The 56260-nt window shown below is 71.3% G+C and carries 60 protein-coding genes and 1 pseudogene (2 of these 61 running past the window's edge); 46 read left to right on the plus strand and 15 right to left on the minus strand.

Features of this window, described 5'->3' with window-relative positions; genetic code table 11:
* From ffh to dprA, 17 genes are all read left to right on the plus strand, one after another.
* Nucleotides 1-577, plus strand: partial view of a signal recognition particle protein gene (ffh, locus tag JOD54_RS15430; protein WP_204451196.1) — the 3' end only. Its footprint begins 947 nt before the window's first position; 577 of the gene's 1524 nt are visible here — the last part of the coding sequence; its start codon lies beyond the left edge, outside the window; it ends in the stop codon at nt 575-577.
* A complete protein-coding gene (locus JOD54_RS15435) occupies nt 574-1647 on the plus strand; it encodes an amidohydrolase family protein (protein WP_204451197.1) in 1074 nt (357 codons plus the stop codon). Before ffh ends, JOD54_RS15435 begins: the two co-directional genes overlap by 4 nt.
* 76 nt (nt 1648-1723) lie before the next feature.
* Complete coding sequence (locus tag JOD54_RS15440) at nt 1724-2500, plus strand: CPBP family intramembrane glutamic endopeptidase (protein ID WP_204451198.1); 777 nt, start codon at nt 1724-1726, stop codon at nt 2498-2500.
* Nucleotides 2497-3246 carry a LamB/YcsF family protein gene (locus tag JOD54_RS15445; protein WP_204451199.1) on the plus strand — a complete coding sequence of 250 codons (750 nt, stop codon included), beginning with the start codon at nt 2497-2499 and terminating at the stop codon, nt 3244-3246. The genes JOD54_RS15440 and JOD54_RS15445 overlap by 4 nt, the downstream gene beginning before the upstream one ends.
* Before the next feature lie 174 nt (nt 3247-3420).
* The gene (gene rpsP / locus JOD54_RS15450; protein ID WP_204451200.1) at nt 3421-3858 is read left to right on the plus strand and encodes a 30S ribosomal protein S16; all 438 of its coding nucleotides are present in this window, start codon (nt 3421-3423) and stop codon (nt 3856-3858) included.
* Nucleotides 3855-4094, plus strand: coding sequence for an RNA-binding protein (locus JOD54_RS15455; RefSeq protein WP_092776549.1), 240 nt, complete (start codon nt 3855-3857; stop codon nt 4092-4094). The genes rpsP and JOD54_RS15455 overlap by 4 nt, the downstream gene beginning before the upstream one ends.
* 12 nt (nt 4095-4106) lie before the next feature.
* The gene (gene rimM, locus JOD54_RS15460) at nt 4107-4664 is read left to right on the plus strand and encodes a ribosome maturation factor RimM (protein WP_204451201.1); all 558 of its coding nucleotides are present in this window, start codon (nt 4107-4109) and stop codon (nt 4662-4664) included.
* A complete protein-coding gene (gene trmD, locus JOD54_RS15465; RefSeq protein WP_204451202.1) occupies nt 4664-5434 on the plus strand; it encodes a tRNA (guanosine(37)-N1)-methyltransferase TrmD in 771 nt (256 codons plus the stop codon). Before rimM ends, trmD begins: the two co-directional genes overlap by 1 nt.
* A gap of 125 nt (nt 5435-5559) precedes the next feature.
* Nucleotides 5560-5919: a 50S ribosomal protein L19 gene (gene rplS / locus JOD54_RS15470; RefSeq protein WP_018682038.1), complete on the plus strand. Its 360-nt coding sequence runs from the start codon at nt 5560-5562 to the stop codon at nt 5917-5919.
* Between the two features lie 990 nt (nt 5920-6909).
* Complete coding sequence (gene lepB, locus JOD54_RS15475; protein WP_372440404.1) at nt 6910-7824, plus strand: signal peptidase I; 915 nt, start codon at nt 6910-6912, stop codon at nt 7822-7824.
* Between the two features lie 22 nt (nt 7825-7846).
* Complete coding sequence (gene lepB, locus JOD54_RS15480; RefSeq protein WP_307860076.1) at nt 7847-8818, plus strand: signal peptidase I; 972 nt, start codon at nt 7847-7849, stop codon at nt 8816-8818.
* A gap of 9 nt (nt 8819-8827) precedes the next feature.
* Entirely contained in the window at nt 8828-9706 is an 879-nt protein-coding gene (lepB, locus tag JOD54_RS15485; protein ID WP_204451204.1) for a signal peptidase I, read from the plus strand.
* Between the two features lie 5 nt (nt 9707-9711).
* Complete coding sequence (locus JOD54_RS15490; RefSeq protein ID WP_204456302.1) at nt 9712-10452, plus strand: ribonuclease HII; 741 nt, start codon at nt 9712-9714, stop codon at nt 10450-10452.
* 39 nt (nt 10453-10491) lie between these two features.
* Nucleotides 10492-10815: a DUF2469 domain-containing protein gene (locus tag JOD54_RS15495; RefSeq protein WP_018682033.1), complete on the plus strand. Its 324-nt coding sequence runs from the start codon at nt 10492-10494 to the stop codon at nt 10813-10815.
* A 132-nt stretch (nt 10816-10947) separates the two neighbouring features.
* Nucleotides 10948-11304, plus strand: a complete 357-nt coding sequence (locus JOD54_RS15500) for a YraN family protein (protein ID WP_204451205.1) — start codon at nt 10948-10950, stop codon at nt 11302-11304.
* Entirely contained in the window at nt 11304-12818 is a 1515-nt protein-coding gene (locus tag JOD54_RS15505) for a YifB family Mg chelatase-like AAA ATPase (protein WP_204451206.1), read from the plus strand. Before JOD54_RS15500 ends, JOD54_RS15505 begins: the two co-directional genes overlap by 1 nt.
* Before the next feature lie 611 nt (nt 12819-13429).
* Entirely contained in the window at nt 13430-14551 is a 1122-nt protein-coding gene (gene dprA, locus JOD54_RS15510) for a DNA-processing protein DprA (RefSeq protein WP_307860077.1), read from the plus strand.
* A gap of 83 nt (nt 14552-14634) precedes the next feature.
* Here dprA and JOD54_RS35050 read toward each other — a convergent pair whose 3' ends face one another.
* The gene (locus tag JOD54_RS35050) at nt 14635-14766 is read right to left on the minus strand and encodes a hypothetical protein (RefSeq protein WP_275592962.1); all 132 of its coding nucleotides are present in this window, start codon (nt 14764-14766) and stop codon (nt 14635-14637) included.
* Between the two features lie 342 nt (nt 14767-15108).
* Here JOD54_RS35050 and JOD54_RS15520 point away from each other — a divergent pair, with 342 nt between their 5' ends.
* Nucleotides 15109-15939, plus strand: coding sequence for a tyrosine recombinase XerC (locus JOD54_RS15520; protein WP_275592794.1), 831 nt, complete (start codon nt 15109-15111; stop codon nt 15937-15939).
* A gap of 70 nt (nt 15940-16009) precedes the next feature.
* The gene (locus JOD54_RS15525) at nt 16010-16846 is read left to right on the plus strand and encodes a FliA/WhiG family RNA polymerase sigma factor (protein WP_204451208.1); all 837 of its coding nucleotides are present in this window, start codon (nt 16010-16012) and stop codon (nt 16844-16846) included.
* A gap of 45 nt (nt 16847-16891) precedes the next feature.
* Here the strand turns inward: JOD54_RS15525 and JOD54_RS15530 are convergent, their stop codons facing one another.
* The gene (locus tag JOD54_RS15530) at nt 16892-17398 is read right to left on the minus strand and encodes a M23 family metallopeptidase (protein WP_204451209.1); all 507 of its coding nucleotides are present in this window, start codon (nt 17396-17398) and stop codon (nt 16892-16894) included.
* 364 nt (nt 17399-17762) lie between these two features.
* Between JOD54_RS15530 and rpsB the strand changes: the two genes are divergently transcribed.
* The 5 genes from rpsB (at nt 17763) to JOD54_RS15555 (ending at nt 21833) form a co-directional block, all read left to right on the plus strand.
* The gene (gene rpsB, locus JOD54_RS15535) at nt 17763-18605 is read left to right on the plus strand and encodes a 30S ribosomal protein S2 (protein ID WP_204451210.1); all 843 of its coding nucleotides are present in this window, start codon (nt 17763-17765) and stop codon (nt 18603-18605) included.
* Between the two features lie 77 nt (nt 18606-18682).
* On the plus strand, nt 18683-19498 hold the full coding sequence (gene tsf / locus JOD54_RS15540; RefSeq protein WP_204451211.1) for a translation elongation factor Ts: 816 nt from the start codon (nt 18683-18685) through the stop codon (nt 19496-19498).
* A gap of 85 nt (nt 19499-19583) precedes the next feature.
* A complete protein-coding gene (pyrH, locus tag JOD54_RS15545; protein WP_204451212.1) occupies nt 19584-20309 on the plus strand; it encodes a UMP kinase in 726 nt (241 codons plus the stop codon).
* Nucleotides 20310-20352: 43 nt separating this feature from the next.
* The gene (frr, locus tag JOD54_RS15550; RefSeq protein ID WP_204451213.1) at nt 20353-20910 is read left to right on the plus strand and encodes a ribosome recycling factor; all 558 of its coding nucleotides are present in this window, start codon (nt 20353-20355) and stop codon (nt 20908-20910) included.
* A 26-nt stretch (nt 20911-20936) separates the two neighbouring features.
* Complete coding sequence (locus JOD54_RS15555; RefSeq protein ID WP_204451214.1) at nt 20937-21833, plus strand: phosphatidate cytidylyltransferase; 897 nt, start codon at nt 20937-20939, stop codon at nt 21831-21833.
* Nucleotides 21834-21841: 8 nt separating this feature from the next.
* Here the strand turns inward: JOD54_RS15555 and JOD54_RS15560 are convergent, their stop codons facing one another.
* Entirely contained in the window at nt 21842-22693 is an 852-nt protein-coding gene (locus tag JOD54_RS15560; RefSeq protein ID WP_204451215.1) for a VOC family protein, read from the minus strand.
* 128 nt (nt 22694-22821) lie between these two features.
* On the opposite strand from JOD54_RS15560, the gene JOD54_RS15565 reads away from it, so the two are divergent.
* Both JOD54_RS15565 and JOD54_RS15570 read left to right on the plus strand, forming a co-directional pair.
* Nucleotides 22822-23589 carry a class I SAM-dependent methyltransferase gene (locus JOD54_RS15565; RefSeq protein ID WP_204451216.1) on the plus strand — a complete coding sequence of 256 codons (768 nt, stop codon included), beginning with the start codon at nt 22822-22824 and terminating at the stop codon, nt 23587-23589.
* Nucleotides 23590-23714: 125 nt separating this feature from the next.
* On the plus strand, nt 23715-25220 hold the full coding sequence (locus tag JOD54_RS15570) for a S8 family serine peptidase (RefSeq protein ID WP_204451217.1): 1506 nt from the start codon (nt 23715-23717) through the stop codon (nt 25218-25220).
* Nucleotides 25221-25223: 3 nt separating this feature from the next.
* On the opposite strand, the gene JOD54_RS15575 is transcribed toward JOD54_RS15570, so the two are convergent.
* A complete protein-coding gene (locus JOD54_RS15575) occupies nt 25224-25910 on the minus strand; it encodes a PadR family transcriptional regulator (RefSeq protein WP_204451218.1) in 687 nt (228 codons plus the stop codon).
* Between the two features lie 158 nt (nt 25911-26068).
* Here JOD54_RS15575 and rlmN point away from each other — a divergent pair, with 158 nt between their 5' ends.
* From rlmN to JOD54_RS15585, 3 genes and pseudogenes are all read left to right on the plus strand, one after another.
* Entirely contained in the window at nt 26069-27175 is a 1107-nt protein-coding gene (gene rlmN, locus JOD54_RS15580; RefSeq protein WP_204451219.1) for a dual-specificity RNA methyltransferase RlmN, read from the plus strand.
* Nucleotides 27176-27416: 241 nt separating this feature from the next.
* Nucleotides 27417-27530: pseudogene (locus tag JOD54_RS36140) on the plus strand (dual-specificity RNA methyltransferase RlmN); the annotation flags it as partial.
* A 71-nt stretch (nt 27531-27601) separates the two neighbouring features.
* Nucleotides 27602-28387: a toll/interleukin-1 receptor domain-containing protein gene (locus JOD54_RS15585; protein WP_204451220.1), complete on the plus strand. Its 786-nt coding sequence runs from the start codon at nt 27602-27604 to the stop codon at nt 28385-28387.
* Nucleotides 28388-28434: 47 nt separating this feature from the next.
* On the opposite strand, the gene JOD54_RS15590 is transcribed toward JOD54_RS15585, so the two are convergent.
* The 3 genes from JOD54_RS15590 to JOD54_RS15600 all read right to left on the minus strand — a co-directional run bounded on the left by JOD54_RS15590 (nt 28435) and on the right by JOD54_RS15600 (nt 29709).
* A complete protein-coding gene (locus JOD54_RS15590) occupies nt 28435-28923 on the minus strand; it encodes a beta-class carbonic anhydrase (protein WP_204451221.1) in 489 nt (162 codons plus the stop codon).
* Between the two features lie 132 nt (nt 28924-29055).
* The gene (locus tag JOD54_RS15595) at nt 29056-29325 is read right to left on the minus strand and encodes a DUF2631 domain-containing protein (protein ID WP_204451222.1); all 270 of its coding nucleotides are present in this window, start codon (nt 29323-29325) and stop codon (nt 29056-29058) included.
* Nucleotides 29326-29439: 114 nt separating this feature from the next.
* Complete coding sequence (locus tag JOD54_RS15600) at nt 29440-29709, minus strand: GlsB/YeaQ/YmgE family stress response membrane protein (protein ID WP_204451223.1); 270 nt, start codon at nt 29707-29709, stop codon at nt 29440-29442.
* A gap of 208 nt (nt 29710-29917) precedes the next feature.
* Here JOD54_RS15600 and dxr point away from each other — a divergent pair, with 208 nt between their 5' ends.
* Genes dxr through map form a run of 6 tightly spaced genes read left to right on the plus strand, consistent with a single transcriptional unit; the run spans nt 29918 to nt 37260 of the window.
* A complete protein-coding gene (dxr, locus tag JOD54_RS15605) occupies nt 29918-31186 on the plus strand; it encodes a 1-deoxy-D-xylulose-5-phosphate reductoisomerase (protein WP_204451224.1) in 1269 nt (422 codons plus the stop codon).
* Between the two features lies 1 nt (nt 31187).
* The gene (locus JOD54_RS15610; RefSeq protein WP_204451225.1) at nt 31188-32402 is read left to right on the plus strand and encodes a M50 family metallopeptidase; all 1215 of its coding nucleotides are present in this window, start codon (nt 31188-31190) and stop codon (nt 32400-32402) included.
* Nucleotides 32403-32439: 37 nt separating this feature from the next.
* Entirely contained in the window at nt 32440-33603 is a 1164-nt protein-coding gene (gene ispG, locus JOD54_RS15615) for a flavodoxin-dependent (E)-4-hydroxy-3-methylbut-2-enyl-diphosphate synthase (protein ID WP_204451226.1), read from the plus strand.
* 59 nt (nt 33604-33662) lie between these two features.
* The gene (locus JOD54_RS15620; RefSeq protein WP_204451227.1) at nt 33663-34520 is read left to right on the plus strand and encodes a GNAT family N-acetyltransferase; all 858 of its coding nucleotides are present in this window, start codon (nt 33663-33665) and stop codon (nt 34518-34520) included.
* 55 nt (nt 34521-34575) lie between these two features.
* The gene (locus tag JOD54_RS15625; protein ID WP_204451228.1) at nt 34576-36378 is read left to right on the plus strand and encodes a penicillin-binding transpeptidase domain-containing protein; all 1803 of its coding nucleotides are present in this window, start codon (nt 34576-34578) and stop codon (nt 36376-36378) included.
* 24 nt (nt 36379-36402) lie between these two features.
* A complete protein-coding gene (gene map, locus JOD54_RS15630; RefSeq protein ID WP_204451229.1) occupies nt 36403-37260 on the plus strand; it encodes a type I methionyl aminopeptidase in 858 nt (285 codons plus the stop codon).
* Here the strand turns inward: map and JOD54_RS15635 are convergent.
* Entirely contained in the window at nt 37247-37957 is a 711-nt protein-coding gene (locus JOD54_RS15635; RefSeq protein WP_204451230.1) for a hypothetical protein, read from the minus strand. The genes map and JOD54_RS15635 overlap by 14 nt on opposite strands.
* A 48-nt stretch (nt 37958-38005) precedes the next feature.
* Between JOD54_RS15635 and JOD54_RS15640 the strand changes: the two genes are divergently transcribed.
* The gene (locus JOD54_RS15640; RefSeq protein ID WP_204451231.1) at nt 38006-39529 is read left to right on the plus strand and encodes a cobyric acid synthase; all 1524 of its coding nucleotides are present in this window, start codon (nt 38006-38008) and stop codon (nt 39527-39529) included.
* Between the two features lie 7 nt (nt 39530-39536).
* Here the strand turns inward: JOD54_RS15640 and JOD54_RS15645 are convergent, their stop codons facing one another.
* The gene (locus JOD54_RS15645; RefSeq protein WP_204451232.1) at nt 39537-40211 is read right to left on the minus strand and encodes a FadR/GntR family transcriptional regulator; all 675 of its coding nucleotides are present in this window, start codon (nt 40209-40211) and stop codon (nt 39537-39539) included.
* A 47-nt stretch (nt 40212-40258) separates the two neighbouring features.
* Between JOD54_RS15645 and JOD54_RS15650 the strand changes: the two genes are divergently transcribed.
* Nucleotides 40259-41515, plus strand: coding sequence for a CynX/NimT family MFS transporter (locus tag JOD54_RS15650; RefSeq protein WP_204451233.1), 1257 nt, complete (start codon nt 40259-40261; stop codon nt 41513-41515).
* Between the two features lie 469 nt (nt 41516-41984).
* Here the strand turns inward: JOD54_RS15650 and JOD54_RS15655 are convergent, their stop codons facing one another.
* Both JOD54_RS15655 and JOD54_RS15660 read right to left on the minus strand, forming a co-directional pair.
* A complete protein-coding gene (locus tag JOD54_RS15655) occupies nt 41985-43379 on the minus strand; it encodes a mycothione reductase (protein WP_204456304.1) in 1395 nt (464 codons plus the stop codon).
* Nucleotides 43380-43428: 49 nt separating this feature from the next.
* The gene (locus tag JOD54_RS15660; protein WP_204451234.1) at nt 43429-43965 is read right to left on the minus strand and encodes a YbhB/YbcL family Raf kinase inhibitor-like protein; all 537 of its coding nucleotides are present in this window, start codon (nt 43963-43965) and stop codon (nt 43429-43431) included.
* Nucleotides 43966-44105: 140 nt separating this feature from the next.
* Between JOD54_RS15660 and JOD54_RS15665 the strand changes: the two genes are divergently transcribed.
* Nucleotides 44106-45155, plus strand: coding sequence for a M48 family metallopeptidase (locus JOD54_RS15665; RefSeq protein WP_204451235.1), 1050 nt, complete (start codon nt 44106-44108; stop codon nt 45153-45155).
* Nucleotides 45156-45644: 489 nt separating this feature from the next.
* On the opposite strand, the gene JOD54_RS15670 is transcribed toward JOD54_RS15665, so the two are convergent.
* From JOD54_RS15670 to JOD54_RS34165, 3 genes are all read right to left on the minus strand, one after another.
* Nucleotides 45645-45860: a hypothetical protein gene (locus JOD54_RS15670; RefSeq protein ID WP_204451236.1), complete on the minus strand. Its 216-nt coding sequence runs from the start codon at nt 45858-45860 to the stop codon at nt 45645-45647.
* Between the two features lie 191 nt (nt 45861-46051).
* Nucleotides 46052-46381 (minus strand): YnfA family protein, encoded by a 330-nt coding sequence (locus JOD54_RS15675; RefSeq protein ID WP_307860080.1) that lies wholly within the window; start codon nt 46379-46381, stop codon nt 46052-46054.
* Between the two features lie 4 nt (nt 46382-46385).
* Entirely contained in the window at nt 46386-47291 is a 906-nt protein-coding gene (locus JOD54_RS34165; protein ID WP_307860081.1) for a M15 family metallopeptidase, read from the minus strand.
* Between the two features lie 141 nt (nt 47292-47432).
* Between JOD54_RS34165 and JOD54_RS15680 the strand changes: the two genes are divergently transcribed.
* Entirely contained in the window at nt 47433-48200 is a 768-nt protein-coding gene (locus tag JOD54_RS15680; RefSeq protein ID WP_204451238.1) for a S1 family peptidase, read from the plus strand.
* Nucleotides 48201-48213: 13 nt separating this feature from the next.
* On the plus strand, nt 48214-48654 hold the full coding sequence (locus tag JOD54_RS15685) for a GNAT family N-acetyltransferase (RefSeq protein ID WP_204451239.1): 441 nt from the start codon (nt 48214-48216) through the stop codon (nt 48652-48654).
* Here the strand turns inward: JOD54_RS15685 and JOD54_RS15690 are convergent.
* Entirely contained in the window at nt 48651-49811 is a 1161-nt protein-coding gene (locus JOD54_RS15690) for an 8-amino-7-oxononanoate synthase (RefSeq protein ID WP_204451240.1), read from the minus strand. The two genes, JOD54_RS15685 and JOD54_RS15690, sit on opposite strands and share 4 nt — an antisense overlap.
* Nucleotides 49812-49901: 90 nt before the next feature.
* Between JOD54_RS15690 and JOD54_RS15695 the strand changes: the two genes are divergently transcribed.
* The 6 genes from JOD54_RS15695 to JOD54_RS15720 form a co-directional block, all read left to right on the plus strand.
* Nucleotides 49902-50873 (plus strand): cobalt-precorrin-4/precorrin-4 C(11)-methyltransferase, encoded by a 972-nt coding sequence (locus tag JOD54_RS15695; RefSeq protein ID WP_204451241.1) that lies wholly within the window; start codon nt 49902-49904, stop codon nt 50871-50873.
* 31 nt (nt 50874-50904) lie between these two features.
* A complete protein-coding gene (locus JOD54_RS15700; protein ID WP_204451242.1) occupies nt 50905-52062 on the plus strand; it encodes a bifunctional cobalt-precorrin-7 (C(5))-methyltransferase/cobalt-precorrin-6B (C(15))-methyltransferase in 1158 nt (385 codons plus the stop codon).
* Between the two features lie 361 nt (nt 52063-52423).
* On the plus strand, nt 52424-53269 hold the full coding sequence (locus JOD54_RS15705; RefSeq protein ID WP_204451243.1) for an alpha/beta hydrolase: 846 nt from the start codon (nt 52424-52426) through the stop codon (nt 53267-53269).
* A 51-nt stretch (nt 53270-53320) separates the two neighbouring features.
* Entirely contained in the window at nt 53321-54262 is a 942-nt protein-coding gene (locus JOD54_RS15710; RefSeq protein WP_204451244.1) for a hypothetical protein, read from the plus strand.
* Nucleotides 54263-54337: 75 nt separating this feature from the next.
* Nucleotides 54338-55549, plus strand: coding sequence for a uroporphyrinogen-III C-methyltransferase (gene cobA / locus JOD54_RS15715; protein WP_239573392.1), 1212 nt, complete (start codon nt 54338-54340; stop codon nt 55547-55549).
* 67 nt (nt 55550-55616) lie between these two features.
* A protein-coding gene (locus tag JOD54_RS15720; RefSeq protein ID WP_204451246.1) for a COG1470 family protein crosses the window boundary here: on the plus strand, nt 55617-56260 show its 5' portion. Its footprint extends 52 nt past the window's final position; 644 of the gene's 696 nt are visible here — the first part of the coding sequence; the start codon lies at nt 55617-55619; its stop codon lies off the right edge, out of view.

Genomic DNA, 56260 nt, shown 5'->3' on the forward strand with positions numbered 1-56260 from the left:
GCAGGCCGAGAAGGCCGCCGCCAAGATCGGCACCGGCGAGCTCACGCTGGAGGACTTCCTCGAGCAGATGCTGGCCGTGCGCAAGATGGGCCCGATCGCCAACCTGCTGGGCATGCTGCCCGGCGCCGGTCAGATGAAGGACGCGCTGGCCCAGGTCGACGAGAAGCACATCGACCGGCTGCAGGCGATCATCCGGGGCATGACGCCCGCGGAGCGCCAGGACCCGAAGATGATCAACGCCTCGCGCAGGCTGCGCATCGCCAACGGCTCCGGCGTGCAGGTGCGCGACGTCAACGACCTGGTCAACCGGTTCTTCGAGGCCAAGAAGGTCATGCAGCAGATGGCGGGCCGCTTCGGCATGCCGGGCGGCGGGCGGGCCAACCAGCGCAAGCAGAAGGGCAAGAAGGGGAAGAAGGGCAAGGGGCCGACGCCGCCGCAGAAGCGCCTCGGGCTGCCCGGCGGCTTCCCCACCGCGCCCGGTGGCAACCAGCAGCAGCTCCCGCCCGCCTTCGGCGGCCTCGACGGCCTGCCCCCCGGGTTCGACCCTTCGCGGCTCAAGTTCCCCAAGCAGCCGTGACCGCGCTGCACCTGCGCGGGGTCGTGCTCCCCGGGGAGGACGAACGCGATCTGTGGATCGTCAACGGTCGCGTCCGCACCAACCCGGTTCCGGGGGCGGAGACCGTCGTCGACGGGGGCTACCTGCTCCCCGGCTTCGTCGACGCGCACTGCCACATCGGCATCGGCCCCCAGGGCCCTGTCGATCTGGACACCGCGGCCGAACAAGCCGTGGCCGACCGTGATGCGGGTGCGCTGCTACTGCGCGACTGCGGATCGCCTATAGACACGACGCCGCTGCAAGAGCGGTTGGACCTGCCGAGGATCGTGCGCGCCGGTAGGCACATCGCCCGCCCTAAGCGCTACATCCCGCACTTGGGCATCGACGTCGGTGATCCGGAGCAGTTGCCCGCCGCGGTAGCCGAGCAGGCCGCCGAGGGTGATGGCTGGGTCAAGCTCGTAGGCGACTGGATCGACCGCGACCGGGGCGACCTCGCCCCGCTCTGGTCGGATGAGGTGCTCGCCGAGGCGATCGCCGTTGCCCACGCCGCCGGAGCCCGGGTCACCGCGCACGTCTTCGGTGAAGAGGCGCTACCCGGTCTGATCAACGCGGGCATCGACTGCATCGAGCACGGCACTGGTCTCTCGGCGGACGTCATCGCCGAAATGGCCAAGAGGGGGACCGCGCTGGTTCCCACTCTTATCAACATCGAGAACTTCCCCGACATCGCCGCTAAGGCCACCAAGTACCCCGCATACGCGAGCCACATGGTCGACCTACACGCTCGCGCGGGCTCTATGGTCGCCCAGGCGATCGAAGCCGGTGTGCCTGTCTACGCGGGTACGGACGCGGGCGGCGGCATCGCCCACGGGCGCATCGTCGACGAGATCGTCGCCCTCCACCGGGCCGGTATGTCCGCCGAGAACGCCATCGCGGCGGGCTCGTGGGGCGCTCGGGCGTGGTTGGGGTGGTCTGGTCTGGACGAGGGGTCCGCGGCGGATGTGCTCGCCTTCGAGCAGGACCCGCGCAAGGATTTGGAAGTGCTGCGTGCCCCGAAGAGGATCATCCTGAGGGGCAGGATCGTCGGGTGATCGGGCCGGGCGGCCACGACCACCCCGGTTAGTCTCTGCGCACCGCAGGAATCGCCACGGATGACGGGGGAAAGCGATGGCACCACCTCCGCCCGGTGAGCCCACCGCCGCGCCCGCGGCGGAAGTCCCACCTGTGCCCGCCGCCGAACCCCAGCGCGACCACAAATGGGGTTTCGGCGCCTTCTTGCTCGTGTTCGCCGTCTTCGTGATGTCCGCGGTGGTCATCAACGCGGTCATCGGCCTCGCGGGCCCGGACTCCACCGACTCGATCACGGTGATCCTGGTCGGCACCATCGTCCCCACCGCACTGGCCACCCTCGCCACCCTGGTCGTCACCTGGGTGCGCGGCAACGGCCCCAAGATCGACCTGCGGCTGTCCTACAACCGCGACGACCTGCGCGCGGGCCTGAAGTTCGGCCTCATCGGCCTGGTGTGCACCACCGTCGCGGCGGCGATCTGGACCAGGGTCGTCGGTGAGGAGAACGCGACCTCGTCGCTGGGCACGCTGGTGGACAACCAGACCATGCCGGTGGCCGCCGCGATCACCCTGTTCCTCTACGTCTGGCTGGTCGGCCCGCTGTTCGAGGAGATCATCTACCGCGGCCTGCTCTGGGGCGCGCTCGAACGGCTGCGGTGGGGTCGGTGGGCGGTCTTCGCGCTGACCACCGCGATCTTCGCGGTCAGCCACCTGGAGCCGCTTCGCACCTCGCTGCTGCTGGTCATCGGCATCCCCATCGGCCTCGCCAGGCTCTACACGGGGCGGCTGGGCGCCAGTGTCGTTGCCCACCAGGTCAACAACTTCACACCCGCGCTCGCCGTCCTGCTCATCAGCCTGGGCGTGATGCACTCGTGAGCGACCTCGACCTCAACAGCGACCTCGGCGAGGGTTTCGGCGTCTGGCAGCTCGGCGATGACGAAGCCCTGCTGGATGTCGTCACCTCCGCTAACGTCGCCTGCGGTTTCCATGCGGGCGATGCCTCCACCATGCGCTCGGTCTGCGCTGCTGCGGCGGCTAGGGGAGTGTCTATAGGCGCCCAGGTGTCTTACCGCGACCTTGCCGGGTTCGGTCGCCGCTTCATCGACGTCGAACCGGCCAGACTCGCCGACGAGGTCCTCTACCAAATCGGCGCGCTAGAGGCCTTCGCGCGAGCCGCGGGCACCCGCGTCTCTTACGTCAAGCCGCACGGTGCGCTCTACAACGCCACCGTCCACCACGACGCTCAAGCCCAAGCGGTCGTGAACGGGGTTCGCGCGTTCGGAGACCTACCGATCCTCGGCCTACCGGGGTCGCGGCTGCTGGCCGAAGCAGGTGCCGCAGGTGTCGAAGAGGCCTTCGCCGACCGTGGCTACACCCCGGAGGGGACCCTTGTCCCGCGCGGCGAACCCGAGGCGTTGCTCATTGACACCGCCGCTGTGGTCGCCCGCGCGATCCGCCTCGCGGAAGCCGGGGAGATAGTCGCGGTCGACGGCACGGTGTTGGCGCTGCCCGCGCGGTCGTTGTGCCTGCACGGCGACACACCCGGGGCCGTGCACCACGCCCGCGCGGTCCGCCGAGCCCTGGAAGAAGCGGGCGTCACCCCCACCCCGTTCGCGGCATAGACCCCCGCGAGTTCTCCTCCCGGGACCGCGTCTGGCAGAATTGGTGGCTGTCCGTCGTGGCCGGACCCTCTCACCGTGCCGTGACACCCGAAACCTTCGGGCGCGGTCCCGACCCCACACGGGACCGCCGCGCCCGGCACCGCATGTCGAGAGCTTTGAGGAGCACCCCTACCCGTGGCTGTCAAGATCAAGCTGCAGCGCCTCGGAAAGATCCGCGCGCCGTACTACCGCATCATCGTCGCCGACGCCCGCACCCGCCGCGACGGCAAGGCGATCGAGACGATCGGCCGCTACAGCCCGAAGGAGGAGCCGAGCCTCATCGAGGTCGACTCCGAGCGGGCCCAGTACTGGCTGGGTGTCGGCGCCACGCCGACCGACCCGGTGAAGCACCTGTTCGAGGTCACCGGCGACTGGCAGAAGTTCAAGGGCCTGCCGGGCGCCGAGGGCACCCTGCGGGTCAAGGAGCCCAAGCCGAGCAAGCAGGAGCTGTTCGAGGCCGCGCTCAAGGCCGCAGGCGACGAGCCCGGCACCGAGGCGACCACCCCGAAGAAGAAGTCCGCGCCGCGCAAGGTCGAGGACACCCCCGCCGAGGCGGAGGCCGCGGCCGAGTGAGTGCCCTCGCGGACGCCCTCGAACACCTCGTGCGCGGCATCGTGGACAACCCCGATGACGTGCAGGTCGAACTCGTCACCACCCGGCGCGGCCGCACCCTCGAGGTGCACGTCAACCCGGAGGACCTCGGCAAGGTGATCGGCCGGGGCGGCCGCACCGCGACCGCGCTGCGGACCGTGATGGCCGGGGTCGGCGGTCGCGGTATCCGGGTGGACGTGGTCGACACCGACCACTGATCGGGTCGAGCGATGGACAAGCAGGACCTGGTCGCGGTCGGCCGGGTGGCCAAGGCGCACGGGATCCACGGCGAGCTCGCCGTGGACGTGCGCACGGACACCCCGGCGTTGCGGTTCGCCCTGGAGGCGACCGTGACCGCGCGACTGCGCGACGGGTCGCACCGCCCGCTGACGGTGTCAGCCGCCCGGCAACACGCCGGGCGGCTGCTCGTCCGCTTCGCCGAGGTCCCCGACCGCACCGCCGCTGAGGCGTTGCGCGGGGCCCTCCTGCTCGCGGACACGGCAGACCTGCCGCCTATAGACGACCCCGACGAGTTCTACGACCACGAGTTGGCGGGCTTGTCCGCCGAACTGGTCGACGGAACCCGGGTCGGCACGGTTCGGGAAGTCACCCACGGCCCCGGCAGTGACCTCTTGGTCATCGACCGCGATGGCACCGAGGTCCTGATCCCGTTCGTGCGCGAGATCGTCCCCGTGGTCGACGTGCGCGGCGGCCGGGTCGTGCTGGACCCGCCGGAGGGCCTGATCGACCCGGACAACGCCGTGGAAGCGAAAGGCGCGACTGACTAGTGCGCGTCGACGTCGTCACGATCTTCCCCGAGTACCTGGAGCCGCTGCGCGGCGCGCTGCTCGGGCGCGCCATCGAGCGCGGCCTGCTCACCCTCGGCGTCCACGACCTGCGCCAGTGGACCTACGACGTGCACAAGGCGGTCGACGACAGCCCGTACGGCGGCGGCCCCGGCATGGTCATGAAGCCGCAGGTGTGGGGTGAGGCGCTCGACGAGGTGTGCGCCGGGCCGACACCCCGGCTGGTCGTCCCCACCCCGGCCGGTCGGCCGTTCACCCAGGCCCTGGCGCACGAGTACGCGGCAGAGGAGCGCCTGGTGTTCGCCTGCGGCCGCTACGAGGGCATCGACCAGCGGGTCGTCGACGACGCCGCGACCAGGATGCGGGTCGACGAGGTGTCCATCGGCGACTACGTGCTCGTCGGGGGCGAGGTCGCGGTCATGGTGATCGTCGAGGCCGTGGCCCGGCTGCTGCCCGGTGTCCTGGGCAACCCGGTCTCGGCCCAGCAGGACTCCTTCTCCGACGGCCTGCTCGAGGGCCCCAGCTACACCCGGCCCGAGGTGTGGCGCGACCGCCCGGTGCCCGACGTGCTGCGCTCAGGCAACCACGCCGCGATCGCCCGCTGGCGGCGGGACCGCTCGCTGGAGCGCACCTTCGCCCGCAGGCCCGACCTGCTGGCCGCGCTCCCGCCCGAGCACCTGGACAAACACGATCGGGCCATGCTGGACACATTGCGTGCGGGGGCCGATTTCGGGTCCGGCGACCGGGTCTGACATACTTTCCGGGTTGACGCGCCCCCGGCGCGTCCCACCAGACCACCCGCGCCAGGCAGTTCGGCACGACGCCGCCCTGGCCGGGACGTACGAAGCATCGTGACGAAGACGAGGACGGACTACCGATGAACACCCTGGATGCCCTGGACGCCAAGTCGCTGCGTTCCGACATCCCGGACTTCCGCCCGGGTGACACGCTGAAGGTCCACGTTCGCGTCATCGAGGGTTCTCGCTCGCGCGTCCAGGTGTTCCAGGGCGTGGTCATCCGCCGCCAGGGCGGCGGGATCCGCGAGACCTTCACCGTCCGCAAGGTCTCCTTCGGCGTCGGGGTCGAGCGCACCTTCCCGGTGCACACCCCCAACATCGCCGAGATCGAGGTCGCCCGCCGCGGCGACGTGCGCCGGGCGAAGCTGTACTACCTGCGCGAGCTGCGCGGCAAGGCCGCCAAGATCAAGGAGAAGCGGGAGCCGCAGACCGCTTCCTGACGCGGCCAGCACACCCGCTCACGTACGCTCACGTGCGTGGTCGACCGCCCTCCTCACCGTGTGCCACCGGACGCCGTGGCAGAGTCGGAGCACTCCCGTCGGGAGGCGGTCGACCGTACCCGTGACCACGAGCGCGCGGCCGGTGCCGACCAGGGGGTCAAGCACACGGAACCGATCAAGCGCGAGGTGAACGGGCACCGGGTCAACGGTGCCAAGGTCAACGGCGCCCCGGTCCAGGGGCCGCCGCAGGTCAACGGCGCCGCGGTCAACGGGTCCCAGGTCAACGGTTCGCGGGTGAACGGCAAGCCGGTTCCCGGGCGCGAGGCCCGCACCGAGCCGATCCGGCGGAAACCCCCCGTCCCCGAGGTGCCCGACCTGCCTGAGGTGGCGCCCGCCGACCCCGAGTTCTGGTTCGGCGCGCCGCTGCCCGAGGAGCCGTCCGCGGACTGGTTCCCGGCCGCCGCGACCCGCTCCGCCGCCGAGCGCCCGAGTCCCCGCCCCGACGGGTACACCCGTCCGGGCGGCACCCCGGGACCACCCCCGGTTGGTGATGTGGCGCAGGTCACCGGCGCGCATCATTCGAAGATGGTGCCGACCGAAGACGACACCGACGAGACCGTCCCGGTGTCGCGGACCACCTACCCGCCCACGCGGGTGGACCCGCCGCCGACCCACCTCGGCGGTGGCTCCCGGGCCGACCTGCCGGTGGTCGGTCCGCAGCGCCGACCCGATTCCCCCTCGCGGTCGGACCTCCCCGTCGTGGGGCCGGTCGATCACCACTCGCGCCAAGACCTCCCCGCCGCGGGCCAGCGGTCCCGCCCGGACCTGCCGGTGCCGGGTCCGGTCGAGCCCCCGCGCAAGGACCCCGCCCAGCCGTCGGTGAAGCTGTCGGAGCTGATCGAGCCCGCCGACTGGGAGGTCGAGGAAGCGGAAGAGGCAGCGAAGGCCAAGCCGCCCGCGGACGTCCCGGACGTCGACCTCACCGCTCTCATCCCGCGTGTGCGGTCGCGCGCGCAGGAGATCCCCACCTCCACGTCCAAGCGCAGGCGCGCGAAGACCGCTCAGGAAGAGCGCCCCAAGGGCGGTAGGCACCGCCGCCCACCGCGCAGGCAGCCGTTGTGGCGCGAGATCCTCACCTTGATCGGCGTCGCGCTGCTGCTGACGTTCCTGATCCAGCACTTCATCGGCCGCGTCTACTCGATCCCCTCGGGCTCCATGGAGCAGACCCTGCACGGGTGTCCCGGCTGCAGCGGTGACCGCGTCTTCGTCGACAAGGTCGTCTACATGTTCCGCGACCCGACCCCCGGTGACGTCGTCGTGTTCAAGGGCCCCAACACCTGGACCGAGCACGACGTGGCGGCCAACGAGAGCAGCAACCCCGTCACCCGCGCGCTGCGCTACGCCGGGTCCTTCATCGGCATCGCCCCGCCGGACGAGCGCGACTTCGTGAAGCGGGTGATCGCCGTCGGCGGCCAGACCGTGGAGTGCTGCGACGAGCAGAACCGGGTGCTGGTCGACGGGAAGCCGCTCGACGAGCCCTACATCTACTGGGAGGGCGGCAACCCCAACTCGCAGAAGGAGTTCGCCCGGGTTACCGTGCCCGAGGGCACGCTGTGGGTGATGGGCGACAACCGGAACAACTCCAGCGATTCCCGCTTCCAGGGTGGTGGCGGTGTGCGCGGAGTGGTCCCGCTTGGCAAGGTCATCGGCAAGGCCCGCTACATCGTGCTCCCGCCGTCGCGCTGGCGCGGCGTCGGCGACCACAACCCGCAGGCGGGTCCGGAGTTGTCCGCGGCGGGGTGGCAGCAGGGGGTTCCGCTGGGTGTCGGCTTGGCCGCCGCCTGGCCGTTGCTGTGGCTCTCGCGCCGCGTGAAGTACGCACTCACACCCAGGAAGGCTGAATAGCTTGTCGGACGCACACGGTGTCGTGCCAGGGGACGGACGCGGCACCGAGGATCTCGACGTCATCGAACCGGACACCACAGCCGAATCCGGCCCACCGCGGGCCACACCGGACACCGGCAGCGCCGAGCGGACCGAGCAGGCGGACACGGCCGACGGGGGCGAACCGGCCAAGCCGGAGAAGAAGAAGCGCCCGTTCTGGGTGGAGCTGCCGATCCTGATCGGCGTCGCGCTGGTGCTGACGATCATCATCCAGTCGTTCATCGCCCGGGTGTTCGTGATCCCGTCGGAGTCGATGGAGCAGACCCTGCACGGCTGCCCCGGCTGCTCGGGCGACCGGATCCTGGTCGACCGGGTCGTGTACTACTTCCGCGACCCCGAGCCCGGCGACGTGGTGGTGTTCGAGCGGCCGGACACCTGGGACGCCGACGGACCGGTCACCCGCTCGGACAACGCCGCGGTGGCCTGGCTGCAGGACTTCGGCTCGCAGTTCGGCCTGGCCGAGCCGAGCAACGAGGACGTGGTCAAGCGGGTCATCGCGGTCGCGGGCCAGACCGTGGAGTGCTGCGACGCCGAGCAACGCGTCCTGGTCGACGGCAAACCGCTCGACGAGCCCTACATCAACCGCACCTTCGGTCCGAACGAGGACCAGCTGAAGTTCGCGAAGATCACCCTCCCCCCGGGGATGCTGTGGGTCATGGGGGACAACCGGAACTTCTCCGCGGACTCGCGCATCCAGGGCGGTGGCAAGGCCAACGGGTTCGTGCCGGTGGACAACGTCATCGGCAAGGCGCGCTACATCATCCTGCCGCCGTCGCGGTGGCGCGGGGTCGGCGACCACAACCCGCAGGCGCTGGCGGTTCCCGCGTGGCAGGCCGGGCTCCCGGCGGGCATCGGCATCGCCGCCGCGTGGCCGACGCTGTGGCTGGGCAGGCGACTGCGCGGGGTACTGGTTCGCGGGGTGCTGGTGCGCGGGCACGGCAAGCGGGCCGGATAGGCTGCCGGGGTGTCCGAAGGATCTTCCGCGCCCGACGAGGACAAGACCCCTGAGGACGAGCGCCCGGGGGCCGCGAAACCCAAGCGGCAGCGCAAGAAGCGCCCGTTCTGGGTGGAGCTGCCGATCTTGCTGGTGGTCGCGCTGGTGCTGACGGTGATCATCCAGTCGTTCATCGCGCGGGTGTTCGTGATCCCGTCGGAGTCGATGGAGCAGACCCTGCACGGCTGCCCGGGCTGCACCGGCGACCGCGTCGTCGTCGACAAGCTCGTCTACACCTTCGGCGATCCCGAGCCGGGCGAGGTCGTCGTGTTCAGCAGGCCCGACACGTGGAACCGGGCGGAGTTCATCGCGTCGCGCTCGGGCAACGGGTTCGTCCGGTGGCTGCAGGGGGTCGGCGCCAAGTTCGGCTTCGCCGCGCCCGACGAGGACGACGTGGTGAAGCGGGTCATCGCCGTTGGCGGGCAGACCGTCGAGTGCTGCGACGACGACAACCGGGTGCTGGTCGACGGGAAACCGCTCGACGAGCCCTACGTCTACTGGGACCCGGAGCGCAACCAGCAGCAGGAGGAGTTCGACGCGGTGTCGGTGCCCCCGGGCAAGCTGTTCGTCATGGGGGACAACCGCAACAACTCGGCCGACTCCCGGGTGCAGGGCGGGGGCGGCCAGCAGGGGCTGGTGCCGGTGGACAACGTCATCGGCAAGGTGCGCGCGGTGATCCTGCCGCCGTCGCGGTGGCAGGGGGTCGGCGACCACAACCCGCAGGCTCTCTCGGCTCCCGCGTGGCAGGCGGCGCTCCCGGCCGGGGTCGGACTCGCCGCGGCGTGGCCGACGTTGTGGCTGCTCAGGCGGACGCGCTCGCTGGTACCGGTGCGCAGGGGGAAGCGGTGACGGAGATGCTGGATCAGTCGCTGCGGCCCCCCAGGGCGGTGTTGCGGCGTGACACGGGCACATGGGGCTTACAGACCGCGTTGCACCGGCGCGGGTTGGGGCCCGTCGCCGGTGTGGACGAGGCAGGCCGGGGCGCGTGCGCCGGGCCGCTCGTCATCGCCTCCTGCGTCTTGCGCCCCGGTGACGCCGCCCGCCTCGACGGGCTCACCGACTCCAAGCTGATGACCGCCGCCGCCAGGGACCGGATGTTCGACCTGGTCCGCGCCCGCGCCGTCGACTACGCGGTGGTGGTCGTGCCCACCGCGGAGGTCGACCTCACCGGCGTGCACTTCGCCAACATCGAGGGCATGCGGCGCGCGGTGGCCAGGCTGACCACCCACCCCGGGTACGTGCTGGTCGACGGCTTCCGGGTGCCCGGCCTGACCGCGCCCAGCATGCCGGTGCTCAAGGGCGACCAGGCCGCGGCCTGCGTCGCGGCGGCGTCCGTGCTGGCCAAGGTCACCAGGGACCGGATCATGACCGACCTGCACGAGCGGCTGCCGGAGTACCGGTTCGACGTGCACAAGGGGTACTGCACGGGGCTGCACACGCGCGCGCTGCGCGAGCACGGCCCCAGCCACGAACACCGTTGGTCCTACGCCAACGTCGCCGCCGCGGGCCTCGCCCACGGGATGCGCGCGCCACACCGGGTGGCGCTGAGTGTGGCGGCGACCGCCGTGGTCCAGAATGGTGGACCCCCGCAGTAGCGGGCGGGACAGGCACGACCAGGAGGGGCGCGCGGGGAGATGAGCGCGGAGGATCTCGAGAAGTACGAGACCGAGATGGAGCTGCAGCTCTACCGGGAGTACCGCGACATCGTGGGGCAGTTCGCCTACGTGGTCGAGACCGAACGGCGGTTCTACCTGGCCAACGGCGTCGACGTGCAGGTCCGCGACGCCGACGGCGAGGTCTACTTCGAGGTGCGGATGTCCGACGCCTGGGTGTGGGACATGTACCGGCCCGCCCGGTTCGTCAAGAACGTCCGGGTGATCACGTTCAAGGACGTCAACGTCGAGGAGCTCGACAAACCCGATCTCCGGCTGCCGGAGGACGGCCCCTTCAGCGGCTGACCCCACCAGTTATCCACAACGCCCCCGGTTGTCCACAGTTCCAGGACACCCCTGGCCGACCCACCCCGCCGCACCGCACCGTTGTGGTGGGCCCGGCGACCGCCGCGCCCGCCACACGGATCGGGAGCGGACATGGCACGACACCTTCGGGTGGGGGCGCTCGGCGAGGACATCGCCGCGCGGTACCTGACGACCAGCGGGCTGGTCGTCCTCGCCCGCAACTGGCGCTGCGAGCTCGGTGAGCTCGACGTCATCTGCGGTGACGACGGCAGGCTGGTGGTCTGCGAGGTCAAGACCCGCACCGGCACCCACTACGGCGGGCCAGCCGAGGCCGTCACCGACGAGAAGGCCCGCCGCGTCCGGGCGCTGGCCCGCCGCTGGCGGCTCGACAACGGCATCGGCCCGGTGGAGATCCGCTTCGACATCGTCTCGGTGCTCCTGCCGCGCGACGGCGAGCACAGCGTCCGGCACCTGCGCGGGGTGTTCTGATGGTGCTCTCGCGGGTGTGGTCGGTGGCCCTGTCGGGGGTCGACGGCATCCCGGTGGAGATCGAGGCCGACATCGGCGGCGGCAGGCCCCGCACCCAGATCGTCGGGCTGCCCGACGCCGCCCTGAACGAGGCCAAGGACCGCGTCCGCGCCGCCGTGCGCAACAGCGGCATGGTCTGGCCGGACCAGTTGGTCACCTTCGCCCTGTCGCCGGCGGCGCTGCCCAAGGGCGGCTCCGGCTACGACCTTGCGTTGGCGGTGTCGGTGCTGGTCGCCGACCGGCGGCTCCCCGCCGAGGCCTTCGCCGACACGGTCCTCGTCGGCGAACTCGCCCTCGACGGCAGGCTCCGCCCGGTCAAAGGTGTCCTGCCCTGCCTGCTCGCCGCCCGCCGCGCGGGCCTGCGCCGGGCGATCGTGCCCGTCCACGCCCTCCCCGAGGCCTCCCTCGTCAGCGGCTTGGAGATCCTGGGCGCGGGGACGCTGTCCGAGCTCGTCACGTGGTCCCAGGGCACCTCAGACGCCCTCTGCGTGCCCGACCCGCCCCCGACCGCCCTGGCGGCCGACCACCCCGACCTGGTCGACGTGGTGGGCCAGCCGGAGGGGCGTTGGGCGCTGGAGGTCGCCGCCGCCGGTGGCCACCACGTCCTGCTCGCGGGTCCACCCGGCACCGGCAAGACAATGCTCGCCAGGCGCCTCCCCGGCCTGCTGCCCGGCTTGTCCCCGGAACAGGCCCTCGAGGTCACCGCCATCCACTCCGTGGCGGGCGCCCTGACCGCCGACGCACCCCTGATCACCGCACCCCCGTTCGTCGCCCCACACCACACGGCCTCCATAGCGGCCCTGGTCGGCGGCGGCTCGGGCCTGGCCAAACCCGGCGGCATCAGCAGAGCCCACTTCGGCGTCCTGTTCCTGGACGAGGCCGCCGAGTTCGCCTCAGACCGCCTGGAGGCCCTGCGCACCGCCCTGGAGGAGGGCGAGATCCGCCTGGCCCGCCGCGACGGCGTGGTCGTCTACCCGGCCCGCTTCCAGTTGGTCCTGGCCACCAACCTCTGCCCCTGCGCCCCACCAAGAGACGCCGACTGCGTCTGCCCACCCCAGGTCCGCAGGCGCTACACCGCCCGCCTCTCCGGCCCCCTCCTGGACCGAGTAGACCTCCGAGTCCGCATGCGCCCCATCACCGCCATGTCCCGCACCCTCGACCCCGAACCGGAGTCCACCACCACAGTCCGAACCCGGGTGGCCGAGGCCAGAGCCAGAGCCACCCACCGCTGGTCCCCCCACGGCTGGCGCACCAACGCCGAAGTCCCCGGCCCAGCCCTCCGCCGCGAGTTCGCGCTGCCAAGGGAAACCACCGCCCTCCTGGACCGAGCCCTGTCCACCGGTGCAGTGACCGCCCGAGGCGCCGACCGCTGCCTCCGAGTCGCCTGGACCCTCGCCGACCTGGCCAGCCACCCCCAACCCACCCGAGACCACGTCACCGCCGCCCTCGACTTCCGCGACCGAAAACTCACCTGACCCGCCCTGCCCTCGGGAGCCCGCCCTGCTCCGCCCAGCCTTCGGCCGCGAGTGGCCTGGAGCTTGGCGGATCTGCAGGGCGCCTCGACCCCCGCGCGATCACGTCGCCGCTGCGCTTGAGCCGTGATCGAAAGCTCACCTGATCCGATCACCCACCCAGGAGTCCGCCATGCCCGCCCAAACCTTCCGCCGCGAGTGGCCTCGCCGCTCGCCGACCACTCCCAGCCCAGCCGAGACCACGTCACGGCCGCCCTCGACTTCCGCGACCGAAAGCTCACCTGACCCGCCCGCCCGCCGCCGTGAGTGGCGTCGATCTTGGCGGACCTAGTGGGAGCACCCCGATCCACCGCGCGATCACGTGGCCGCTGCGCTCGAGTTCCGTGATCGCATAGTCGCCCATTTCCTCTGTCCAAGCCGGATCAGCCTGTTTCTGGCTGCTCTGATCATTGTCATTTCGTGTGAAACCAAGGAGTTCGTGATGAGTCATGTCGTGGTTCCCGCGCGCCTTCTTCCCGGTGAGTGGCGGGTTGTGCCGACCAGATCCGGGGGAGTGCGGGCGAAGTTCGTCGTGGGTCGTAGGCGGGTTGTGCGTGGGGAGTGGGGGAGGGGCCGTGGATGAGGTTCGGTTGGCTCGGGCCTACTTGTCCCGGGTTGCGGAGCCGCCCGCGGGGGCGTTGGGGGTGTTGGTCGAGCACCTCGGGCCGGTGGAGGCGGCTGGGTTGGTTCGGCGCGGGGAGGTTCCTCGGGCGGTGTTGGACGAAACCTCTGCGCGGGCGGGGGTGGAGGTCGCAGCGGCGGATTTGGAGCGGGCGGCTGCGGCTGGGATTCGGCTGGTCACGCCGGAGGATGAGGAGTGGCCTGCTTGGCCGCTGCTGTGCCTGGCGAACGCGCGGGATCGGGGGCTTCGGTGGGCGGCGCCGCCGTTGGCGTTGTGGGTTCGGGGGCCGGCCCAGCTCGATGAAGTCCTGGGGCGGTCGGCGGCGATCGTTGGGGCTAGAGCGGCGACCTCGTACGGGGAGCACACGGCGGCGGAGTTCGCGTATGAGCTGGCTGGACGGGGTGTCACCGTGGTCTCGGGTGCGGCTTTCGGCATCGACGGCGCGGCGCACAGGGGGGCGTTGGGGGCTCAGGGGACAACGCTCGCGGTTCTGGCTTGTGGGGCGGACATCAGCTACCCGGCGGCGCACACGACGTTGCTCAACCACGTCGCGAAGCAGGGGGCCGTGATCAGCGAGTACCCGCCGGGGACGACTCCGGCGAAGTACCGGTTCCTGGTGCGCAACCGCCTGATCGCCGCGCTGGCCGTCGGCACGGTCGTGGTCGAGGCCGGTCGGCGCAGCGGGGCGCGCAACACCGCCGCTTCGGCCGCGGCGCTGGGCAAGCCCGTGCTGGCGGTCCCCGGGCCGGTCAGTTCGCCGATGTCGCAGGGGTGCCACGACCTGATCCGCTCCGGCACCGCGACCCTGGCCACCTCCGTCCCGGACATCCTGGAGGCGGTCGGCGCCATCGGCGACGTGGCCGACCCGCGAGCGCCCTCGCCCCCGCGCCCGACCGACGGCCTGGCCCCGCAGGCGGTCCAGCTGCACGACGCACTGTCCCGCTCGTCCCCGGCACCACCCGACCACCTGGCCCGCGCCTGCGGCGTCCCGCTGGAACGGGTCCGAGCCCTGCTCCCCGAGCTCGAACTCGTCGGCCTGGCCAGGCGCACCGAGGAGGGCTGGTTGGGCACCTGAGGAATGCGGAGTTGATGTTCGTGGGCGCGGGGGGTGTGGCGATGCTTGACCACGCCTGGCTCGTGCCGCAGCGTGGCGGGGTGTCACGTGCTGGTGGTCGAGCAGGCAGAGGTCGAGGGGGGCAGAACCCCCGGGCGGACCTGCTCGCCGTACGGGATCGGCTGCCGGAGCCGGTGCGCGCCGCCCTGGTCCAGTACGAGCGGCATCTCACGCACGAACGGGGGCACTCCCCCCACACGGTCCGCGCCTACCTGGGGGACGCGGTGTCCCTCTTGGGCTTCCTGGCCGGAATCGACTCGCCCGCAGGCCCTCGATCGGGTGAATTCAGTCCACCGTTGGGCGAAGCGGGACGGCCGGGGGATGCCGGGGACGGGGTGGTCAGCGGGGGTGGTCACCGACCAGGCACAGCGGGTGCCATTGCGCAACTTGCCAGGATGGCGGGAAACGGCGACTCCGTTCCGTACGACGATGGTGACTGTGGCGACCCGAATCCGAGCGCTGACCCCGCCGCCGGGGAATCCGGCGCCCTCCGACCGGCGTTGGACGACGACGTGGCAATGACCGAGGTACCCGTCCCGGCCGGGGCTCGCGAGCGGGCGGGCGCGACCGGGCTCGCCGGGGTGGATGTGGAGTTGCCCGGCCTGCGCGCGTGGTTGGCCGCCCAGCACGCCGCCGGGGTCGGGCGGACGACGCTCGCGCGGCGCGCGGCGGGGGCGCGCGGTTTCACCGCGTGGGCGCACCGGGAGGGGTACCTGTCGGCCGACGCCGGGGCGCGACTGGTGGCGCCCAAGCGCCAGCGCGTGCTGCCGTCGGTGTTGCGCCAGGACCAGGCCGACGGCGTGATGCTGGCCTCAGCGGCGGGCGCGCGCGAACAGGACCCGGTCGCGCTGCGTGATCACGCCGTGGTCGAGCTGCTGTACGCGACCGGGGTTCGCGTCTCCGAGCTGTGCGGACTCGACGTGACCGACCTCGACCTGCGCGAGCGGTTGGCCACCGTGCTCGGCAAGGGCGGCAGGCAACGGGTGGTGCCGTTCGGCGCACCCGCCGCCACCGCGGTCGCCCTGTGGCTCGACCAGGGCCGTCCGTCACTTGCCCGCGCCGATTCCCCCCGGGCACTGTTGCTGGGAACTCGCGGCGGAAGGCTCCACCCCAGTGCCGTACGGCGTATCGTGCATGGGGTGACCACCGCCGTGCCGGGGGCACCGGACCTCGCTCCGCACGGCCTTCGTCACTCAGCGGCGACACACCTGCTCGAAGGAGGTGCTGACCTTCGTAGCGTCCAGGAGTTACTCGGTCACGCTACGCTCTCAACGACGCAGCTCTACACCCACGTGACCGTCGAACGGCTGAAGGCGATCCATGACCGTACCCACCCCCGTTCCCGATGACCGCGGGAATGGCACCCGGGCATCGGCGCGGCCATCGCGGGCAGGCGGGTCCGCTGGACCGGCGGACCAGGTGAGAGGCACCGCCGCCCCCTACGGCGAGGGCCAGACCTCCGGGGTGCTGCCCGGCGACAACCGCACCGCCGACGACGTCGAGGCGGGCATCGTCGCGCTCTGGCGCCGCTTCGGCCAGGGCCGCGACCAGGCCCTGCGCGACCGGCTCGTGCTGCACTACGCCCCGCTGGTCAAGTACGTCGCGGGCCGGGTCGGCACCGGCCTGCCCGCGCACGTCGACGTCTCCGACCTCATCCAGTCCGGCATCTTCGGCCTGGTCGACGCGATCGAGAAGTTCGAGCCCGAGCGCGGCCTGAAGTTCGAGACGTACGCCATGCAGCGCATCCGCGGCGCGATCCTCGACGACCTGCGCGCCCAGGACTGGGTGCCGCGCACCGTGCGCGGCCGGGCCCGCGAGGTCGAGCGCGGCATCGAGCGGCTCGGCGCCAAGCTGCAGCGCACCCCCAACGACGCCGAACTCGCCGACGAGCTCGGCCTGTCGGTCGGCGAGTTGCGCGACGTCTACGCCCAGCTCCAGCTGACCAGCGTGGTGGCGCTCGACGAGCTGGCCGCGGCGGGCCGTGGCGTCAACTCCCTCGCCGACGTGCTCGAGGACGAGGCGGCCGAGGACCCGGTCGCGCTCCTGGTCGACCAGGACAACCGCCGCCAGCTCGCCGAGGCCATCGGCCTGCTCGTCGAACGGGACCGGGTGGTGGTGACCCTCTACTACTTCGAGAACCTCACCCTCGCCGAGATCGGCCGCGTCCTCGGCGTCACCGAGTCGCGGGTCTGCCAACTGCACACCAGGGCCGTCCTGCGGCTGCGCGCCAAGCTGATGGAAACCGCCGAGGTCTGATCACCTCCTCACTGGTTGTCAGAACTGGTTGTCGGAGCGTCGAGTTCAGGGAACGGGCAAGAGCCGCACGCGCGGGCGGTGGAGGGCGACGAGCGGGTTCAGGTACTCGTCGCCCCGGCGTAAACCCCAGTGCAGGCACGCGGAGGCACAGCCCGGGTGACCGGCCACCAGGAGACCGATCTGATCACCCCGGCGCACGACCGCGCCCGCGGTGACCGTCGGCTCCACCGGCTCGTAGGTGGTCCGCAGCCCGCCCACGTGCCGCACCGACACGACTCCGCGGTCCACCACGACCCCCGCGAACGCCACCACCCCGTCCGCGGCGGCCAGCACCGGCTCACCGACCGCCCCCGGTAAGTCGACCCCGCGGTGCCCCGGCCCGTACGGCGACGCGGGCGCCGCGAACGGCCGGGCCACCGGTCGCGCCGGGACCAGCGGTGACGCGTACGTCGAGGTCCACCGCGGCGGCTCGACCGCGGCGACCGCGTCGCCGGTCCACAGCAGCAGGGAGGCCGCCAGCAAGGCGGCGAGTTTGCGCAGGTCACAGTGCATGTGACCACGGTGCCGGTGGTGGGTGGGGCGGCGCCAGGGGTGGCCGCGACCTGTGGACAACCGGAGGGGTTGTGGACAACGCGGACGGCGACGTGCACTCCGATTCCGGATCCGCGGCACCCCCGGCGTACACTTCGCACCGCGTCCTGTGGTCTCCACCGGACGACTTCGCGTGCCAGTGCGCGTCCGCGCTCCCACAGAGCGCGGTCACCGACGCCCGGCGGTCTCGATGGTGTCCCACCACCGGGTCCGGGCGTCCGCACGGCACCAGGGCGGTGGGCCACCGGGTCCGCCGCGACAACCGCGTCCGCGCGCACGGCCCAAACACCCGGGCGCGCCCGAACGAAGAGGTGCGAAACCGGCCATGGCCGTCGTCACCATGAAGCAGTTGCTGGATTCCGGCGTGCACTTCGGGCACCAGACCCGCCGCTGGAACCCGAAGATGAAGCGGTACATCCTCACCGACCGCAACGGCATCTACATCATCGATCTGCGCCAGACGCTGACCTACATCGACCGCGCGTTCGAGTTCGTCAAGGAGACCGTCGCCCACGGCGGCTCGATCCTGTTCGTCGGCACCAAGAAGCAGGCGCAGGAGGCCATCGCCAGCGAGGCCAAGCGGGTCGGGATGCCGTTCGTGAACCAGCGCTGGCTGGGCGGCATGCTCACCAACTTCTCCACCGTCCACAAGCGCCTCCAGCGCCTCAAGGAGCTCGAGGCGATGGAGCAGACGGGCGGTTTCCAGGGTCTCACCAAGAAGGAGATCCTGATGCTCACCCGGGAGAAGGACAAGCTCGACCGCACCCTCGGCGGTATCCGCGACATGGCGAAGGTCCCCTCCGCCATCTGGATCGTGGACACCAAGAAGGAGCACATCGCCGTCGGCGAGGCGCGCAAGCTGCACATCCCGATCGTGGCGATCCTCGACACCAACTGCGACCCCGACGAGGTCGACTACCCGATCCCGGGCAACGACGACGCGATCCGCTCCGCCGCGCTGCTGACCAAGGTCGTCGCCGAGGCGGTCGCCGCCGGTCTGATCGCCCGCTCCGGCGCGCGCAACGGCTCGGACAAGCCCGAGGCGGCCGCCGAGCCGCTGGCCGAGTGGGAGCAGGAGCTGCTCGCGGGTGCCGAGACCGCCGCCGCCGACGGCGAGCAGGCCGCGACCGCGGTCGCCGAGGCGACCGAAACCCCCGCCGAGTCCTGAGCACCACACCCCGGCGGGCCGCACGGCCCGCCGGGGTGCCCCCACGCGCGTACCCGAAGAAGGACGGAAAACGCACGATGTCGAACTTCACCGCGGCTGACGTCAAGAAGCTCCGGGACCTGACCGGCGCCGGGATGATGGACTGCAAGAAGGCGCTCACCGAGACCGACGGCGACTTCGAGAAGGCAGTCGAGATCCTGCGCATCAAGGGTGCCAAGGACGTCGGCAAGCGCGCTGAGCGCGCCACCGCACAGGGCCTGGTCGCCGCCGACGGCGGTGTGCTGGTCGAGCTGAACTGCGAGACCGACTTCGTCGCCAAGAACGAGGAGTTCCAGGAGCTGGCGAACAAGATCGTCGCCGCCGCGAAGTCCTCCGGCGCCGCTGACCTCGACGCCCTCAAGGCCGCCGCCCTCGACGGGTCGACCGTCGAGGACACCGTGCAGGCCCTCTCGGCCAAGATCGGCGAGAAGCTGGAGCTGCGCCGGGTGGTCAACTTCACCGGCACCGTCAGCACCTACCTGCACAAGCGCGCCTCCGACCTGCCCCCGGCGGTCGGCGTGCTCGTCGAGTACACCGGTGCAGGCGACGACGTGGCCAAGCAGACCGCGCAGCAGATCGCGGCCATGAAGCCGCGCTACGTCACCCGCGACGAGGTCCCCGGTGACATCGTCGAGGGCGAGAAGCGCATCGCCGAGGAGACCGCCCGCGAGGAGGGCAAGCCGGAAGCGGCGCTGCCCAAGATCGTCGAGGGTCGGGTCAACGGCTTCTACAAGGACGTCGTGCTGCTCGAGCAGTCCTCGGTGTTCGACTCGAAGAAGTCGGTCAAGGCGCTGCTCGACGACGCGGGCGTCACCGTCACCCGCTTCGCCCGGTTCGAGGTCGGCCAGTCCTGACCCGCCCGAGGCACCTGGAGTGATTAGGGTTGTGCCCCGCCCCCGGATCCCCGAGGGCGGGGCATAGTCACGAGGAGGGTCTTACGTGGCTCACAACGGTAGTTTCCGCCGCGTGCTGCTCAAGCTCGGCGGCGAGATGTTCGGCGGCGGCCGCATCGGCGTCGACCCCGACGTGGTGCTCACCGTGGCCAGGCAGGTCGCCGACGTGGTCCGCGGCGGCGTGCAGACCTCCATCGTGATCGGTGGCGGCAACTTCTTCCGCGGCGCCGAGCTGAGCCAGCGCGGCATGGACCGCGACCGCGCCGACTACATGGCGATGCTGGGCACCGTGATGAACTGCCTCGCGCTGCAGGACTTCCTGGAGAAGGAAGGCATCGACACCCGGGTGCAGACGGCCATCACCATGGGCCAGGTCGCCGAGCCCTACATCCCGCGCCGCGCCGAGCGGCACCTGGAGAAGGGCCGCGTGGTGATCTTCGGCTGCGGCGTCGGCATGCCCTACTTCTCCACCGACACCGCCGCAGCCCAGCGCGCGCTGGAGATCGGCTGCGACGTGGTGCTGATGGCCAAGGCGGTCGACGGGGTCTACGACGCCGACCCGAAGACCACCCCGGACGCGAAGATGTTCACCGACATCACCCACCGCGAGGTGCTCGAGCGGGACCTGAAGGTGGCGGACGCGACCGCGTTCAGCCTGTGCATGGACAACAACATGCCGATCATCGTGTTCAACCTCCTGACGGAGGGGAACATCGCCCGCGCGGTGCGTGGTGAGAGGATCGGCACGCTGGTCAGTACGCCAACCGCGTGACCCCCGGCGAGCCGGTTCGCCGGGAGATGGACAAGGAGCCCCCTTGATCGACGAGACACTCCTCGACGCCGAGGAGAAGATGGAAAAAGCGGTGTCGGTGGCCAAGGAGGACCTCGGTGCGGTCCGCACCGGCCGCGCGACGCCCTCGATGTTCTCCCGGATCACCGCCGAGTACTACGGCGCGTACACCCCGCTCAACCAGCTCGCCAGCATCGCGATCCCCGAGGCGCGGATGGCGATCATCAAGCCCTACGACGTCAGCGCGCTCAACACCATCGAGAAGGCGATCCGCGACTCGGACCTGGGGGTCAACCCCAGCAACGACGGCACGGTGATCCGGGTGGTCATCCCGCAGCTGTCGGAGGAGCGCCGCCGGGAGATGGTCAAGGTCGCCAAGACCAAGGGCGAGGACGCCAAGATCTCCATCCGCAACGTGCGGCGCAAGGCCAAGGAGGAGCTCGACCGGCTGGTCAAGGACGGCGAGTCCGGTGAGGACGACGTCGCCCGCGCCGAGAAGGAGCTGCAGAACCTGACCGACCGCTACGTCCACCAGGTCGACGAGCTGGTCAAGCACAAGGAAGCCGAGCTGCTGGAGGTCTGACCTCCGCGCACGGACGAGGGATCGCGATGGTGGCCGGACCCGTTGGGGAGCTGGAGCATGATTCGGTCGGGGACCGACGGGTGAGCGCGGCTGAGCCGACGGCGGCGCGGACCCCGCGCGCCGGGCGGAACCTGCCCGCCGCCATCGGGGTCGGTGTCGGCCTCGGCGCGGTCATCCTGACCTCGCTGCTGACCGTGCGGCACACCTTCGTCGGTGTGGTGGCGCTCGCGGTCGCCGTGGCCACCTGGGAGTTGGCCGGGGCGCTGCGCCGCGGTGCCGGGGTCGAGGTCGCGCTGTGGCCGGTGCTGCTCGGTGGGCAGGCCATGGTGTGGCTGTCGTGGCCGTTCGGCCGCGACGGGGTGCTCGCCGCGTTCGTGGTCACGATCCTCGCCTGCCTGCTGTGGCGGCTGCGCGGCGGCGTGACCGGGTACCTGCGGGACGCTTCGGCGTCGGTGTTCACCGCCGCCTACGTGCCGTTGTTCGCGTCCTTCGCCGCGATGCTCGTGCTCCCCGCAGACGGCACCTACCGGGTGCTGTGCTTTCTGATCCTGGTGGTCAGCTCCGACACCGGCGGCTACATCGCGGGCGTGCTGTTCGGCAAGCACCCGATGGCACCGACGATCAGCCCGAAGAAGTCCTGGGAGGGCTTCACCGGGTCGCTGGTCGCCGGTGTCGTCGCGGGGGCGCTCACGGTGACCCTGATGCTCGACGGCCAGTGGTGGCAGGGCGTGGTGTTCGGCGCCGCGCTGGTGGCGACCGCGACGCTGGGCGACCTGGTCGAGTCGGTGATCAAGCGGGACCTGGGCATCAAGGACATGGGCACGCTGCTGCCCGGCCACGGCGGCCTGATGGACCGGATGGACTCGCTGCTGCCCTCCGCCGTCGTGTCCTGGCTGCTGCTGCGGCTGTTCGTGCCCAGCTAGCGCTAGCCCTAATCGTCGTAGGGGTCGTCTACTTCGGCGCCGATCTCTTCTTCGGGGATGACCGTGATCGCCAGTGAGCGGTCGAGCACGGTGAACTCGGCTCCGGTGACGTCGGCCAGCACCGCGGCGCGGCCGTACGGGGAGTCGAAGGGCGGCACGGTGATCCGGCCGCCGAGGCGCAGCGCGAGTGCCGCGGTGGCGTCGGTGCCGATCTCCGGGTCGACCTCGAAGAACACCATCCAGTACGGCGGTTGGTCGGCGGGGTACTCGGGACCCATCCGGGACCGGCCCAGGATCTCGTCGCCGTTGAGCCGCCAGCTGGTGTAGTCGAAGTTCTCGCCGTCGCCGATCTGGGTCTGCTCGAACCCGAACAGGTGGCGGAAGAACTCGTCGGCCGCGGCACCGTCCCAGGTGTTGAGCTCGGCCCAGGTGAACGCGCCGGGGAAGCCGGTGCCGAGGTCCCAGCCGTGGTCCTGGCGCCAGAAGCCGATGGGGCCGCCGCTGGGGTCGGTGGCGATGAGGAGCCCGCCTTGGCCGGGGATCTCGCGCGGTGCGGTGAGGATCTGCCCGCCCAGGTGCAGGACCCGCTCGGTGGTGTTGCCGGTGTCGTGGACCGTGAGGTACAGCGTCCACTGGCTGGGTTGCCCGCCCTGCGGCGTGTAGAGGCCCGCGACGGAGATGTCCTCCACGTAGGCCATGACGTAGCCGTCGTCGCCGACGCGGTAGGTCCAGCCGAACAAACCCCGGTAGAACTCACTGCTGGCGGCCGGATCCGGTGTGGCGACCTCGACCCAGCACGGTCTGCCCGGGGTGCCTTCCGGCACCTCTTCCACGGCGCTGATCGCGTCGGTTGGCAACATGGCGACCTCCTCGCGCGTCACCTGGACACTAACCCGGTCGGGTGGTTCCGTCAGCCGCCGCCGGTAGGTGATCTTCTCCGCGTTTGACCTGCCGACCCGGTGGGCACGAGTTGTGCTTTTCTTGTCGCATGGGTCTGGCTGGCAGGGGATTGGTCGCGCGGGCGCGTGAGCGGCTGACCAGTTCGCTGCGGGCGGGCGAGGTGTTGCCCAGCCCCAACATCTGGCAGTGGCCGGGGGTCTACGAGGCGGAGAACCGCGCGCAGGACGTCACCGGCGCGGTGTGGGGTCTGCTCGACGGCTTGGCCGACTGGACCGGCGACGTGCTCGACGTGGGCTGCGGCGACGGCTTCCACCTGCCGCGCTTCGCTGAGCGCGCGTCGAGCGTGCTCGGTGTCGAGCCGCACCCGCCGCTGGTCGAGCGCGCCAAGGCCCGGATCGTCGACCTGCCGCGGGTCGCCGTGGTGCGCGGTTCGGCGCAGGACATCCCGATCGCGGACGCGGGCATGGACGTGGTGCACGCGCGCACCGCGTACTTCTTCGGCCCCGGTTGCGAACCGGGGCTGCGCGAGGTCGACCGGGTGCTGCGCCCCGGCGGGACTTTGGTCGTGGTCGACCTCGACGCCACCGTGCCGCCCTACGGCCGGTGGATGCGCGCGGACCTGCCCGAGTACGACCCCGCTGAGGTCGACCGCTTCTTCGAGATCTCCGGGTTCGACCGGTACCGGGTCGCGACCACGTGGCGGTTCCCGGACCGGGAGACGCTGGAATCGGTGCTGCGCATCGAGTTCTCCGCGCCGGTGGCGGCCAAGGCGGTCGCGGGCACGCCCGGCCTGGAGTTCACCGTGGGCTACCGCGTCCTGGTCCGCCGCAAGCCCCGTGGCCTGATCGTCGGCTGACTGGGAAAAGATCAGGGCCCCGGATCTTTGGCGCCGGGATTGTCTCCCTTGCCCGATCCAAGAGATCTTCAGCCCGCACGCCGCGGTCGCCCTGCCCGTGGCGAGGCCGACTGGTTGGAGATCTGATGCGTCGGTTGTTCTTGGTCCTGTCCCTCTTAGCCTTGCCGCTGAGCGGCACCCTCGTCGCGCAAGCGTCCCAGGGCCCGGTGATCGTTGCTAGCAAGCCGATCCCGGGCTCTTACATCGTTTTGCTCGCGCCTTCGGCAGCCCAGCCCGACCGCACTGCTGCGACGTTGTCGCGGCGCTATGGCGGCACACCGCAGTCTTACTACCGCAGCACCCTCTATGGCTTCTCCACCCGCGGGCTCACTGCGAGCCAAGCGACCAGGCTCGCCGCGGACCCGTTGGTGCGCACGGTTTACCAAGACGGCACCGCTCGTGCCGCCCAAGCCGCCGTCCCGTGGGGACTCGACAGGCTCGACCAACGCCAGCTGCCGTTGGACAGCCGCCCCTTCGCCTCACGCGGAGGTTCTGGGGCCACCGCGTACCTGATCGACTCGGGGATCACGCCCAACCAGGCCGAGTTCGGCACCCGCCAGCGCGTGGGTGCCGACTTCCTGGGCGGCAGCGGCATCGACTGCAACGGCCACGGCACCCACGTTGCCGGGGTCGTCGGCGGCAAGACCCACGGCGTGGCCAAGGAAACCGCCTTGGTCGCGCTGCGGGTGCTCGGCTGCGACGGCCTCGGCCGCGACTCGCACGTGCTGGACGCGGTCGAGTGGATCACCCGCAACGGCACTCGCCCCGGCGTGGTGGCCATGGGTGTGACCATGGACCAGGCCGGGGCGGGTGATGAGGCGGTTCGGCGCTCGATCGACGCCGAGTTCACCTATGTGGTCGCTGCGGGCAACGACGGCGCGGATGCCTGCGGGTTCGGGCCGGGACGGGTGTCGGAGGCGATCACGGTGGGTGCCACCGACCGCACCGACACGCGGCCCGCGTGGTCGAACCACGGCCGGTGCCTGGACTTCTTCGCCCCTGGTGGTGAGATCCCCTCACTGGGCCGTCAAGGCCAAGAGGTGAAGATGTCCGGCACCTCCATGGCGGCCGCGCACGTGGTGGGGATCGTCGCCGGGCACCTCGCCCGCAACCCCTTCGCGCTGCCCGACGACGTGCGCACCGCCCTGAGCCGGGCGGCGGTGCCGGGTGCGGTCCTCTCGCCCGGCGACGGCAGCCAGAACCAGCTGGCCAACGTGGCCTACCCGCTGGACTCCGAGGTGCCCGTCTGCCGCGCCACCGGCAACACCACCGACGTCGTGATCCCGGACAACGGCACGGCGGTCACGTCGGCGATCACCCTGAGCTGCCCGCCGACCGGTGCGCTCGGCCGGGCCCGGGTCTACCTCGACCACCAGGACGTCAACGACCTGCGGATCGACCTGGTCGACCCGAGGGGCCGGGTGTACGAGCTGGAGCAGGTCGGCGGGACCGACCCGTCGGGCGCCGTCCGCAAGACCTACACCGTCCCGGCGCCCGCCGGGGACCACAGCGGCACGTGGACGCTGCGGGTCACCGACCTGGTCCGCACCGACACCGGTCGGCTCGACCAGTGGGTGCTGTCGTTCGAGTAGCGCTTACTCGGTGTCCTCCTCGGCGGGGGTGTCCTCGCCGAGGAGGGCGTACAGCTCGCGGCGGGCGTTGTTGAGGATGTCGGACGCGCGGGACTTCTGGTCCGGGGTGGCGGCCTGCGAGACCGTCATCGCGGCGGCGGCCAGCTGGCCGAGCGCCTCCCGCAGCCCGACCTCGCTGCGGTCGACCCCTGCGGCGACCTGCTCCCACGGCGGCGTGTCGAGCTTGGCCGCGGCGGCGGTGCCGTCCTCGGTCAGCTGGAACAGCCGCTTGCCGCCGTCGCCGTCGATCGCGGTGATCAGGCCCTCGTCGGCCAGCAGTTGCAGGGTCGGGTAGACCGAGCCGGGGCTGGGCTTCCAGAAGCCGCCGCTGCGCTCGGCGATCTCTTGGATCATCTCGTAGCCGTGCATCGGCCGTTCGGTGAGCAGCGCGAGCAGTGCCGCGCGCACGTCACCGCGTCGTCCCCGGCCGCGTCCCTGGCCCCTGCCGTGCCCGTGGCCGCGCCTGCCGAACCCGAAGGGCGGGCCGGGGGGGAACGGCGGTAGTGGGAAGGGTGGGGTCATCTCGTCCTCCGATCCGAGGTCCACGGCGAAGTCGGGTCGACCGCGGTGGTGGTGCCTGCGCCAAGGTCCGCGCCGGTGCTGGTGCTGGTCGTGCTGGCCGCGCTGGTGGTGTTCGTGTGAGACACGCATTGTTCTCTCCCCTGGGTAGTGGTCCGCGAGCCGGTCGCTCGCGATAGCTCAACGATATATCGGAACATGTCGCGATGCAACGTCCGACAGCTGTGACGCGCGTCCACGCGTCCCGAGGTGTCAGCCGCGGTCGGCCGACGTGGGACACTGGATCCGCCATGACCTCACTCCCGCTCGTCTTCGACGCCCCCCGCCGCGGCCTGCCGCCCCGGCACCTCGCCGACCTCACCACCGAGCAGCGCCGCGAAGCGGTGACGGCGTTGGGGGAGAAGGCGTTCCGGGCGAACCAGCTCTCGACGCACTACTTCGGCAGGCTCACCGCCGACCGCGCGGCCATGACCGACATCCCCGCCGCCACCCGCGACCGCCTCGCCGACGAACTGCTGCCCCCGCTGCTCACCGAACTGCGCACGGTGACCTGCGACGACGGCAACACCCGCAAGGCCCTGCTCCGCGCGCACGACGGCACGCTGATCGAGAGCGTCCTCATGCGCTACCCGGACCGCGCGACCCTGTGCATCTCCAGCCAGGCGGGCTGCGGCATGGCCTGCCCGTTCTGCGCGACCGGCCAGGGCGGGCTGCAGCGCAACCTGTCCACCGCCGAGATCGTCGAACAGGTCCGCCTCGGCGCCGCCGCCATGCGCGACGGCGAACTGCCCGGCGGCGCCGGCCGGTTGTCGAACATCGTGTTCATGGGCATGGGCGAGCCCCTGGCCAACTTCAACCGGGTCCTGTCGGCCGTCCACCGCATCTGCGACCCGGCGCCGGAGGGCTTCGGCATCTCCCAGCGCTCGGTGACGGTGTCGACGGTCGGGTTGGTGCCGGGCATCAACAAGCTGACCGAAGCCGGGCTCCAGGTCCGCCTGGCGGTCTCACTGCACACGCCCGACGACGAACTGCGCGACACCCTGGTCCCGGTCAACACCCGGTGGAAGGTCGCCGAGGTCCTGGACGCGGCCCGCGCCTACGCGGACAAGACCGGCAGGCGGGTGTCGATCGAGTACGCCCTGATCCGCGACATCAACGACCACCCCTGGCGCGCGGACCTCCTCGGCAAACTGCTCCGCAAACACCTAGGCCAATTCGCCCACGTCAACGTCATCCCCTTGAACCCCACCCCGGGCTCCAAGTGGGACGCCTCCCCGAAGCCCGTCGAGCGCGAGTTCGTCCGCCGCGTGAAGGAACAGGGCGTGGAGTGCACGGTCCGCGACACCCGCGGCCAGGAGATCGCCGCCGCGTGTGGGCAGCTCGCCGCTGAGGGCTGATCCGCCAGCAGTGAGACCAGCCGCCCGGCGACTGGACTGGCCAGCACCGGCGGACCATCCCACTGGCGGACTCGCGCTACGAGCGGCGTCTGGCGGACATCGATCGCTTCGGGGAACGGACTCGCCGATGACTCGTTTGTGGAAGGACGTCAAAGCCGAGAAGGCTCGGCGTGACGGCGCGGGCGGCCGGGACCTAGAGGCCGCTTGTGCCGAGGCACGTACTCGGACCCAGGCATACGTACTCGAGCGCGAGCTTGTCCGCCGCGTGAAGGAACAGGGCGTGGAGTGCACCGTCCGCGACACTCGCGGCCAGGAGATCGCGGCCGCGTGTGGGCAGCACGCTGCTGAGGGTTGACCACTGTTCCAGCACTAACGGCCAAGCGCGGCCTCACGATACTGGGAGCAAACAGCGGCATGGGGTTGCCCATGAGTGGTCTGCGCGGAGGTCGGGTGTCGGGTGAGTTGGACTTCGGGCCGGTGGTCGTCAAGCACCCACGGCGGGGAACCCGGGTGGGCTACTACGACGACGACGATGGAGGCCTCGGCAGCAAGGCGATCGTCTACTTCGAGGAGCCGCCCTTCCTGGCCTTGGGGCGGTATGAGTTCGTCAACCGCGAGCACATTTTCCCCGTGGACACCCAGTCACTGTGGAGCCGACGGGACGAGATAGGCCGCGTCCTGGCTGATGTCTCCTACCGCAAGGGGACCGGGAAGCGCGGCATCTCCGCCGAACGCCGCTTCGCGCTGTCTCTGGAGTTGGGACTCGTCAACTCGCTGCTGGCCGACCGCATGCTGGAGGCCAGGATCAGCGAGGGCTCACCGTCGGGCAAGCGCGTTTTCATCTCCCACTCGTCCAGCGACAAGGAGACCGCGGTCTCGCTATCGGTCGACCTGGCGAATGTAGGACACACGCCCTGGCTCGACGAGTGGGAGATCAAGGTCGGCGAGTCGATCCCCAACAAGATCGCGCTGGGGATCGACGGGTGCGACTACCTGCTTCTGCTGCTCAGCCCCACTGCCGTCGAGTCCGGGTGGGTCGAGCGTGAGTGGTCGGCGAAGTACTGGTCGGAGGTCGAGTCGGGGGCGGTGCGGGTCCTCCCGGCCATGGTGCTCGATTGTGCGGTACCGACCCTGCTCCGAGTGAAGAAGTACGCGGACCTCAGGGGCGACTACAGCCACGGCCTCCGGCAGATCTTGGAAGCCATCGCCTGAGCACGCGAGAACGGGGACGCGACCGGTGGGTCGCGTCCCCGTTGGTGTTAGACGACCTCGTTGAGCTTGCCGGTGGCGACGTCGAAGGTGAAGCCGCGGACGGAGTCCTTGAGGGGGATGAAGGGGCTGGCCTTGATCCGGGCGACGGACTGGCGGACGTCGGTGTCGAGGTCGTCGAAGGCTTCGGAGGACCAGGCGGGGCGGAGGCCGGTCTCGTCGCGGATGCCGTCGCGGAAGTCCTTGTCGGAGAAGGTGAGCATGCCGCAGTCGGTGTGGTGGATGAGGATGATCTCGCGGGTGCCCAGCAGGCGCTGGCTGATGGCCAGGGAGCGGATCTCGTCCTCGGTCACGACCCCGCCCGCGTTGCGGATGACGTGGGCCTCGCCCTCGGCGAGGCCGAGCACCCCGTAGACGTTGATGCGGGCGTCCATGCACGCCACGACCGCGACGTGCTTGGCGGGCGGCAGCGGCAGCGGGCCCTCGAAGGTCGAGGCGTACGCGGCGTTGTTGGCGAGCAGTTCGTCCGTGACGGACATGGTGGTCCCTTCCGGGAGGTGTGATCGGGCGTTGACCCAAAGCCAACTGCGCACCCGGTCACACCGGCAACGGACGACCACCAGGTGGGCGCCCGCGTAACCACCAATCCGGGCGCTCGTTTGCCCCGAACGCTACCGCCGCCAGGACGTCCGGTTCTTGTGGATCTTCCAGGCGACCCCGCCGAGCATCGTGAGGCCGATGCCGACCAGCCACAGGTCCTCGGTGCGGCCGTGGTGGTTGCCGATGAGCATCACGAACATCGCCAGCCCGGTGAACACCCCGGCGATGAGCGTGCCCTTGGGGAACGACCCGTGCCAGCCCCACTCCGCGGACGGTTCCTCCGCGGGGGTCACGGTGCCCGCCGCGGTGGTCTTCCGCTTCTCCAGCTCCGTGTTCGCCACTGTGCGTTCCTCCTGGCCGCTGTACCTCTGACGCGGGAATCCTCCCACACCCCGCACGCGCCGAGGGCGCCGTGGTGACCCACGGCGCCCTCGGGTGTGACAGGTGTCGCTCGGCTACACCCTGGCCCGGCCCCGACCGGTGACCGCCCGGTAGATGGCGAGCAGGATCACCGCGCCCAGAATCGACAGCAGCCAGGTCCGCAGGTCGAAGAAAGTACCCAGACCGCCGCCGAAGATCGCATTGCCGATGAAGCCGCCGAGAATGGCGCCGACGATACCGATCAGGATCGTGACGATGATGCCACCCGGGTCCTTACCAGGCATGATGGCCTTGGCGATGAGACCGGCGACCAAACCGAGGACGATCCAGCCGAGAATGCCCATCGAAGCTCCTTCCACATGATCGCCGCTTTTCCCGACGATCTTTCCGCGCTGCCGGTGAAGTGCCCGGCGCGCGCGAACTTCACTCCTTCGGAGCGGAACTTTTTTCGGATTGCGCCGTTCGGCCCAACCCGGGCGCAACCACGGCGGAGCCACGATCGGGGGACATCTGCCTGTGCTGGTTGCCGAGCGTGTCCGGACATCGGGAACAATGGCGGTGATGACTGCATCCTTCGCGTCGGGCGGTCCCCGGCGTTCACTGCTCGTGCTCGGGTCGACCGGCTCGATCGGCACCCAGGCACTGGACCTCGTCGCGGCCAACCCCGACCGGTTCACCATGGCCGGGTTGGCCGCTGGCGGGTCCGATCCGGGGCTGCTGGCCGAGCAGGCGCTGCGGCACGGGGTGCGGGCGGTAGCCGTGACCAGGGCGACCGCCGCGCCGGACGTGCAGTTGGCGCTCTACGCCGCCGCGCAGAAAGCGGGCTACGACCGGGGCGACTTCGCGGTGCCCAAGATCTTCGCGGGCCCGGACGCGGTCACCGAGCTGATCGAGGCGGTGCCCACCGACATCGTGCTCAACGGCATCACCGGGTCGCAGGGCCTCGCGCCGACCCTCAAGGCTCTGGCCTCGGGCGCCACGCTCGCGCTGGCCAACAAGGAGTCGCTGGTCGCCGGTGGTGACCTGGTGCTCGCCGCGGCCAAGCCGGGTCAGATCGTGCCGGTCGACTCCGAGCACTCCGCGATGGCCCAGGCGCTGCGCGGCGGCCGCGCCGAGGAGGTCGACCGGCTGGTGCTGACCGCCTCGGGTGGTCCCTTCCGCGGCCGGACCCGCGCCGAGCTGCTCGACGTCACCGCCGAGCAGGCGCTGCGGCACCCCACCTGGGCGATGGGCCCGGTCATCACCGTCAACTCGGCGACCCTGGTCAACAAGGCGCTCGAGCTGATCGAGGCGCACCTGCTCTTCGGTGTGCCCTACGACCGCATCGACGTCGTGGTGCACCCCCAGTCGGTGGTGCACTCCATGGTCACCTTCACCGACGGCTCCACCCTGGCCCAGGCGAGCCCGCCGGACATGCGGCTGCCCATCGCGTTGGCCCTGGCCTGGCCGGACCGGGTGCCGGGGGCGGCACGGGCCTGCGACTGGTCGACGGCCACCCAGTGGACCTTCGAGCCGCTCGACGACGACACCTTCCCCGCGGTGCGCCTGGCCAGGGCGGCGGGGGCGACCGGCGGCTGCCTGCCCGCGGTGTTCAACGCCGCGAACGAGGAGGCCGTCGCCGCCTTCCTGCGGGGCGACACCACCTTCACAGTCATCGTGGACACTGTGAGTCGGGTACTCGATGACGCCGCCGCCTGGCACGGCGCGCCGCGCGAGGTCGAGGATGTGCTCGCCGCCGAGCACTGGGCCCGCGCCCGCGCGCGAGAGCTCCTCGCGGTGACTGTTGCCCCGCGCGCCGCCGCGGGGTCGGGAAGGGACTGACGTGTTCGTTTGGCTGCTGGGGCTCGTGCTGTTCGCGCTGGGCATCTGTTTGTCGGTCGCGCTGCACGAGGCCGGGCACATGCTCTCGGCCAAGGCGTTCGGCATGCGGGTGCGCCGCTACTTCATCGGGTTCGGCCCGACCCTGTTCTCCTTCCGGCGGGGGGAGACCGAGTACGGGCTCAAGGCGATCCCGGCGGGCGGGTTCTGCGAGATCGCGGGCATGACCGCGCTCGACCAGGTGACCCCGGAGGAGTCCCCGCGGGCGATGTGGCGCTTCGCCACCTGGAAGCGCGTCGTGGTGCTGGCCGCCGGGTCGATCACGCACTTCATCCTCGGCTTCATCATCCTGTACCTGATGGCCGTCACCATGGGCCTGCCCAACACCACGGACCGGCCGCTGATCGGCAGCACCAGCTGCGCCGCACCCACGCAGGACCCGAAGACCCTCAAGCTCGCCGACTGCACCTCGGCCGACCCCTCGCCCGCGGCCGCCGCGGGCCTGCGGGCGGGCGACGAGATCATCAGCGTCAACGGCAAGCCGGTCGAGTCCTACACGCAGCTGGTCGGCACCATCCGCGACCTGCGCGGGCAGAGCACCTTCGTGGTCGACAACGACGGGGAGCGGCGCACGCTGACCATCGACGTCGCCACCGTCAAGCGCGCCGCCATCGGCGCCAAGCCGGGCACCGACAACCAGCTCAACGACGTCGGCGCGATCGGGGTCGGCAAGGGCGGCTACTTCACCTACGGCGCGGTGTCCGGGTTCTCCGGCGCCGTGGTGTTCACCGGGGAGATGTTCGCCGCCACCTGGGAGGGCCTGATGCGCTTCCCGGAGAAGATCCCGGCGGTGATCCGCGCCATCGGCGGCGAGGACGACCCGGAGCGCCCGGTCAGCGTGGTCGGCGCCAGCATCATCGGCGCGGACGCCGCCGAGGCGGGCGTCTGGGAGATCTTCGTGCTGATGCTGGCGATGCTGAACTTCTTCGTCGGCGTGTTCAACCTGCTGCCGCTGCTGCCGCTCGACGGCGGCCACATCGCGATCACCCTCTACGAGCGGGTGCGCGACCTGCTGCGCAAGGCGCGCGGCAAGGCCCCCGCCGGTCCGGTCGACTACAACCGGCTGGCTGGCGTGACCATGGTGCTCGTCATCATCGGCGGCGCGATCGTGCTGCTCACGGTGACCGCCGACATCGTCAACCCCATCCGCTTGCAATGACGCTCAGCCCAGCCGTGCTCAACCCAGAGAGGCCCCCATGTCCGACGTGATGCTCGGCATGCCAGCCGTCCCGCCGCCGGTGCTCGCCGAGCGCCGCAAGACCCGTCAGCTGCAGGTGGGGACGGTCGGGGTGGGCAGCGACCACCCGATCTCGGTGCAGTCGATGACCACCACCGTCACCGCCGACGTCAACGCCACGCTGCAGCAGATCGCCGAGCTGACCGCGTCCGGCTGCGACATCGTCCGGGTGGCCTGCCCGTCGCAGGACGACGCCGACGCGCTGGCCGCCATCGCGGCCAAGTCGCAGATCCCGGTGATCGCCGACATCCACTTCCAGCCCAAGTACGTCTTCGCCGCCATCGAGGCGGGCTGCGCCGCGGTGCGGGTGAACCCGGGCAACATCCGCAAGTTCGACGACCAGGTCAAGGAGATCGCGCACGCCGCGCGCGACCGGGGCACCCCGATCCGGATCGGCGTCAACGCCGGGTCGCTGGACCCGCGGCTGCTGGCCAAGTACGGCAAGGCGACCCCGGAGGCGCTGGCGGAGTCGGCGCTGTGGGAGGCGTCGCTGTTCGCCGAGCACGACTTCCACGACATCAAGATCTCGGTCAAGCACAACGACCCGGTCGTGATGGTGCGCGCCTACGAGCTGCTCGCCGAGCAGTGCGACTACCCGCTGCACCTGGGTGTCACCGAGGCGGGGCCCGCCTTCCAGGGCACGATCAAGTCCGCCGTGGCCTTCGGCGCGCTGCTGCGGCAGGGCATCGGCGACACGATCCGGGTGTCGCTCTCGGCGCCGCCGGTCGAGGAGGTCAAGGTCGGCTCGCAGATCCTGCAGTCGCTCAACCTGCGCCCGCGCAAGCTGGAGATCGTCTCGTGCCCGTCGTGCGGGCGCGCCCAGGTGGACGTCTACAAGCTCGCCGACCAGGTGACCGCCGGTCTGGAGGGCATGACGGTGCCGCTGCGGGTCGCGGTCATGGGCTGCGTGGTCAACGGGCCGGGCGAGGCCCGCGAGGCGGACCTGGGGGTGGCCTCCGGCAACGGCAAGGGCCAGATCTTCGTCAAGGGCCAGGTGATCAAGACCGTGCCCGAGGCGCAGATCGTGGAGACCCTGATCGAGGAGGCCATGCGCTTGGCCGAGGAGATGGGCGAGCCGGTGGACGGGGAAACCGGGGCGCCGACCGTCGTCGCCGTCGGCTGAGCGGGTTGACCACGTCGACGTCCGTTTGCCGGGCGCGCGGTTTCTGGCACGCTTGAGCTGTGTTGCGGCTAGCGGGAGCGCGACTGCTCGACGAGCGGGACGGCCAGGCGGTGCGCGCGGTGCTCACCGCCGACCCGGTCGCGTCCTGCATGGTCGCCGCGCGGATCGAAGTGGCTGGGCTGGACCCGTGGCGGCTCGGCGGTGAGGTGTGGGGCTGCGACACGCGCGGGCTGCGGCCCGCGAGCAGGCTCGAGGCGCTGTGCTTCGCCGGGCCGAACCTGATCCCGTTGCGCGGCAAGCGCTCGGCGTTGCGCTCGTTCGCCGACCGGGCGTTGCGGCGCAGGCGGATGTGCTCGTCGATGGTGGGCCCCGCCGAGCAGGTGCTGGGGCTGTGGGCCGAGCTGGAGGCCGAGTGGGGTCCGGCGCGCGAGGTGCGCGCCGACCAGCCGCTGATGGCGATCTCCAGCACCCCGCTGGTGACCCCGGACCCGCTGGTGCGCCCGGTGCGCCCGGACGAGCTCGACCGCTACCTGCCCGCCGCGGTGCGGATGTTCATCGAGGAGGTCGGCATCGACCCCCGGCTGGGTGACGGCGGCGCGGGCTACCGGGCCAGGGTCGCCGAGCTGATCGCCGCAGGCCGCGCGTTCGCCCGGTTCGAGGGCGGTGACGTGGTGTTCAAGGCCGAGATCGGCGCGATGTCGAGCCAGGTGGGGCAGATCCAGGGCGTGTGGGTGCACCCGGACCGGCGCGGGCACGGCCTGGGCGCGTCGGGCACGGCGGCGGTCGCGCAGCGGTTGGTCAGCGGGATGGGCCGCACCGCGAGCCTGTACGTCAACGGCTACAACGCGCCCGCCCGCGCGGTCTACGACCGGATCGGGTTCGCGCAGGTCGGGCAGTACGCCACCGTGCTGTTCTGAGCGCCGGGCTGCCGGTTCGCGCCGCCGGTCGGCCGGAATTGGGCATACTGCGCCCGTGCGTGCCTCACTCCGTCACCCCACCGTGCTGCTCGTCGCCGTGCTGACCGCGCTCCCGCTGACGGGGTGCGGGCTGTTCGGTTCCGACACCGAGCCGCAGGACGCCGCCAACCAGTTCGTCGCCGCCTTCGCCGGCGGGGACACCGCCTCCGCCTCGGCGCAGACCGATTCGGCCGAGTCGGCCAAGGCGCTGATGGACAAGGTGCGCGGCGCGCTCAAGCCGTCCACGGTCACCGCCCAGGTGAGCAAGGTGGAGCAGGCCGAGGGCACCGCGAAGGTGACCTACCAGATCACCTGGGACCTGGGCCGCGCCCGCCTGTGGGCCTACGACTCGACCTTCGAGCTGCGCAGGCACGACGACGCGTGGAAGGTGCACTGGGAGCCGACGGTGCTGCACCCGAAGCTGGCCGCGCAGCAAACCCTGGCCGTGCAGGACGCCGACGCGCAGCTCGCGCCGGTGCTCGACCGCGACGGTGAGCCGGTGCTGCAGCCGGAGAAGGTCGTCTCGGTGCTGTTCGAGCCCGCGAAGGCCCCTGACGCCAACGCCGTCGCCGGTGAGCTGGCCAAGGCGCTGTCGGGCATCGACGCGACGATCACCGCCGCCTCCATCCTCGACTCGGCCTCGAAGACCAACGGGCAGCCGTACCAGGTGGTGGCGCTGCGCGACGCGGACTACCAGAAGGTCCGGTCGCTGATCTACGACCTGCCCGGCGTGCGGTTCACCACGTCGTCGCGGCTGCTGGCGGTGGACCGCAAGTTCGCCCCGACCCTGCTGCCCAACCTCCGCAAGGTCGTCGAGGAGCAGGTGCAGGGCAAGTCCGGGTGGCGGGTGTACACGGTCGACAGCGCGGGGGCCGAAGGCGAAGAACTGTTCGCGAAGGCCGCCGAGCCCGCGAAGGCGGTGCAGCTGGCGCTGAGCAAGAAGGCGCAGAACGCCGCACAGGCCGCGATCGCGGGCGAGGCGACACCGTCGATGATCGTGGCGATCCAGCCCTCCACCGGCGAGGTGCTCGCGGTGGCGCAGAACGACCCGGCGGACAAGGAGGGCGCGCTGGCGCTCACCGGCCGCTACCCGCCCGGCTCGACGTTCAAGATCGTGACGGCCGCCGAGGCGATCTCCTCCGGCAAGGCGACCGCGGAGACCCCGCTCGGCTGCCCCGGCACGACCGTGATCGACGGCCGCGAGATCCCCAACAGCGGCAAGTTCGACAAGGGCGTCATCCCGCTGCGCAGCGCGTTCGCCTTCTCCTGCAACACCACCTTCGCCACGCTCGCCCTGGCGATGGGCCCCGACGACCTGACCCAGATGGCCAAGCGGCTCGGCCTCGGCGTGGACTACGTGGTGGCGGGCAGCACGACGATCACCGGGTCGGTGCCGCCTGCCAGCGGCAAGACCGAGCGCGCCGAGGACGGGTTCGGCCAGGGCAAGGTGGTCGCCAGCCCGTTCGGCATGGCCGTGGTCGCCGCGACCGTGGCCTCCGGGGCGGTGCCCAAGCCGGTGCTGGTGCGCGGGGTGGAGACCAAGTCCGACGCGGCGGGCGACCCGGTGCCCGGCACCGTGCTCGACCCGGTGCGCGCGATGATGGCCGAGGTCGTCGCCAGCGGCACCGCCACCGCGCTCAAGCCGTACGGGGACGTGCGCGGCAAGACCGGGACCGCCCAGTTCGGCGACGGCACGCACTCACACGGGTGGTTCGTCGGCTACCGCGGCGATGTGGCGTTCGCGGTGCTGCTGACCGATGTGGGGCAGTCCGGTACCGCCGTCCAGGCGGCGGGCCGGTTCCTGGCCGCCCTGGGCTGATCCGGGGGTCGTAGGGTGGAGGGCATGTCCGTTCGTGCCCCGTTGACGCCCGGCGTGCAGACGCCCCGCCGGGTCGTGCCGTCCACCATCGTCCGGCCCGAGTACGTCGACCGCCCCGCGCCCGCGCGCAACACCGACCCGTGGGTCCAGCCGCCGGAGATCATCGAGGCGATGCGGGTGGCCGGTCGGATCGCCGCCCAGGCGCTGCGCGCGGGCGGCGAGGCGGTCAAGCCGGGCGCCACCACCGACGACGTCGACGCCGTGGTGCACGAGTTCCTGCTCGACCACCGGGCCTACCCCTCGACCCTGGGCTACCGCGGCTTCCCGAAGTCGTGCTGCGTGTCGCTCAACGAGGTGATCTGCCACGGCATCCCGGACTCGACGGTGATCGAGGACGGCGACATCGTCAACATCGACGTGACCGCCTACCTCGGCGGCGTGCACGGCGACACGAACGCGACCTTCCTCGCCGGTGAGGTGCGCGAGGAGGCCAGGCTGCTGGTCGAGCGCACCCGCGAGGCGACGATGCGCGCGATCGCCGCGGTGCGCCCCGGCCGCGAGTTCAACGTCATCGGCCGGGTCATCGAGAAGTACGCCAAGCGCTTCGACTACGGCGTGGTGCGCGCGTTCACCGGGCACGGCATCGCCAGGTCGTTCCACAGTGGACTGGTGGTGCTGCACTACGAGGACCTCACCGACCGGACCGTGATGGAACCGGGGATGACCTTCACCATCGAGCCGATGATCACCCTGGGCGGCATCGACTACGACATGTGGTCCGACGACTGGACCGCCACCACCCGGGACAAGTCGTGGACCGCGCAGTTCGAGCACACCCTGGTGGTCACCGACACCGGCTCGGAGATCCTCACCCTCCCGTAGCGGCCTGCGACCCCAGCAGGACCTCGAGCACCAGGGTCGCGACCGGCTCCGCGTCGGTCGCGACCGCCAGGTGGTGCAGGTCGACGCCACGCACCGGCCAGCCGAGGTCCCGCGCGGTGTCGGCGTCGCTGCGGTGTTCTGCGGACAGGTGGACGTACCCGGCCGCTCCGGTCCACCGCACGCTGGGCCGGTCCTCCTTGAGGAACACCAGCGGCACCTCGGGTGCCTCTTCGGCGATCTCGGCGCGCAGGTCCGCGTCCGCTATAGGGGCCAGCGGGTCGCTGCCGGACCATTCGGGCCAACGGGGGAGTAGTCCGTCACGGCTGCGGCCGCGCAGCTCGGCGTAAGGCGCTGGGTTGCATTCGCGCCAGCTCTGCCCGGGGGTGGGCAGGTCGGCGTCGAGGTAGAGCAGGCAGCGGACGTCGTCTTCGAGTTCGTCGGCGAACGCGGGCAGCAGGGGGCCCGCGGCACCGTGCCCGACCAGCGCGATCGGGCCGGTGAGCGCGGCGTCGGACAGGGCGTCGGCGAACGCCCCGATCAGCCGTTGGTGGACCGGGGCGGCCGAGACGCTGGGCCGCAGGTCGAGCACTACGGTGGGGTGACCGAGCGCGGCGAGCGCGTCGGCCAGCGGCCGCAGGCTTGCCGGACCCAGGTACGGGCTGTGCACCAACACCGCGGTGACCGCTGAGACGGGCATAACCGAAGATGATTGCAGGCTGGCGGGGGCGACGGGGAGGGGGACGCGGTGGCGGGTGCGCTGCTGGTGGCCGGGACGACCTCCGACGCCGGGAAGAGCGTTCTGGTCGCCGGTCTCTGCCGGTGGCTGGCGCGCCAGGGGGTGCGGGTCGCGCCGTTCAAGGCGCAGAACATGTCCAACAACTCGATGGTCACCTTCGACGGCGGCGAGATCGGCCGGGCCCAGGCGGTCCAGGCGGCTGCCTGCGGCTTGGAGCCCAGCGTCAGGTTCAACCCGGTGCTGCTCAAGCCGGGCTCGGACCGAACGTCGCAGGTGGTCGTCCTCGGTAAGCCCACCGGTGTCGCCTCCGCGTTGTCCTATAGGGAGCGCAAAGCAGAGCTCATGCAGACCGTCCTGGCGACGCTCGCTGGTCTACGCGCGGAGTTCGAGGTCGTCGTGTGTGAGGGCGCGGGCTCTCCTACCGAGATCAACCTCCGGGCCAACGACATCGCCAACATGGGCTTGGCGCGCGCCGCAGACCTGCCGGTGATCGTCGTCGGGGACATCGACCGCGGCGGTGTCTTCGCGCACCTCTATGGCACTCTCGCCTTGCTCGACGCTGCGGATCAGGCGCTCATCGCGGGGTTCGTCATCAACAAGTTCCGCGGCGACCCCGCCCTGCTAGAGCCTGGATTGCGCCAACTACGCGATCTGACCGGCCGCGACGTGCTCGGTGTGCTGCCGTGGCGCGAAGAACTGTGGCTAGACGCGGAAGATTCGCTGTCTTACGCCGCCGACGGCGTAGTGGGACGTCCAGCGCCCCCGTTGGGATCTCAGTGGCTGAGGATCGCGGTCGTGCGGCTGCCCCGGATCTCCAACGCGACCGACGTAGAAGCCCTGGCGTGCGAGCCGGGGGTGTCAGTCCGGTTCGTCACCGAGCCATCGCGGCTGGCTGATGCGGACGTAGTTGTCCTACCAGGCTCCAAGTCGACCGTGGACGACCTCGCGTGGTTGCGCCGCACCGGCTTGGCTGAAGCGGTGGTCGCGCACGCTAAGAGGGGGCTACCGGTGCTCGGTGTGTGTGGCGGCTTCCAGATGCTCTCGCGGCAGATCGACGACCGGGTCGAGTCCGGCGCCGGGCTCGTCGACGGGTTGGGGTTGGTCGACGTGGATGTCGAGTTCGCCGTCGACAAGACCCTCACCCGGCCGACCGGTGTCGTGTTCGGCGAACCCGCGGTCGGCTACGAGATCCACCACGGCCGCGTCTCGCGTCGGGGAGACCTCCCCGGCCTGGTCGACCTTCCCGGAGGCGAAGTGGAAGGAGTCGCCGCGGGACCGGTCCTGGGCACCCACTGGCACGGCCTGCTGGAGAATAACGCCGTGCGCCGCCGCTTCTTGACCTGGGCCGCCGCACAAGCCGGTCGAGACGGGTTCCAGCCTGCGGCCGACGTCGACTTCGCCGCGGCGCGCCAAGGGCAGCTCGATCTCCTCGGCGACCTGGTGGCCGACCACCTCGACGCCGACGCCGTCCGCCGGTTGCTCGACTCCGGCGCCCCGACCGGCCTGCGCGCCCTGCCGCCGGGAGCCTCCTGAGATGCGCCTACTCGGTGTCGAGGTCGGCGATGAGCTCGTCGAGGAACCCGGCCGCCTCGGCGGCGGCGCGGTCGCTGTCCTGGTCGCGGATCGCCGACAGCAGCCGCTGGTGGTCGACGGTGGCCAGGTTGGGCTTGGTGCTCACGGTGGAGGCCACCGAGGCGCGCACGACCTCCGTGAGGCCCTGGTAGAGCTCGGCGAGCAGCGGGTTGTGCGAGCAGCGGACCACCGCGAGGTGGAACGCGGCGTCCTGGTCGATGCCGACCTCGTAGTCGCGCGCGGACATCGAGTGGTCGCGGGCGTCGAGCAGTTCGGTGAGCTCCGCGAGCTCCTCGTCGGTGCGGTGCGCCGCGGCCAGCCGGGCGCCCTCGACCTCCAGGGTGCGCCGGACCTGCAGCACGTCGCGCAGCTCGGTGCCTGCCAGCCTGCGCACGGCGCCGGAGAACTCGCTGGTGGCGCGCACGAAGGTGCCGTCGCCCTGGCGGACCTCGAGCAGGCCCGCGTGCGAGAGCGCGCGGACCGCCTCGCGCACGGTGTTGCGGCCGACGCCCAGCGCGGTGACCAGCTCGGGCTCGGTGGGGATGCGCTCGCCGACCTTCCACTCCGCGCTGGTGATCGCCGCGCGCATCTGCTCGATCACCTGGTCGACGAGGCCGGAACGCCGGGTAGTGGCCAACGGCACAGCGCCATCCTTTCAGCCAAACATCCTATGTTTGTGATACTCGACCCGTGACGCTCCACCGCAGGCGCAGCACCAAGGACGTCAAGATTGCCACGCCGACCCCGCCGCGTGGGGCACGGTCGGCGCACCCGAGGAGAAACAGTGCCCGGACGGCCCTGGTCGGCACACCGTTGCTCATCATCGGGGTCGCTCTCGCGGCGGTGAACCTGCGACCCGCGGTCACCAGTCTGGCATCCCTGCTGGAGCAGGTGCGCGGGTCCGTCGGCGCCAGTCACGCCTGGGCCAGCGCGTTGACGGCGCTGCCGGTGGTCTGCTTCGGTGCCGCCGGGATCCTGGCACCCCGGCTGAACAGGCGCTTCGGCATCGCCAGGGCGGTCGGCGGGGCACTGGCCCTGCTCACCGCCGGACTGGTGATCCGCGTGCTCGACGGACCCGCCGTTGTGCTCGGCGGCACACTGCTCGCCTGCGCGGGTATCGCCCTGGGTAACGTCCTGTTGCCCGTAGTGATCAAACAGTCCTACCCCCACCGGCTCGGCGTGGTGACGGGCATCTACATGGGAGCCGTATCCGGCGGCGGCGCTATAGGTGCCGCATTGACCCCGCGCCTGCACAGCGCGCTAGAGGACTGGCGACTGTCTCTAGGCGCGTGGGCTGTTCTTGCCGCCGCTGCGGTTGTGCTGTGGAGCATCTCCGCCCGCCACGCGGACAGCACGACCGTCGAACCGCCCAAGCCGCGCCGGTCGTTGCTGCGCAACCGGCTCGCGTGGACGGTGACGGTCTTCTTCGGCCTCCAGGCCCTGGTCGCCTACGTGATCATGGGCTGGCTCCCCGAAATGCTCGTCGAAGCGGGCGTCGACCGCGCCACGGCAGGCCTCTACCTGGGCATCTGCACCCTGTTCGGCGTCCCGACCGGCCTGCTCTTCCCACCCCTGGCGGTCCGCCTGCGCTCGCAGTCGGCACTCATCTCCACCCTCACCGCGATCGGCGGCCTAGGCCTGGTCGGCCTCCTGATCGCCCCCGCCGCCGCCCCACTGGCCTGGAGCCTCCTCGCAGGCGTAGGCATGGGCGTCTTCCCCTTGGCCATCACCGTCCTGGCCCTGCGCACGGACGATCCCGCCGACACCGCGGCCCTCTCCGCCATGGCCCAATCCTTCGGCTACCTGATCGCCGCCTGCGGCCCTTTCCTGTTCGGCCTACTCCGCGGCACCACCGGCTCCTGGACGGCATCGCTCATCCTGGCCCTCGCCGTCACCGCCGCCCAGACGGTGGTGGGCTGGTCAGCGGGCCGCCCGCGCACGGTCTAGTCGAAGGGCAAGATCGGGCCGGGCGTTGGCGACGGCCTTCGGCACACGTGGACGGCCGCGATGTTGCAGGCACCACCTCGCGGCGCCGGAGCGCAGACCCAGCGGCTCGGGCGCGGTGGCGTGGGGCTGTCGCCTACCGCCCCAGTGTGGGGAACCGGTCGGTGTCTGGGCGGATCGCCTTCGCTGTGACCGCCGCCCAGACGGTGGTGGGCTGGTCAGCCGGTCGATCGCGCACGGTGTCGTCGGGGGGGCGAGCTGAGTTGGGCGTTGCCGACGGCCTCCGGCACGCGTGGACGGCCGCGATGCTGCAGGTGCCACGTCGCGGCGCGCGAGCGGAGACCTAGCGGCCCGGGCGATCGGCAGGGGCCGTGGGGCTGCCGTCCACCGCCCCTATGTTGGTGAACCGGTCGGTGCCTGGGCGGCATCGCCCGTGCTGGGGCTTGCCGTGTGCCGCTCAGGCCTCGACTGCCTAGTCGAAGGGCAGGTTGAGCAGGGCGTTCTCCACGACCTCCGGCATCCCGGGGTGGATCCAGTACTGGCCGCGGGCCATCTGCTTGGCGTCCAGGCCGAAGCTCATCGCCTGGATGATCGGTTGCAGGAGGGTCGGGGCCTGGGGGCCGATGATGTGGGCACCCAGGATCTGTGCCGTGTCCGGGTCGGCGATGACCTTCGCGAAGCCGGTCTCGTCCTCCATCGCCCAGCCGTAGGCGATGCCGCCGAAGGTCTGGGTGGCGGTGATCCAGCGGATGCCCCGGCGCTCGGCTTCCTGTTCGGTGATGCCGACCGCGGCGATCTGCGGGGAGCTGAACACCGCGTGCGGGACGAACCGGTGGTCGGCGGCGCGGAGGTCTTCCGGGTGCAGCAGGTTGTGCTGGACGATCCGGGCCTCGTGGTTGGCGACGTGCTTGAGCTCGAACGGGGAGCTGATGTCGCCCAGTGCCCAGATCCCCTCGGCGGAGGTGCGCTGGTACTCGTCGACGACCACGTGGCCGGTCGGGGCGACGGCGATCCCGGCGGCGGCCACGTCGAGTTGGTCGGCGTTGGGGGTGCGGCCGACCGCGACCAGCAGCAGGTTGCCGTCGGCGGTTTCCGCGCCGTCGGGGCCCTCCAGGTGCAGTCGGACGCCGCCGTCGTGGCGTTCGACGCGCAGTGCTTTGCGGTCGAGCCGGACGTCCCAGCGCTTCTGGGCCAGCTCGGTGAACCGCTGGCTGACGTCGCGGTCCTCGGCGCGCAGCAGGGCGCCCGAGCGCGCCACCACGGTCACCTCCACGCCGAACGACGAGAACACGTGCGCGAACTCGGCCGCGACGAACCCGCTGCCCAGGATGACCAGCCGCCGGGGCAGCTCGTCGATGCGCATGATCGTGTCGCTGGTGTGGAAGTCGATGTCGTGGATGCCGTCGATCTCGGGCACCACCGCGCGGCCGCCCGCGGCGAGCACGATCTGGTCGCCGGTGATCGTCTCGACCGGGGACCCGTCGTTGGGCGTGATCTCCAGCGCCCGCTCGCCGGTGAACCTCGCCGACCCCTGGTACACGGTCACGTTGGCGTTGTCCGCGTGCTCCACCCGGTAGCGCTCGCCCCCGGCAGCGATCGGGTCGATCCGGCCGAAGATCCGGTCCCGGACGTCGGTCCAGCGCACCCCGTCGAGCGTGGTGTCCACGCCGAGGCGCGCCGAGTGCCCCGGCACCGCGGCCAGGTCGGCGGCGTGCACGAACATCTTGGTCGGGATGCAGCCGACGTTGAGGCACGTCCCGCCGAACACCCCGCGCTCGACCAGCGCCACGCGCTTGCCCGCGAACCGCGGATCGAGCAGCGAGTTGCCGGAGCCGGTCCCGATGATCACCAGGTCGTAGTGGGCCACGAACCCATCCAACCGCATCGGGACCGGTCCGCATTCCCGGCCCGCGCGCTCAGTGCGCGAAGGTCGGCGCGAGGATCGCCCTGGCCAGGGTGTGGAAGGCGAGGTTGAAGCTCACCACAGCCGCGCTGGAGTCCTGGTCGACGTCGAGCGCGTCGACGTCGACGGCGTGCACCACGAAGTAGTACCGGTGCACCTGGTCGCCCTGGGGCGGGGCGGCGCCGCCGTAGTCGCGGGAGCCGAAGTCGGTCCGCACGTGGAAGGCGCCCGCAGGCAGCCCGTCGTCGCCGCTGCCCGCGCCGGTGGGCAGCTCGGTGGTCCCCGCGGGCAGGTTGACCGCGACCCAGTGCCAAAACCCGCCGGGGATCGGGGCGTCGGGGTCGAAGCAGGTGACGACGTAGCTCTTGGTGCCCTCGGGGGCGCCCGACCAGGCCAGCTGGGGCGAGACGTTCTCCCCGCCCGACGACCCGTGCGCGTACCGGCCCGCCAGCGGTTCGCCGTCGCGCACGTCGGTGGAGGTGACGGTGAACGCGCCCACCTGGGGCAGCAGCTCGTAGGGGGCGGGAGCGACCGGGCGGTCCAGGCTCATCGGGTTCCTCGCAGCCAGTGGGGTGATCTTCCCGGTCGAATCTAGTCGGGCCCGAAACCGATCGCCTGTGGACAACTCCGCCAACCGGACCACGGACGCGCCTACTGTGGAGGGCGACACCCCCGGGGAGGAACGACCAGATGACCGACAACACCGAGCACGAGGTATCGCGTTCGACCAGCCGCGTGCGGTTCCCGCGGATCAGCCCGAGGGCCTACGAGCACCCGGCCGACCGCGGTGCCATGGCCACCCTGCGCGCCGTGCCCGGCCTGTCGGAGGTCCTCAAGTCCGTCGCGGGCCTGTTCAGCGAGCGCGGCGAGCGGCTGATGGCCCTCGCCTCGACCATCCGGGTCGGCGACAAGCAGTACCCGAAGATCAACCAGCTGCGGCTGGAGTCGGCGGAGGTGCTCGACCTCGACACCGCGCCGAACCTGTTCATCCAGCGCAGCCCGCACGCCAACGCCATGGCCATCGGCATCGACGAGCCGTTCATCGTGGTCACCACCGCGCTGGTGGAGGCGATGGACACCGAGAGCCTGCGCTTCGTCATCGGCCACGAGATGGGCCACGTGCTCTCCGGCCACGCCGTGCTGCGCACCGTGCTGCTGCGGCTGGTGAACCTGCAGCAGACGATGGCGCTGCTGCCGCCGAGCGCGCTCGCGCTGCGGGCCATCCTGGCCGCGCTCAAGGAGTGGTTCCGCAAGGCGGAGCTCACCGCCGACCGCGCGGGCCTGTTGGCGGGCCAGGACCCGGCCGCCGCGCTGCGCGCGCACCTCTACCAGGCGGGCGCCACCGACCTCACCCAGATCGACATCCCGTCGTTCCTGCAGCAGGCCAAGGAGTACGAGGAGATCGACGACATCCGCGACAGCATCCACAAGCTGCGCAACGTCGAGGGCATGACCCACCCGTTCGCCGTCGTGCGCGCCGCGCAGTTGCAACGCTGGGCCGCCTCCGACGAGTACCGCGAGATTCTCACCGGCCAATACCAACGCCGCGACGACGACGCCCCCGCGGGCAACCTCGGCGACGACCTGCGCTCGGCGGCCAAGTCGTACAAGGAGTCGTTCGCCGACTCCACCGACCCCTTGATCACCCTCCTCAACACCGTCGGCTCCACCATCTCCGACACGGCGGGCAAGGTCTTCAGCAAGTTCGGCTCCCGCCCGGAGAACACCGCCAGCAACTGAGCCGCTCCCTGGACCCTTCGGTGCCAGATGCTCGATGGGGCGGACTTGGTTTGCGTGGGGTGGCGGCAGTCGTAGCGTTTCAGCGCGGACAGGGCCATGCTTTTCGGCCCCAGCTTTGCGGTCCTGCCACGGCTGGTGCAGGGGCCCCGCGCAAACCGAGTTCGCCCCATCGAGCACACCGCACCACCACGAACCGACCCCGCCAACCCGGCCCACCGAGTCAACCCCGCCAGCCCGACCACTGGACACTCGGAAGCCGTCCACCCAATGCTTGATGGGGCGGACTTGGTTTGTGTGGGGTGGCGGTGCCCGTAGCGTTGTGCGCTGCAGGGCCATGCTTTTCGGCCCCAGCTTTGCGGTCCTGCCACGGGTAGCGCAGGGGCCCCGCGCAAACCAAGTTCGCCCCATCGAGCACTCCCACACCCCGCGACATCGGCGGCCCGCTCCGGACTTCTGGAGCGGGCCGCTGCGGCTGTGTGGGGTCGCCTGTTACGAGCGGGACCGCCGGGGGCGGTGTTGCCACCAGCCGATCGCCGTCGCGGCCAGGACCATGAGGGTGGCCGCGCCGGTGGCCACCGCGGCGGCTACCCCGGTTTGCTGCCAGGTCGGGGCCGGGTAGGGGAACCCGACCGCGAACCACAGCAGCCACACGGCGAGGAACAACCATCTCCTGCCGGTCTTGGGGGTCGTCTTCGTGCTGGTCACCACCGGTCCTCCTGAGTGCTCAGGTCGCTGTGCGTCACCATCGGTGCGGCGCGCGGTGTCCGCCGCGCGTGGCACCGATCAGGCGAACACCGTTGGGGCAGTTGCCCGATCCGGTGCCGCGATTGCCGCACGCGGTCCATTTCAGGGTCGCGCGTCCTGTGCGCAGCGTTACACCGTCCACCTGATGGGGCTCACCCGCGCGGGCCGTACATGATCACCGCGACCCCGATCAGGCACAGCGCGGAGCCGAGCAGGTCCCACCGGTCCGGGCGGAACCCGTCGACCACCACGGCCCAGGCCAGCGAGCCCGCCACGAAGATCCCGCCGTAGGCGGCCAGGACCCGGCCGAAGTGCGCCTCCGGCTGCAGGGTGGCCACGAACCCGTAGGCGCCGAGGGCCAGGACCCCGCCGACGACCCACAGCCAGCCCCGGTCCTCGCGCACGCCCTGCCACACCAGCCACGCCCCGCCGATCTCGGCGAGCGCGGCGACGACGAACAGCACCACCGACCGCAGCGGCACCCGCTCAGCCCCCGGTCGCGCTGAAGTGCTGGCGGTCGACCGGTGAGGTCCAGGTGCCGCCCCAGGTCCAGCCGATCGAGCTGAACGCGCGGACCACCGGGTCACCGGCGAAGACCATGCCAGGGCGACGATTCGACCTGTCCACATAGGAGGATGCGAGCTCCGGCAGCACGAGCTTTCCCTTCGTGTAAGGGTTGCAGAACGGGTTGATGTCGATCGCCAGGCCCGAGGCGTGCGCCGACCATGTGGTGCCGGTGCGCACCGCCCGGCAGACGAACGAGCCGGTGTTGTTGCCGTCCCCGGTCGGCGGTAGGTCCAATTCGGACAGTGCGGTCACCCGCATCTCCTCAAGCGGGAACCGGTGCGCGAACAGGGTTTCGAACACCTTCGTCACGTTGCCCGCGACGGAGGCGTTGACCAGCATCTCGCCGGTGTGCGGCTTCCCGTCGAACCCCCAGAACGACATGGTCAGGTACCGCAGCTGCCCCAGCGACACCGGGCACCCCGCGTGCCAGGTGCTGCGCCGCGCCACCGCGTCGGGCACCGCCGAGATCGTCGCCGCGTAGCGACCGCCCGCGGGCGGCGGCAGGAGGTCGGCGGTCGGCAGTGCGCGGTTGGCCAGGACCGCGGGCGTCGGGAGGATCTTCCCGAAACCGTCCGGCCCCAGCGGCAGCGGCGTCGCGCCGACCACCCACACCGGGGGCGGGGCAGGCACCGGCGAGGTACTGGTCGGGGCCGCGTTCGTGGTGGTCACGGGCGTGGTGGTCAAGGGCGTCGTGGTGGACGTCGTCGCGCTCAGCGTTGTGGTCGGGACGGTGGTGGCCGAGGCGGAGGCCGCGCGTTGCTGCTCGGGGGTCACGCACCCGGCGGTGGCGAGCAGCAGGCACAGCGCGGTGAGGAGGCGACGCACGGCCCCCAGCATGCCACCCGGCAAGGTCCACCCGTTCGAGCGACAGCGCAGAGTAACCGTTCGCCACGGATTTGACCTACCGTGTCGACCCTGGGCTCCCCACCCACCCCACCCGCCCCACCCCGAACAGGAGATCTCGCCATGGCGCGATACGTCCGCCGCGTCCTCGGTGCCCTTGCCGCCCTGGCGATCATCGCCGCGGTGGTCCTCGGCCAGTTCTTCCGCGCCGAGGCGGGCCAGCAGATCGTCGGGGGTCAGCGCGCCGCCATCGCCGACCACCCGTACGTGGTCTACCTGGCCACCACCGACGGTTTCCAGTTCTGCGGCGGCACCCTGGTCACCCGGGACAAGGTCGTCACCGCCGCGCACTGCGCCAAGGCGTACCCCCGCGACCGGGTGCGGGTGGTCGCCGGTCGCGAGGACAAGGCGAGCACCGAGGGCAGCACCGTCGAGGTCAAGGACATCTGGGTGCACCCGGACTACCGCGATGTCACCCTGGGTGACGATGTCGCCGTGCTCACCCTGGCGCAGCGGGTGGGCTACCGGCCGCTCCCGCTGGCCACCGACCAGGCGCTCTACGCCGCCGAGACCCCCGCGACGATCCTCGGCTGGGGTCGGGTGGCCGAGACCGGCCCGGCGTCGCGCTACCTGCTCGGCGCCGAGGTCCGCATGGTCTCCGACACCGAGTGCGCCGCGGACTACGACAGCTTCTACGAGGTCCCGATGGTCTGCGCGGGCCTGCCGCAGGGCGGGATCGACACCTGCCAGGGCGACTCCGGCGGCCCCCTTGTGGTCGACGGCAGGCTGGTGGGCATCGCGTCGTGGGGCCAGGGTTGCGCCGAGGCGGGCAGTCCCGGCGTGTACACCCGCATCTCGACCTACGTGGACCTGATCACCGACCACCTGTGATATCCACACCGTCGTGACCCTGCACGTCGTTCCCGGCCCAGAGTTGACCACGACAGACCTCTATGCCCTCTTGCGCCTCAGAGTCGACGTGTTCGTGGTCGAGCAGAACTGCCCGTACCCCGAACTCGACGGGCAAGACCTGCTCGCCACTACCGTCCATGTCTGGTGGCAGCCGGATTCGACGCCCTTGTCCTGCCTGCGCGTACTGGGCACCTCCGGCGCACTACGACGTGTAGGCCGCGTCTGCACGGCTCTTGATGCCCGGGGGAGTGGCCTAGGTGGACGTCTTATGGCTGCCGCGCTGGACATCGTTGGCCTGGACGAGAGTGTTCTAGACGCGCAGTTGCACGCCCAGTCCCTCTATGCGCGGCACGGCTACCTTCCCGAGGGAGAGCCCTTCGAGGAAGACGGCATCATGCACATCCGCATGCGCCGCCCGGCGACCGCCGACTAGCGGGGCGCGCACCGGGTGATCACGTCGACCGCCCGGTCGATGTCGCCTTCGCTCAGGTCGGCCCGCGCGGTCAGCCGCAGCCGGGAGATCGAGTCCGGGACCGACGGGGGCCGGAAGCAGCCGACCCACACGCCCGCGGCCCGGCAGTCGTTCGACCACGCCAGGGCGGCGTCCGGGGAAGGGGCCCGCACCGACACCACCGCCGCGCTGGGCTCGCTCACGGTCAGGCCCGCCGCCGAGAGGCGTTCGGCGAGGGTCGTCGCCACCGTCAGGGCGCGTTCAGGGCGGTCCGGCTCCTCCTTGAGCACGGTCAACGCCGACAGCGCGGCGGCCGCGCTGCTGGGGGCCAGGCCGGTGTCGAAGATGAAGCTGCGCGCGTTCTCCACCAGGTGCCGGATCACGCGTCGGGGGCCGAGCACGGCGCCGCCCTGCGCCCCGAGCGACTTCGACAGCGTCACCGTGATGACCACGTCCGGGTCGCTCGCCAGACCCGCCGCGGACACCGCGCCGCGACCGCCTTCGCCGAGCACGCCCAGTCCGTGCGCGTCGTCGACGATCAGCGCCGCACCGTTCTCCCGGCACACCGCGGCCAGTTCGGGCAGGGGCGCGAGGTCACCGTCCACACTGAACACGGAGTCGGTGACGTACACGGCCCGCTCGGTCCGCCGCGTCGACAGCGCCCGCCCGGCCGCGGCCGGGTCGCTGTGGCCGACCACGGCGACCTCGGCGCGCGAGAGCCTGCAGCCGTCGATCAGCGAGGCGTGGATGTGCGAGTCGGTGACGATGGAGCAGGTCTTGCCCGACAGCGCGGTCACCGCGCCGAGGTTCGCGGCGAACCCGGAGGAGAACACCAGCGCCGCCTGCGTGCCGCAGAAGCGGGCGAGCTCGAACTCCAGTTCGCTGTGCAGTTCCGTGCTGCCGGTGACCAGCCGCGACCCGGTCGACCCCGCGCCCCAGCGCAGGGTCGCGGCGGCGGCGGCCCCGGCGACGCGCTTGTCCCTGGCCAGCCCGAGGTAGTCGTTGCCTGCCAGGTCCAGCAGGTCCGAGTCGGGCCCGCGCGGCCGCAGCTGCCTGCTCAGGCCCGCCTTGCGGCGGTCGTCGGCGTGGCTGTCGAGCCAGTCGAACACCTGGTCGGGGGCGGTGGCGGCGTCGGTCACGGGAGCGAGTCTGGCACCAGGGCCAGCGGGGACAGGGCTGGGGGTGGGAGGTGCTCGGCAGGACGATACGGTCGGGGAATGCGTGGCGCCGTGAGTTTCGTGGGAGCTGGACCGGGTGCGGCCGACCTCATCACCCTGCGCGGTGCGACCAGGATCGCCGAGGCCGATCTGGTGCTCTACACGCCGAGCACGGTGGACCCGGTGTGGCTGCGCGAGCACGCGAGAGCCGACGCCGAGCTCGTCGACCACGGCAGGCTCGGCGCCGACGAGCTCGCCGAGCGCTACCGCGGGGTGGCCAGCAGGCACCACCGGGCCGTCCTGCTGATCGCCGGTGATCCCGCGCAGTGCGCCGACCTGCGGGAGCAGCGCGAGCTGTGCACCAAGATCGGTCTCGACGTCGAGGTGGTCCCCGGGGTGTCGCCGGTGTCCGCGGTCGCGGCGGCCACGGGGAACTCGCTCACGGAGGCCGCGGCGGCCGACACGGCGATCGTCACCGACGCGGCGACCGAGGCCGATTTCGAGCGCATCCGCGATCTCGCCGCCGAGGGGCGCACGCTCGCCGTGAACGCCCCGGCCGCGCGCGCCGCCGAGTTGGCCGAGGCGTTGACCGCCGCGGGGTTGGACCCGCAGGTGCCGGTGGTGGTCGCGCACAAGGTGAGCTGGGCGGACGAGAAGCTGCTGCGCACCACGGTCGGCGAGGTGGTGGCCGAGGTGAAGCGCGCCAACCTGTGGCGGCACGCGCTGTTCCTGGTCGGTGACGCGCTGCGGCAGGCGAAGCCGAGGGCCGGGTACGTGCCGCGGGCCGCGGGGGAGCCGGGCAAGCGGTGGGCGTCGAAGTCGTGGCGGTCCACCGGGACGTGGCCGCGCCGGTCGTGCCCCGAGGCCGAGGTGCCCGCTCAGGCCGACGTCGAGCCCGCGGTTCCCGAGCAGGCTCGACCGGTTGTCGCCGAGGCGGACGTCCCGGCGGTCGAGGCGAAGCCGGTGGTCAAGCGCACTGCCGCCGCGAAGAAGCAGCCGCCGAAGACCGCTCGGGCGACCGCGCGCCGCACCACGAAGAAGTGAGTGCTCTTCGCGATCGTGGTCGAATGTCGTCATGACGGTGACCTTCTTAGGTGGCTCCGAGTTCGACAGCGAGCCGGTGGACTCGGCGGATCTCGTCGTCGGCCCCAAAGCCGCGGTGGCCGGGTACGCGGGGTCCGCTCGGGTGATCGAGACGACCGCCCCGCTCGCTGAGTCGACTGTGGACGCTCTGGTCGCCGCGAAGTCCGCCGTGGTGCTCGTCGCGGGGGACCCGGGGTTCTTCGGTGACTTGAGAACACTGCGGGAGCGAGGTGCCGATGTCGTTGTGCGGCCCGGCCTCACCGATGTCCAGCGCCTGGCGGCGTTGCTGCGGCGCCCGTGGGACGACATCACCGTGGTCAGCGCCTGGGGCCGGGATTTCCGCCGCGCGGTGAACGTCTGCCGTGCTCGCCCGGCCGTCGCCGTGCTCACCGCTCCCGGCGCTGGACCGGCTGAGCTCGCCGCGCAGCTGTCCGGCTGGCGCCGCCAGATCGCGGTGCTCGAGGACATCGGCGGCACCGAGCGGCTGTCCGTTGTGGATGCTGAGCAAGCGCGCGAGCGCGAGTGGCTGGAGCCCAACCTCGTGCTCTGCCTGGCAGTTCCCGAATCGGCCGGGCGGGCGACGTGGATGGCGGGCGGTGAACCCGTTCCGCCCCGGGACGGGTGGGCGTTGGACGACAGCGCTTTCGCTTCCCGCACGGGTGTCGGGACTTCGCCGGAGGTCCGCGCGGTCGCCTTGGCCCGTTTGGCGCCCCGCCCCGGTTCCCTGCTCTGGGACGTGTGCGCGGGCTCGGGTGCCGTCGGCGTCGAAGCCGCCCGCTTGGGTGCCGCCGTGATCGCCGTCGAGGAGGATCCCGGTCTCTGCGTGCGCGTTGTGGCCAACGCTTCGGCGCACGGCGTCGAACTCCGCCTGGCCGACGACGAACCCCTCAGCGGGCTGCCCCGCCCGGATTCGATCTTCCTCGGGTCCGCCCGCCCCGACCTGGTCCGCGCGTGCGCGGGCGCCGGTGCCGACCGGATCGTGGTCAGGGTCGCGGAACTCGACCGGATCACTGCGACCCGCCAAGCCCTGATCAGCGCGGGCTACCGGGTGGACGGCTGCCACCTCGCCACCGCCGTCATCACCGCCGCCGACGGTGCCACGACCCTGGAACCCGCGGCGGGCACCTTCCTGCTCTGGGCGAGTCGCTGAACCGATACACAGAATTGCCAACTGGTCCACGAACGGCGCTCGCCGCCCGGCGACGGCGGGTGGTTCGCCGATCGGTCGATGGCCCAGTGGCCGAATGGGCCCGTACACACTCCCTTGGTACTAGGCCGAAAGCGTGAATGTATCGCCAAACGTGCTGGTGGAACGGTTGTGCGACAGCCGCGCCCGCGGTGTCACACGCAGGTCTGGACCTCTTGTCCGCCAAGGGAGACCGCTGCGTCGGGTGGCCGGGTCCGCTTGTACTGGGAGCGCTCTCCCGGCAACCGTTTCGCTACGGAAGGGCCACAACGAGGCAGTAGACCAATAGGATTCGGCCCAGGGGTCCGTGACGAGCGGAGAACTTGTGAACACTGCGCGAACTGTTCGGCTGTCCCGGCGCTCGGTGCTGTTGGCCGGTGCCGGGCTGGGGGCTGGGCTGCTGGCGGGGTGCCAGCAGGCGTCCCCGTCGGCGTCACCGCCGGAGAACGTGTTGCAGACCAAGGCTCCCACGTCCGAGGTGCCGCCGGTGGTCACCGGGCGCAACCTGTCGGCCGGTCGCTACCGCGAGGTCGACATCGTCATCATCCGGCCGGAGGGCGTGCCGCCGGAGCCCATCCCGGTGTGCATCGCGTTGCACGGGGGCCTGGGCGGGGCGAAGGTGTTCCTCGACTACGGCGTGCCGCAGGTGCTCACCCAGATCGTGAAGGACGGCGCGCAGCCGTTCGCGGTGGTGGCCGTCGAGGGCGGCAACTGGATCGGCAACAAGGACGACGACCCGCACCGCATGCTCAACGAGGACCTGCCCGGCTGGTTGGACTACCACGACCTGGCCAGCACCCCGTTCTCCGTCGTCGGGTTCGGCGAGGGCGGTGCCGCCGCGCTCAACCAGGGCCGCTCGCCCGGCTTCCAGGCGGTCGCGGCGATCAGCCCGAACCTGTACGCCTCGTGGGATTCCGCGCAGCGCACCAACATGTACGACAACCAGGCCCGCTGGGAGCGGCTGGAACCGTTGCGGCACACCATGGAACTGGGCAAGACGCCGATCGGCCTGTGGTGCGGCACCGAGGACACCACCCGGGTGGAGCTGACCGAGCAGTTGGCGCAGAAGGTCAAGGCGGTCAAGACCTCCTTCGGCCCGGGCGGGCACGACGACGCGTACTTCCGCGCGGCCATCCCCGAGGCGCTGAAGTTCGTGGCGGGCTACCTGTAGCCTCGTGCGGGCGGCGCGCCCGTGCGCCGCGAACGACCTGGGGACCAGCGAATGACCGACCGACCAGACCAGCCAGAGCAGCCGAGCGGATCCGAGCCGGGGTACCCGCCGATCCCCGAGCCGAGGCGGACCGACCACACCGGCGCCATCCAACTGGGCATCGTCGCGCTGCGTCCGCTGCACCTGCCGGACTTCGTCAGCGGCATGGTCGGTGCGTTGCGGCGCAACGCGGGCGCGCTGCTGGGTGTGTCGTTGGCGGTGTCGCTGGGCGCCGAGTTGCTGCGCAGGCTGCTGCTGACGCTGTTCGTCGGTGAGGTGCCCAAGCTCGACAGCTTCACCGGCAAGCAGGTGGAGTGGGACGACCTGTCCCCCTACGTCGCCGACCTCGCGATCACCACGGCCACCCTGGGCCTGTTCACCCTGCTGCTGGTGGCGGTGGTCAACGTGGTCGTGCCGCGCGCGGTGTTCGGCCACACGACCAGCGCCAGGCACGCCCTCGGCGAGGCCGCGCCCGCCCTGGGCCGGTTGATCGCGACCGCGCTGGTCGTCGTGGCCATCATGGCCTGCCTCACCGCCGTCGCCGTCCTGCCGGTGGCCGCCGCCGGGTCGGGTGGTGTGCTCATCGCGATCCCCGCGCTGGTCGCCATGGTGTACCTGTCCATCGCCTTCACCTTCGCCCGCGCGATCGTCGTGGTCGAGGGCCTCGGTCCCGCCGCCGCGCTCGACCGCTCGCGCAAGCTCGTGCACGCCGTCGGCTGGTGGCGCCTGGCGGGCATCACGACCCTCGTCGGCGTCGTGCTCGCGCTGATCACCCTGGTGATCACCACCCTGTTCGCCCGCATCAGCGGCGACAGCGTGATCGGCGAGATCCTGGCCGTCGTCTTGGCGGGCACCTTCACCGGGGCCGCCAGCCTCACCGTCGAGTCGCTGCTCTACGTCGACTACCGCGCCCGCACCGAGGGCATCGACGGCCTCTGGCTCAAGGCGGGCTGACCCGCGCGTCACGCCGGTCACACTGTCGGGCGGCGAATGCGGGTGCTCGGCCGCTGAGCGGGCATGCTGTCCGGCATGGCAGTTGAGCAGCACTACCTGGCCGGCCTGGACCTCGCCGGGCGTCGGGTCGTCGTCGTCGGTGGCGGGACGGTGGCGCAGCGGCGGTTGCCCCGGTTGGTGCGCTGCGGCGCCGCGGTCGAGGTGGTGTCGCCGGAGGTGACGCCGTCGGTCGAGGCGATGGCCACCGCGGGCGAGATCACCTGGCACGAGCGGGTCTTCCAGGCGGGCGACCTCGCTGACGCCTGGTACGTGCTCTGCTGCACCTCCGACACCGCGGTCAACGCCGCGGTGGCCGAAGAAGCCGAGCGGACCCGGGTCTTCTGCGTCCGAGCGGACGCGGGCAGCGCCGGTAGCGCGGTCACGCCCGCCACGGGTGATCACGACGGGCTCCTCGTCGGCGTCCTCGCGGGCGGCGAACACCAGCGCTCCGCGGCCATCCGCGACGGGTTGCTCGACGCGCTGCGGGAAGGGCGGATCGAGGACCAGGAGCGGGAACCCGCCGGGGTCGCGTTGGTCGGTGGTGGCCCGGGGGATCCGGAGCTGATCACCGTGCGCGGCCGCCGGTTGCTGGCCAGGGCGGACGTCGTGATCGCCGACCGGCTGGGGCCGAGGGACCTGCTCGACGAGTTGGCGCCCTCGGTCACCGTGATCGATGCCGCCAAGATCCCGTACGGGCGGGCGGCGAGTCAGGACGCGATCAACGAGGCCCTGATCGCGCACGCCAAGGCGGGCAAGTTCGTGGTTCGGCTCAAGGGCGGCGATCCTTACGTGTTCGGGCGGGGCTTCGAAGAGGTCATCGCGTGCGCTAAGGCAGGTGTGGCCGTCACGGTCGTGCCGGGCGTGACCTCGGCGTTCGCCGTCCCCGCTGTCGCCGACGTTCCCGTGACTCACCGGGGTGTCGCCCACGAGGTCGTTGTCGTTTCAGGGCACATCGGCCCTGACGACCCCAACACCCTCACCGACTGGGCGGCGCTGGCCCGCCTCGGCGGCTCCATCGTCGTGATGATGGGGGTGGACAAGCTCGCGGCCATCGCCAAGGTCCTGATCAGCGGCGGGAGGTCGGCCGACACCCCCGTCGCGGTGGTGCAGGAGGGCACCACCCGGTCCCAGCGGGTACTGCGCTCCACATTGGACCGCGTGGCCAACGACCTGGTCGCGGCCGGGATCCGACCGCCCGCGGTGACCGTCATCGGCGGGGTGGCCGGACTTAATACCGCGCTCGCTTAGGACAACAATCAGTACCCGTACTGCGTCGACTACGGATTGTTCCGGATGTGTCCGCACGGTGATGGTGATGGTCCGCAGACCAGAGGAGATCCCCACCGTGGCCTACGCGATCGACCCGTTCCTCAGCCCCAGCACCAGCCCGGGCGACTTCACCCTGTCCGTGGAGCCGCTCTCGCTCCGCGTGGGGCGGCCTGGTGGCGCCACCGCCATCATCGCGACGAAGGCGGGAGCCGAGGCCCACACGTTGACCCTGTCGGTCACCGGGCTGCCCTGCGGGGCGATCGCCACCTTCGAGCCGAAGGTGGTCGAGGCGGGCCGCTCGACGCGGCTGAGCATCGCCATCCCGGAGAAGGCGAGCCCAGGGGTCTACCCGGTCACCGTGCACGCCACAGCGGCCAATGGCATGGCGGCGCGGGCCTACATGTCACTGACCGTCGACGACGCCTCGACGCACAGTGGCATCAAGGTGCGCTTAGTACCCGAGGAGTCGACCACCCAACCCGGTTTCCTGACCCAGACGCGCGTCACCGTCTCCACGGACGAGCCCGTGGAGCTCAGCGTCGACGGCGTCCCGCCGGGGACCCGGGCCACGTTCAGCCCGGCGCGGTTGCCCGTCGGCGGCGGCGCCTGCACCCTCTGGATCTTCACCAGCCCGTCCGCCGCACCCGGCGCGTACCCCATCGCCGTGTCGGCTCGGGGTGCGCACGGGCG

This window comes from Actinokineospora baliensis, from assembly GCF_016907695.1.
Lineage (GTDB): Bacteria > Actinomycetota > Actinomycetes > Mycobacteriales > Pseudonocardiaceae > Actinokineospora > Actinokineospora baliensis.

Coding starts and splice junctions, on each gene's coding strand:
- JOD54_RS15700 (WP_204451242.1), top strand. CDS start 50,905: ATGACGGTGACCTTCTTAGGTGGCTCCGAGTTCGACAGCGAGCCGGTG.
- JOD54_RS15505 (WP_204451206.1), top strand. CDS start 11,304: ATGGTGCTCTCGCGGGTGTGGTCGGTGGCCCTGTCGGGGGTCGACGGC.
- JOD54_RS15635 (WP_204451230.1), bottom strand. CDS start 37,957: ATGCCCGTCTCAGCGGTCACCGCGGTGTTGGTGCACAGCCCGTACCTG.
- dxr (WP_204451224.1), top strand. CDS start 29,918: ATGGCGGTGATGACTGCATCCTTCGCGTCGGGCGGTCCCCGGCGTTCA.
- tsf (WP_204451211.1), top strand. CDS start 18,683: ATGTCGAACTTCACCGCGGCTGACGTCAAGAAGCTCCGGGACCTGACC.
- JOD54_RS15555 (WP_204451214.1), top strand. CDS start 20,937: ATGGTGGCCGGACCCGTTGGGGAGCTGGAGCATGATTCGGTCGGGGAC.
- rplS (WP_018682038.1), top strand. CDS start 5,560: ATGAACACCCTGGATGCCCTGGACGCCAAGTCGCTGCGTTCCGACATC.
- JOD54_RS15565 (WP_204451216.1), top strand. CDS start 22,822: ATGGGTCTGGCTGGCAGGGGATTGGTCGCGCGGGCGCGTGAGCGGCTG.
- JOD54_RS15500 (WP_204451205.1), top strand. CDS start 10,948: ATGGCACGACACCTTCGGGTGGGGGCGCTCGGCGAGGACATCGCCGCG.
- JOD54_RS15490 (WP_204456302.1), top strand. CDS start 9,712: ATGCTGGATCAGTCGCTGCGGCCCCCCAGGGCGGTGTTGCGGCGTGAC.
- ispG (WP_204451226.1), top strand. CDS start 32,440: ATGTCCGACGTGATGCTCGGCATGCCAGCCGTCCCGCCGCCGGTGCTC.
- JOD54_RS15570 (WP_204451217.1), top strand. CDS start 23,715: ATGCGTCGGTTGTTCTTGGTCCTGTCCCTCTTAGCCTTGCCGCTGAGC.
- map (WP_204451229.1), top strand. CDS start 36,403: ATGTCCGTTCGTGCCCCGTTGACGCCCGGCGTGCAGACGCCCCGCCGG.
- JOD54_RS15440 (WP_204451198.1), top strand. CDS start 1,724: ATGGCACCACCTCCGCCCGGTGAGCCCACCGCCGCGCCCGCGGCGGAA.
- JOD54_RS15590 (WP_204451221.1), bottom strand. CDS start 28,923: ATGTCCGTCACGGACGAACTGCTCGCCAACAACGCCGCGTACGCCTCG.
- rlmN (WP_204451219.1), top strand. CDS start 26,069: ATGACCTCACTCCCGCTCGTCTTCGACGCCCCCCGCCGCGGCCTGCCG.
- JOD54_RS15680 (WP_204451238.1), top strand. CDS start 47,433: ATGGCGCGATACGTCCGCCGCGTCCTCGGTGCCCTTGCCGCCCTGGCG.
- rimM (WP_204451201.1), top strand. CDS start 4,107: ATGGACAAGCAGGACCTGGTCGCGGTCGGCCGGGTGGCCAAGGCGCAC.
- JOD54_RS15520 (WP_275592794.1), top strand. CDS start 15,109: ATGACCGAGGTACCCGTCCCGGCCGGGGCTCGCGAGCGGGCGGGCGCG.
- JOD54_RS15530 (WP_204451209.1), bottom strand. CDS start 17,398: ATGCACTGTGACCTGCGCAAACTCGCCGCCTTGCTGGCGGCCTCCCTG.
- cobA (WP_239573392.1), top strand. CDS start 54,338: ATGGCAGTTGAGCAGCACTACCTGGCCGGCCTGGACCTCGCCGGGCGT.
- JOD54_RS15660 (WP_204451234.1), bottom strand. CDS start 43,965: ATGAGCCTGGACCGCCCGGTCGCTCCCGCCCCCTACGAGCTGCTGCCC.
- rpsB (WP_204451210.1), top strand. CDS start 17,763: ATGGCCGTCGTCACCATGAAGCAGTTGCTGGATTCCGGCGTGCACTTC.
- JOD54_RS15600 (WP_204451223.1), bottom strand. CDS start 29,709: ATGGGCATTCTCGGCTGGATCGTCCTCGGTTTGGTCGCCGGTCTCATC.
- JOD54_RS15560 (WP_204451215.1), bottom strand. CDS start 22,693: ATGTTGCCAACCGACGCGATCAGCGCCGTGGAAGAGGTGCCGGAAGGC.
- JOD54_RS15665 (WP_204451235.1), top strand. CDS start 44,106: ATGACCGACAACACCGAGCACGAGGTATCGCGTTCGACCAGCCGCGTG.
- JOD54_RS15710 (WP_204451244.1), top strand. CDS start 53,321: ATGACCGACCGACCAGACCAGCCAGAGCAGCCGAGCGGATCCGAGCCG.
- JOD54_RS15575 (WP_204451218.1), bottom strand. CDS start 25,910: ATGCGTGTCTCACACGAACACCACCAGCGCGGCCAGCACGACCAGCAC.
- JOD54_RS15585 (WP_204451220.1), top strand. CDS start 27,602: ATGAGTGGTCTGCGCGGAGGTCGGGTGTCGGGTGAGTTGGACTTCGGG.
- JOD54_RS15495 (WP_018682033.1), top strand. CDS start 10,492: ATGAGCGCGGAGGATCTCGAGAAGTACGAGACCGAGATGGAGCTGCAG.